The organism is Aliiglaciecola sp. SL4 (assembly GCF_041538045.1).
Taxonomy (GTDB): Bacteria; Pseudomonadota; Gammaproteobacteria; order Enterobacterales; family Alteromonadaceae; genus Aliiglaciecola.
The window spans coordinates 1-57,671 of the sequence record NZ_JBGOSE010000017.1; the positions used below are offsets into that span (position 1 = coordinate 1).

Here is a 57,671-nt window from a genome sequence, read left to right on the forward strand (position 1 = left end):
CACCCTGTAGTCGGTGGCTTTAGCCCCGAGCAGACATAGGTGTGAGGTTATCCATATTCCATGGCCTAAAGGCCATGCTACAAGCCCCGCGGAAACCCCGGTGGGAGGTTATCCATATCACAATAACCTGTAGTCGGTGGCTTTAGCCCCGAGCAAAAACCGATGAAAGGTAACCATATTCCATGGCCTAAAGGCCATGCTACAAGCCCCGCGGAAAAACCGAGAAACACCAACGGGCTAAAGCCCGTCCTACAAATCAACCTGTAGGCGGTGGCTTTAGCCCCGCACAGACATAGGTGTGAGGTTATCCATATTCCATGGCCTAAAGGCCATGCTACAAGCCCCGCGCAAAAACCGAAAAACCCCAACGGGCTAAAGCCCGTCCTACAAATCAACCTGTAGGCGGTGGCTTTAGCCCCGCGCGAAAACCTCGGTGGGCGTTTAACCATCCTCCATGGCCTAAAGGCCATGCTACAAGCCCCGCGGAAAAACCGAGAAACACCAACGGGCTAAAGCCCGTCCTACAATTTGCTACTCGACTTAAATATATACAAACTGGAATTTTATCGGCAAACTTAAAGTAATAAATCTAAAAACAAAAAATCAAAGCAGTAAAACGGACTTATTCTATGAATACTAATCAACATACAAAAACTTATGCAGACTTTCTCAGAAATACATTTTTCATTGTTTTATTGAGTGTATTTTCAACCCTGAGCAACGCGCAACAAATGGGAGGAAGCAATACAGATTCTGCGTTTGCAGAAGCATCTGCACAAACCGCTATTGCCTTCGCCGAAGCCCTGAACAACCATGATATTGATAGCTTAGGGGAGAAGACCGACACTGCGAGTTTAGGTCGGATTGTTGGCAGTGCATTGTTTTCTAAACAACGTGACATCAATGACTTTGTCAGGGGATTTTCGTCAGAAGGCACGCGAAAAACGTTAATTAACAATTTGTTTGTACAATTTTTTAATGAAGAATCAAACTCCAGTTTTATACGCATGCTTGATGAACAAGGGGCTCTAAGACCACTTATTCGCATCGATTACTCGTCTGGTGGACACGAATACCTCATTTTATTTCTGAACGAAGATCAAAAAATATATGATTTCCATATTGCCAGCAAAGGCGCGCAATTTAGTGACTCCTTAACCCAAGCCACAGCGTTGATGATATCGACTGATGATTCATTCTTTGGCAAAGTCTTTGGTAAAGAAAAAATTAACAACGATATTGTAGCTAAATTTCAGCAAATTGGCAGACTGCGCCAAACAGGGCAAATTGAACAAGCTTATACATTGCTGCAAGACATGCCTGAAGATATGAAGAAACAACGGGTGATAATTGATACCGGTATTAGCCTTGCACAAAATATCAGTGATGCGGAATATTTAAAGCAACTTGGCATGCTCGATAAATATTTTGGTGATTTGCCATCTACTCAATTTATGCTGATCGATTATTACGTGATGACCGAAGATAACGTCAAAACCCAGCAGGCTATGGAGAATGTAATTAAACGTTTTGGAATGGATGGAGCCCTCGGGGAGCTAAGTGCAAACTTATATTACAATGCGGGAGAAATGAACGAAGCGCTAAAATACGCTTATTTAGGTGTGAATGCTGAACCTAGTTTTGAACCACCCTATTGGACTTTGCTGACGATTTATAACGAACAACAAAACTATCAAGGTGTTGCCGATACGTTAGATCTCATCAGTGAGCGATTGTATTACGAGTTTACCCCTGAAAGTTTAGGTTCTGAACCTGCATTTGCTGGTTTCTTAGCGTCAGATGAATACAATTTGTGGTTACAAAATTAATCAAATGATTAAAAAGTGATAACTTCAACGCACTAAAATTATGAACCTGAGTTGGCATGTACCTTTGCCAGCTTAGGTAAATTTCCATCCATCCCAACAGCATGTTTAATCAAATCATTTTTTAACGGTGACAAATGATTTGTTGCACTCAAACCGATATCTCTTATCAATTTTTTGACTGGATTTTCACCATTAAAAAGTCGTTTAAAACTCTCCATTACGGCTATCATTTGCAACGCTTCTGATTTACGCCAACGTTCAAATGCGCGCAGGTTTTTAGTCAAACCTATGTCTTTGTTTTGCTCATGTAATTCAATAATGACTTCGGCCAATGCCGCTGCATCGGCAATCCCTAAATTCGCGCCCTGCCCTGCCAATGGGTGAATGGTATGAGCGGCATCGCCAATTAATACAATGCGATCACTTACCCACTGACGGCAATACCGCATTTTTAAGGGATAACTTGCACGTGGGCTAAGCAACTTAATTTGCCCTAAGCGCAAGTCACTTTGGGCACTCAATGCATGATTAAAGGCGTTTTCATCCAAGTTTAACAGCGACTCGGCCTTCTCTACTCGCTGTGACCAAACAATTGAACAAAGATTTCTTTCGTACAATGGTAACAAAGCAAGGGGACCATCAGGTGTAAAAACCTGTCGTGCTACGTTGTCGTGAGGCAACTCGGTTTCAATGGTAGCAACTATCGCAATTTGATCGTAATCCCAAAAGGTGAGTGGCAAGTTTGCCACTTTACGAACTAAGGAGTTTGCGCCATCAGCCCCCACCACTAGCTTGCTACTTAAATGACTGCCATTTTCTAAACTAATGAAGCTTTCTGACTGACCAATGGAAATATTGGCTATTTTGGCACTGTCGGCTATTTCCACATTAGACACTTGATTTAATTGCTGCAACAGCCCTAAGCGAATAGCTTGATTCTCAATAATAGTGCCTAAGTGTGCTTTGTGAATATCTGCTGCCGAGAAATTAATTTTGGCAAAGCTATCCTGCTCCCACACATGCATATGTTGATAAGGCTGCAATCGTTGATTATAGATGCCTTGCCAAGCTCCTAAATTGCTAAAAACGTTCTGACTGGCAAGGTTAATAGCGCTAACCCGTAACTCAGGCACTTCGCTAAGGGGCTTGTCTGCTGGTTCAGAATCTATAATCACGACCCGTAAGTCGGTGTTTTGTAAGGCAAGGGCGGCGGTTAATCCAATAATGCCCGCTCCGATAATTGCCACATCATAATTTTGCATGGGATTTTCCTGATGTTCCGTGAAAGCCCATGGCGTGGTGAGCTAATATTTGTTTTAACCGAGGATGACTGTCTAATATACCGAGGGCCAAATTGCGACCAATAACAAGGGGCGGATAACGATTAGAAAAAGTATGAACCAATAAATCTGTTGCGCCAATTAAACGTGCTTGGTCATTCTTACGATTCTGCTGGTAACACTGTAACCCAGAATAACTACCTATATCCGAGGTTTTATCAGATGACTGGTTTGACAGTATAATTTGTACAAGTTCATACACGTCTCTTAAGCCCAAGTTCAATCCCTGACCGGCAATGGGATGTAATGTCTGACAGGCATTTCCTAGTAGCGCGGTGCGATGTTGAATATGTTGTAATGCTCTACTTTGTACCAGAGGAAACGCACTGCGGTTTCCCACTGCTTTTATTTTTCCTAGGCGATAGCCAAACTCATCTTGTAAACGTGCGATAAAATCCTTATCGCTCAACGCCAATACAGACTCACATTGGCTACGAGATAAAGTCCAAACTAATGAACTTCGATAAGAACCAGGATGCTGTGATGCAGGCTTTAGTGGTAACAAAGCTAATGGCCCATCAGGAGTGAACCGTTCAAATGCGGTATTGTTATGATCGTCAAATAGCGCCACATTCGCCACTATGGCAGATTGTTGATAATCTTTTAGTTGGGTATCGATACCTGATTTTTCGCGGGTTGGAGAATTTCCTCCCTCAGCAATTACCAGTAACGAGGCTTTTAATCGTTGTTTATCGCCTAATACCAGTTCCACATAATCCGCCGATTTATGCAATTGATCTATGCTTTGCCCGAAATAAAAGGTGACTTGTTGTGCATAAGCTTTTATTTCATTTTGTAATAACTCAACCAACACCGGCAGTTCAATCACCTGCCCTAACGCATCGAGATGGTAATCTTGTGCATGCAAAGAGCTTCTACCCAAATGCCCTTTATCTGACACATGGATGTGAGATATAGGACAGCCAAATTTAGACAACGACGTCAAACCTAACGCACCGAGTATTTGGGTAGACTGGGCGGAAAGTGCCACGCTGCGCAAATCCAAAAAGCTATCATTGTTAGAAGTGCAATTATCAGCGTTTGAGTTAGTAGACTTAGGGGAGTTTTCACTCTTATTTTGCGGTTCGGGGCGTTCATTTGCTTCTATGACAGCAACGTTTAACTGGCTTTGCTGTGCAATGGCTAAGGCTAAAGTCAGACCGACAGCCCCGCCACCAGCGATCACCAGATCAAATGATTTTTCAGCCTTATTCATTATTGCTATTTCGCCATCAAATTTTCTATTTCTGCAATGGTTTTGGGAACCTTACCAGTTAGCACTTTATGACCGTCGTCAGTGATCACAATATTATCTTCAATACGGATACCGATGCCTTTCCATTTAGGATCAACTTCAGCCGATGCAGACACATATAAACCTGGCTCAACCGTCAACACCATTCCAGGTGCAAACTCTCGATCTGCGCCATCAATCTTATAATTTCCCACATCATGGACATCTAACCCTAGCCAATGACCAAGTCCGTGCATGAAAAATTGGCGATAATGCTGTTGTTCAATATTGTCCTGTAACTCTCCGCTCAGCAAGCCCAAATCAAGCAAGCCAGTGGTTAGCACTTCTATGGCTTTGTCAGAAGCGGCTTTAAAAGTGCTGCCAGGTTTAAACAACTCAAATGAAGCTAACTGTGCATCTAACACTAATTGATATAAGGCTTTTTGCGGCTCCGTAAAATGTCCATTTACTGGGAATGTGCGGGTAATATCGGCGGCGTAGCCCTGTAATTCAGCACCCGCATCAATCAGTACGAGTTTATTATCTTCAAGCTCACAATTGTTTTCGGTGTAATGCAGTATGCAGGCATTATCACCACTACCGACAATAGTAGAATAGGCTGGTGATTTAGCTCCGTGCATAGCAAAGTGGTGATGAATGGTTGCTTCCAAATGGAACTCGTTTTTTCCCACTTCGCTCAATTGCATTGCGGCAATGTGCGCGTCTGCTGATATGTCAGCAGCTTGGGCCATAATTGAAAGTTCGAAATCAGATTTAAATAAGCGCATTTCATGCAACAAAGTGCGAATATCGAATTCACAGTTAGGCGCAATTTGTGATTGTTTGGGTGCATTTCGCAGTTTGCTCAGCACTTCATCAATTAACACATCACTAGGGCCATGATGTCCACGGGCAAAATATAAATTTTCATGGCCATTGATATAACTCACCAAACCCACTTCGATATCATCAATTGGGTGGGCAATATCCACCTCATAATCTGCAGGTGCGGCATCCACACCTATGCGTCTGCCTTGCCAAATTTCTGCCAATTCATCTTTGGGTAAACAAAACAAAGCGCTGAACACATCCCCCATCAAAGAGCTGTTGCTAATCACTAAATACCCATCAGGCTCAGGAAAACCAGACAAATAATGAAAATCGCTATCTTGACGAAAGGGAAATTCGGTATCGTTACTACGGGTGACCAAGTTGGCAGCAGGCACGATAGCGATGCTATTTGGTAGCATTTTGTCGCGTAAAATTTGTCGTCGTTTAGCGCATTCTTTGATTAATTCTGATGACATTAATGTACCGTCTTAGGTTCAGTTTGTGCTTGATCAGCTGAGTGACCCAATTCATTGAAACATAACATGCAAGACACTCGCACATATTCAATCACTTCGAACAGGGCCTTTTCGGCTTCCTCGTCTTCAGGCATGGTGTCGTCCATACGAGAAATTTCATAGAAATCTTCCAGCGCTTCTTTCACATCCGCTGAACAGGCGGTTAAGTCCGCTTGGTGAAAACCAAAGCCCAACATAAACCCTTGAATCCAGTTAATTAAGGCTTTGCCTCTTTCATTAATCGGCGCAGAATCATCAGGCATGCACAGGGTTAAGGTGAAATCGGTTTCTAACAATTGTTGGCAGGTATCATTATAAAGTGCGGTTAACTGCTCTTGCACCTCATTAGGTAGGTTGTCACCTTGATTGATTGAATCATTTAGTGCAGCTGACCAGTCTTGGCTCTCTAATGCCATGCCACCGGCTAACATACCGCAAAAAATGCCATGGACTTCTGATGCATCAGCCAGAATGTTGTGTTGTTCTAGCAAGGTAGACAACTCTTCATATTTTAAATGCGATGGATTCAATTCGGTTTCCTTTATTTTCATTCATACCAATTCCACTCAAAAACAGGTACAAGATAGGGTTCCCAGATCGTATCACTACCAAAGGGGCCTGCCTAGAGCATGACGGAGCTTAACTAACACTTTAGGAGATTGATGTTAACCGATTGAGTGTCAAATACGGCAAAATAGTCCAGTTTCTAAGCAACTTAAAATGAATTGCCAGTTTTCGATTTTATTTTGGCGTCGCTATGCTAAAATTCGGATCTCTCCTGGGGTGTTTGCCAGTTCAGTTTTGTCCCTGGCCGATGCTAATTAACCTGGAAATTGATTCCACTACTATTGTGCAAGCTTGGCTAGTATCAAGACGCCTACGGTAGTGATGATGTTTCCGCCCTGAACTTTCGGTTCACGGGCCCACACCGAACAGCGGCATTTTGGGAGACTCTAATTTCACAAGGCGATGTGTCAATTTATTTGACACATCGCTTTTTCTTTTCCTCGCAAAAAAACTTAACCGACTGATTTTTATCAAAACAAATCTTTTCGGTTCATAAATTGCAGGTTAATATAATTCAGTATAATACTGTTGATTGGATGAAACAGGCGCTTTAAATAAGAATAAAATGAAACTGTACTTTACACACTAGTAAACCATTCAAGTACAGCCGGCATGCACAATGGAGCAAGCCTGAAGAATAACTAAAGCAGCAATAAGTGGTGGAAGCAACACCCTTTTGTCGTCACTGAACATTTAAAATTAACTTTAAAAAGATATCAATTAGATGAAACTGCCCTCAACAGAACAACAGGCAATATATAATGCTTGCCCTGAATTTTTTGATGATCTAGATACCCAAATTGAATGGAAATGGGATGCTCATTTTGGCTGCCTTCTTGCTGAGTTCTCAGTGGATCATGCCCAACACGTTTATGCTATCGCGAAAAAACACTTTCCTCATTGTTGGAACAAAAAACAGCTTAAAAAAGCCAATCCATATCTCAGACACCGTGCTGGTTTCTTTGGTATTTTGGAAAAGAAGCAAGAACTGTTAAGTAAAGATACCAATGGAGAGCATGCAGTCATGTTATCTTGGTGGCCTTGGGGGCATGGTGCAACCGTGTCAGTGCGAGTGTTTGAGATAAATAAACAACCTTACGAAAAGCCACAGGGATTTTTAGATAAATTATCAGCTATGTTTACGCAATAATCCATTAACCTATAGGTTGAAAAATGGCATCTCAGTTTGAGATAAATTAAAAAATGTAGCTTTCAATAAAAAAGTTGACCAAATGGTCAGGTTAAACTGTTCTTTTTAGCGTAAACTTGTGGTACAAACTCACTTCTTTGTTAATTCTTCGTGTTAAATTGGAATTTTTATGGCTGTTATTAATTTTGGGTCAATCAATATTGATCATGTTTATCAGGTCGATCATTTTGTTCAACCGGGTGAAACCTTATCCTCAACGGATTACCAACAATTATTGGGAGGAAAAGGAGCAAACCAGTCAATCGCACTAGCTAAAGCAGGTTCCGATGTTCGGCATGTAGGTAAAATTAATGAACATGATGCCCACTTTAAGCAAGCAATGATTAAAGCAGGCGTTGATTGTAAATATGTGCAATGCACAGACTCGCCCACAGGTCACGCCATTATCCAGGTAGCCTCTTCAGGAGAAAACGCCATAGTATTATTTGGTGGCGCAAATTTAGAAATAGATAATAAAGATGTGCTCCAAGCTTTAGATGATGCCGATGAATCTGCTTGGGTACTTACGCAAAATGAAACAAGCTCCATTGACATTGTATTTCAAGAAGCTAAAAAGTTAGGTTTAAAAGTTGCTTTTAATCCAGCCCCCATGACAGATTCAGTGAAACAATTGCCCCATGACTGTATCGATTTATTGATTGTTAACGAAGTGGAAGGCACTGAAATTGCGGGCGTTAACGATATTGACGAAATGGAATCATATTTCCGCGAGCAATGGTCACATGCAGAAGTGTTAATCACCTTAGGCAAACAAGGCGTGCGTTTAGTCTTGGCTGAGGAAACCATTGATGTGCCAGCATTCTTAGTTGATACAGTAGATACTACAGCGGCAGGCGATACCTTTATCGGCTACTTTTTAGCTGCCTATAGCCGTCGCAATAAACCCAAAGAAGCCTTAGTGCGGGCGTGTGCTGCTTCAGCAATCGCGGTGACTCGTAATGGCGCAGCCCAATCTATTCCAAGTACTGAAGAAGTAGATCTTTTCCTCAGTCAAAATCAAGCTTAACTACAACTTATCATTAAAGAGAACGATTATATGGCTCATAAAATAATTCTCGATACCGATCCAGGTATTGATGACGCAATGGCAATCTTTTTTGCCTTCCAATCACCTGATATCGAGGTATTAGGTTTGACCACGGTTTACGGTAACGTACCTGTGACTATGTCGGCTCAAAATGCTTTAACCTTGTGTGAATTAGCCGACCAAGATATTCCAGTCACCAAAGGTGTTGGCATGCCGTGGGTAGGCCCTGAGTCAGGATATGCGCACTTTGTGCACGGTGATGATGGTTTTGGCAATATCGATTTCCCTGCCTCAAAACGTGAACTCGACCCACGTAGTTCAGCTCAATATATTGTAGACATGGCCCGTCAACATCCAGGTGAAATCACCTTAGTTGCCATTGGCCCATTAGGTAACTTAGCCTTAGCACTGCGTTTAGAGCCGGAATTACCTAACTTGGTAAAAGGTGTCGTTATTATGGGTGGAGCCGCCTTTGTAAAAGGTAATGTGACGCCTGTTGCTGAAGCTAATATATGGAATGATGCCCATGCTGCTGAAATCGTTTTTGCAGCATCTTGGGATCTTAAAATGTTTGGCTTGGACGTCACCAATGATGTTCCATTCACTTTAGATTTCCTTGATGAGCTCGAAACTAAAAACCCTAAATTAGGTGGTTTTGTTAAAAAGTCTTCACAGTTTTATGTGGATTTTTATTCACAAGATAGAGATGACCGCGTTTGTTTCTTCCATGATGCCATGCCGCTTGCCTATTTGGTGGACCCCAGTTTGTTTGAATTTACCCGTGGCCACGCCAGAGTATCTACGGATCCATTAAACAAAGGACAAACAACAGTTGCACCTAAGGGCAGCACCGCTAGCCCCTTATGGTTAGAAGCGCAACAAATCGATGCAGCAACCAAAGTTGATCATGATCGACTGCGTAAACTGTACATCGATACTTATTCTTATTAATCTACGCAGTTCAAAGGCTTAATAAGAAGCTTTTTTGTCGAAGATGGTGATTGACATTACCATCTTCGATAATTGATAAGGTGATTGCTTTATTTACTGGTTTATATACTGTACGGGGGAACTGGTCCTCGTTACCCTGTTTTCGTCAAAGGTGCCTCGACATTGTTAGAAAGCAAAACTCAGTTACGCAAAAAGTTTCGGTTATTACGGCGTAATCTCAGTCCTGAACAACAAAACCAAGCCAGCCACCAAGCTTTACAAACGGTAATCAAAAACAAGCTATTAGATCACGCTGAGTACATCGCGCTTTATCTTCATCAAGACGGTGAGTTGTCATGTGAAGATATCATCCAATGGTGTTGGAAAAATGGCAGAAAAACCTATTTACCAGTATTAGATCCGAATCGTGAAAACTATTTAGTATTTGTCGAATATGCTGCAGATACTAAGATGCAAAAGAATCGATTTAATATTCCAGAACCGGTTATAACGATGTCAAAGGTTAGAACCCTGTCACAGCTCGACAGTATATTTTTACCTTTAGTTGCTTTTGATGAAAGCGGTAATCGATTAGGCATGGGAGGTGGTTTTTATGACAGAACCCTTGCACAACTCACTTCTTCTATACAACCGCAACTTTTAGGTTACGCCCACAACTGTCAGCAAGCCGCAAACCTAACTACCGAGAGTTGGGATATTCCAGTCCATAAAATAATCACCCCCAGTCGCGTTATTTCCATCTGAGTACAGCCCCCCTTTCCTCAGTGTTACTAGCCGCACAGGAACTAAGTGCGTTATACTCTGCGCAAATTTATAAAATGTGACTAACATTGCCATTTAAAGGATCCCCCCATGACTCAAGATGAAAAGAAACGCGCCGCTGGCGAAGCTGCGGTTAAATTTGTTACGGACGACAGTATAATTGGTGTGGGCACCGGCTCGACAGTTCACTATTTCATTAGTGCACTAGAGAGCGTGAAACATAAAATTAAAGGGGCAGTTTCCAGTTCTGATGATTCAACGGCAAAATTGAAAGCAATGGGCATTGAAGTATTTGACCTCAACTCTGTAGACAAATTTGATATTTATGTAGATGGTGCAGATGAAATTACGAAACATAAACATATGATCAAAGGCGGTGGTGCTGCCCTAACCAGAGAAAAAATCGTTGCCGCCGTTGCCAAGAAATTTGTATGCATTATCGACGATAGTAAACAAGTTCCCGTTTTAGGTGCTTTTCCACTACCTGTTGAAGTTATTCCTATGGCCCGTTCATTTGTGGCTCGGGAATTAGTAAAATTAGGTGGCGATCCGGAATATCGCCAAGGTGTTACCACTGATAATGGTAATGTGATCCTAGATGTACACAACCTCAAAATCCTCAACCCTGTGGAATTGGAACAACAGATCAATCAAATTCCTGGCGTAGTAACAAATGGTCTGTTCGCTATGCGTGCAGCAGATATTGTATTAGTCGCCACAGACTCTGAAGTAATTGAGATTGAATAGACGAAATTAATATAACAGGCTCTTTCTTATTTGAAAAAGTTCTGGTATTTTTCACTTTCAAATAGACGTCCAGATGTCTCTTAAATCTGACATCTTTCACTAATTATGTACGGGAACATTAATGAGCAAAGTATCACTACCCAAAGAAAAAATTAAGATATTGTTGCTTGAGGGTTTACACCAAAGTTCAGTGGAAACTCTTGAAGCCAATGGCTATACCAATATTGAATATATCAAGACGTCTTTATCCGAAGAAAAGTTAATGGAAAAGATTGCTGATGTTCACTTTATTGGAATTCGTTCTCGTACGCAGTTAAATGCAAATGTAATAGACGCGGCTAAAAAACTTGTTGCTGTTGGTTGCTTCTGCATTGGTACCAATCAAGTTGATCTTAAAGCCACTCAAAAACGCGGCATTCCAGTGTTCAACGCGCCCTTCTCGAATACGCGTTCAGTGGCTGAATTAGCCCTTGGACAAATTATTTTATTACTTCGTGGCGTGCCAAGTAAAAATGCTAAAGCACATCGCGGCGAATGGGAAAAAAGTGCCGTAGGTTCTTACGAAGCCCGAGGCAAAACCTTAGGCATTATTGGTTATGGTCACATTGGTACACAATTGAGCATATTGGCAGAGCATTTAGGTATGCGTGTTCAGTTTTATGATATTGAAGACAAATTGGTACTGGGTAACTCCACACAGGTTAAAACCTTAAAAGAATTGTTGAATACATCTGATGTAGTTTCGTTGCATGTACCTGAAACGGCACAAACTCAAAACATGATTGGCAAAAAAGAGTTAGCGATGATGAAAGACGGTGCAATCTTAATGAATGCCGCCAGAGGAACCGTTATCGAAATTGATGCACTTGCTGAAGCGATGGAATCAGGTAAATTGAACGGTGCAGCAATTGATGTATTCCCAGTTGAACCAAAATCAAATGACGAAGAATTTGTTTCGCCCCTAAGAAAGTTTGATAATGTCATTCTGACCCCACACGTAGGCGGAAGTACTCAAGAAGCCCAACAAAATATTGGCTTCGAGGTTGCTGGGAAACTGGTTAAATACAGTGATAATGGCTCTACGCTTTCTGCGGTTAACTTCCCTGAAGTATCGTTACCAGAACATACTGATCGTTCTCGATTGTTGCATATCCACGTTAATGCGCCTGGTGTCTTAACCCAGATTAACCAAGCGTTTGCAGCTCATAACATCAATATTGCAGCACAATATCTACAAACTAACGAAAGCATTGGTTACGTGGTAATTGACGTTGAAACGGATGATGCAAAAGAAGCGTTCGAGCAACTAACTAAAATTGACGGTACAATTAAAACTCGTATTTTGCACTAAGTAACTCGCCCTTCGCCATTATCATTATGGGGATTCTGGTTTGGGTCAAGAACAGTCTCTTGGCCCATTTCAAAGCTAAAGTCTCCCCTTAAGCCCTGTGCATCTCCAACCTGATCTATATTTAATCAAATGTCTTATTAAGCTAAACTTGAAACAAATTCCCCCCATAACAGTGGGTAAAAAATCAATCTATTATTTAAAATGTAACCTTGCGAATTAAAGGGTATATTAAACAGAAATTTATTAATCAAAAAGTCGTTCTACTGCTTAAGTTGTTAAGATTAATGGGAATTGGGAATGAAATGTAAATATAAGATATTTTGGTTTAGTTCAGCGTTTATTTGTTTTAACGCTTTGGCAATATCGGTTACCGTTGATGTTTTTAGCAATACAGATAAACCTGTTTTTCAAACGGTGGTTTATTTGGAGCCTGAAGGGGACGTAGAGATCACTCAAAACCATCAAGACATTGCGGTCATGGATCAGGTTGATCGCCAATTTATGCCACATATTTTACCTGTGCAAAAAGGTAACAAAGTGGTTTTTCCAAATTCTGATTCCATTAAACATCATGTTTATTCATTTTCTCCAGCCAAGCAATTTGAGTTGAAGCTGTATAAGGATTCCGACGCTGCCCCCTTACTATTTGAAAATCAGGGTGAAGTGGAGTTAGGCTGCAACGTACATGACTGGATGCTTGCTTATATTTGGGTAGTAGACACTCCCTTTTTTGCTAAAACGGACCAGTCTGGTAAAGTCACAATTGACGTGCCTAAAGGCCATTACAGTGTGAAAATTTGGCATCCTAGAATTCAAGATGACTTAGACGCATTAACTCAAAAAATAAGCATTGAAGCCCCTATCAACATGAGCTTTAAGCTACAGGAAAAGCTTTTAGAAGACCTCAGCTTTTATGAGCAACGAGCAGACAAATTAACCGACTACTAATGCCCTAGTAGCATTGCAACTTGGACTTTTACTTTTGATAGTTAAGCATAATTTTAATTATAAAACCTTAATTGCCATCTTAATGTTTATTCTGTTGTTCAGTTTGAATTTGTTGACTCCTGCTGCTGCAAATCAAGTTGGCGGCATTGTGCAAGTGTACATTGCTGACACCGACAGTTGGCAGTCTTACCAAAACAACGGAACAGGGATCCTCCGTCACGATGACGATACTGTAGGTATACAGCAAGCTCTGTTACATACAAACATCGACTTAGTTTCGAACGTCAGTCTCGATGCTGTTGCTCACTATTATCCCGACGGTGAACAGCAATTGGGCTTTTCACAACTATCCTTGCAATATAAACCCTTAAGCCCAAATAAGATTAAATTTAAGGCTAGAGGAGGCTTCTTTTATCCACGTTTATCGTTGGAAAATATTGATGATGGTTGGCTTTCTCCTTACACCTATACCCAATCTGCAATCAATAGTTGGGTGGGTGAAGAGATGCGTACACTTGGCTTAGAATTTTCAATTTATAGTCCAGGCAGAGCCAGAAGAAGCCCTTGGTCATGGGAAGTGATTGGCGCGGCGTTTAAGGGCAATGATCCCCTAGGTACATTAATCAGTTGGCGTGGGTTTGCCATGCATGATCGACAGTCTCTAAACAACGACAGAGTTAACTTTGCTCCCTACCCCACTGTCATTGATACTGACTTTATATGGCACCCAGACTACGTTGAACCCTTTCATGAACTTGATCGACGATGGGGGTTTTATATTGGTTTACACCTCAGTTATTTTAACCAATCAAGCTTCCGTTATTATTACTATGACAACCAAGCTGACCCATTAACTGTAAATAGCCAACGACTTTATGGTTGGCGAACTAAATTCCACTCTTTATCTTTCCAACATAAATTCAATAGCAACACACGCTTGATTAGTCAGCTTATGACAGGCAGCACTGTGATGGGAGTAAAGTTTGTGTATGTGGATTTTGATGCCTGGTATCTAATGCTCAGCCATCAGGTATCGCAACACCGTATCAGCCTGCGTTACGACAGATTCATGGTAATTGAAGATGATGTATTTCCTACTGACATGAATAATAGCGATGGTTATGGACTGACGTTAGCTTGGCGCTATGATCTAGATGACAACTGGCAATTAGGCATAGAACAACATTTCAATAAAAATACCGCGCAAAATAGAGCCCAACTTGATCTGCCAATAGATGCTAATCAGCAACAAACCTTATTAGTGGCACAATTTCGCTGGTAGTGTTCTCTTAGAAATAAAAAAGCCGGCGTAACAGCCGGCTTTAAACAAACAAATAAGCAGGGTTTAGAAGAAAGTGTAAACCAAAGTTACTGCCGTTTGTGTATCAAGCTTTTCAGTATCATCGCTTGCACCAGAGTTATGATCCAAAGTCACACTAAATTTCATTGATAAAGAACCATTAATTGCTGCAGACAATGAGGTCACAGATTTAGATTTTGTGTTGTCTTCACCGACTTCAGTTGATAGCAATTGTTTAAAGGTCGCTGTATCAGAAATCTTCCACTGATAATCTAACGCACCACGGACAATTAACCCTTTCTCAGTTTCACCTGGTACAAGAAGTCCAGCATCATCAAAAGTGTCTGCAGTTTTATTATATGAATAACCAGGACCTACACTGTATTCAAATGACGATGTTTCGTCTGCCCACAACTTTTGGTTCCAACCAGCGGCAAGAGTAGACTGATAATCATAGCTACTGAAACGATCATCTTCGTAAGAAGCAAAACCGAACAAACGGTGATCTGGGTTTTCTAATTTATAGTTTGCTTGGCCTGATAGAAACCATTTTTGAGCAGTGGTTTGACTAACAGTTTCATCATCCACTGTCACTTGGTCTTTTTTGTATAGCCCTTCAACAATAAAGTCGTTGCTCCACTTTTCCAACTCTTGATGAGCAGATAACTTCCCCTTAACAGAAGTAGTTTCAGTATTACCAGAGGTGACGATTAAACCAAACTCGCCATCCATAGTAAAAGGTTTAGTTTCTTCTGCGCTAACATTTGCTGCCATTGCGCAAAATATAACTGAACTTAAAACTGATTTTTTCATTCGACTTTCCTGATTTTAATTAAAATAAAAACAGCTACTATTATTATTGTTGTACTGAATATTGTTTGAAACATTTCAAATCACCAATTTGGTAAACACAAAGTGTACCAAGTTGCTGATTATTTGTTATTTTTAGTAAATCAGTTTAAAAAAACTGATACACCAATGTGACAGAAGTTTGAGTATCTAAAGGCTCGTCCAACTCTTGTGGTGAACGATTATGGGTCATATTAAACGACAACTTCATTGCCAAAGAACCATTTATCTTTGCAGCCAAAGACGTTTCTGAAAAAGAACGCGAAAACTCGTCGTCAGTTTCAGTGCTTAAATATTGCCTGAACGTAGCCTTATCATTGAATTTTTTCTCATATTCCATAGCGGCGCGGATTATAACACCAGTTTGATCTAACGCATCAGTATTTTCTTTAGCAATTGATTGCGCATATCCGGGGCCGACACTGTAGGTAAACTCGCTCTCTTCATCTGCCCATAACTGCTCGGTATAACCCACAGCTAAAGCAGCTTGGTATTGATAGGAGTTAAAACGATCATCATCATATTCACCGAATATAAAAAGACGATTTTTAGGGTTTCTGAGTTTGTAATCGGATTGCATCGACACAAACACACTCTGGGCACTGGTCACCAGTTCACTATTTGCACCAATGACTTGCTCGTTTTGTTTATATAAAACCTTGGCAACATATCGATGATGCCATCTCAGCAAGTCTTGTTTAGCATTTAGCTTTCCAGTAATAGTAGTACCAGTCGAATTACCGCTGGCGTAAATTACACCAAATTCTCCATTCATTTCAAAAGAGTCTTGATGTTTAGCGGTGGCATCGCCATGAAAAGGTGCATCAGCTAGAAAAAGTGCCCGCATAACATCAGTACGAGCACTACTAGAAAAGCTGATAAACAGGAGAATTGTGGCGCAAATTAGCTTCATATAACCCAGAGTAAAATGATTTTAGTTCTATTTTTGCGACATTGTATATAATAATGTGACAATATGCAGCACAAAAATAGACTAAAAATCAACCAAATAGTTCCTTAACTTGAGTAAATTAAAGTAACCAATAACGATGTCTGTAAATAGCTACAATGACAAATCTAGTTAATCACAGAAATTATTAAGGACTAAAGATAGACATCATTTGATTGATTTCTTGATTACTAAACGTAATCGCATCCACCAGTAACTCAGCATCTAAATCAACACTCGCAAAAATAACAGGATTGATTTCTTCTTCAGGCTTTCCTGAGTAGTTTGTCGCTAACAAATAAGCTACCTTAGCGGCCACATGCATGATGGCAACCTCTTTGTTTCCCATTGCGTATTCTTCATCATCAATATGCATGATGGTCATTGAAATTTGAGTAGGCAATTGCCAAAGTTGTAAAATCGTTGAACTGCATTGGGGGTAAGTAAAACCTAGGATGTTTTTTTGCAATTCAAATGGCATAACTGAGTGATCTTGAGGTATGCAACTTGCGGCTAGCTCAGGGCTTTCTTTGGTAATCACCAATTCCGCTAAATTATGTAGTAATCCCAATAAAAAGAAACGTTCTGAACCTCTAATTCTAGCTAGTTTTGCTAAATGTTTTGCTAGCAAGCCCGTATATAAACTCTGCCTCCAAAAGCGCTTTAAATCCATATGTTCACTGCTTAGTGAATCGAATGCATCTTTTGCTGTTTCCGCCATAACCAGATTATACAGAGCCTCCCCACCGAGGATGTTGACTGCTTTGGTAATATTATCAACTTGGGAGCGAAATCGAAATAATGGACTATTTGCCAGCTTTAATAATTTGGAGGTAAGTGACGGATCGAGACTAACCAAATTACCGATATCCTCACCATCAGATTGGTGATCATCTAACATTTCACGAATACGCAGACAAATCTCTGGCAAAGCGAATGAGGTGCTGGCTTTTTTTGCGTAATCAATTGCTTGCATAAATATTTTTGAATGTTATGTGATTGCTGGTAGTGGACATTATAGACACTCTGGGTGAATTTTTTGTTTTTTTTTGCCCTCAGAGTGATGGCTATGGATAATTCAAAAAAACACGGCTACCAGTGCTTGTGCAATGATAAAAAGGTTGATATTTATGATGTATGGCGTACGGTATTATTCATAACATTCTGTTAACATGGGGCTTAAAATGGAAGAACTCTCTGGTTTAGATGCTACTTTTCTATTTTTAGAAACTGAAAAAATCCCTATGCATATAGGTGGAGTGTGCATAATCGAAGGTTCGATGAAATTCGAAGAATTTTACGAATTTATCGAAAAACGTATTCACCTAGTATCAAAACTCACCGAGAGACTAGTAACAGTTCCACTAAGTCTCGACAGGCCTTATTGGGTTGAAGACCCCGACTTTGATTTAAGTCAGCATATTAAACGCATCAAGTTACCGGCTCCAGGTTCATGGAAAGAGCTTCGTTATGCTGCCTCCCAACACTTTTCAACTTGTCTTGATAGAAGTAGACCCCTATGGGAATTTATATTTGTTGAAGGTTTAGACAATGTTTCCCAAGTTCCCAAAGGTTCTGTGGCACTCATCACCAAAGTGCATCATTCTGGTTTCGACGGTAAATCAGGGGCAGATCTTATGGCCATGATGTGGGATGTCACACCTGTACCTAGGCCCGTTCCCGCTAAAGTCGCCAAACCTCAAGAAAAAATTCCTGGCCCATTAAACCTAATGGCGCGTAGTGCGTATAACTTAGTCAGTATACCGGGCAAAATACCGGGATTATTATGGAATACCGGCAAAGCTACGTTAAAAGCTAGTTATCTATCCCGTATTCATAAAATTGAGATGCCAACGCTTCCCTTTCGTGCGCCGAAAACGCCATTTAACGGAATCGTCGAACAAGAACGCAAATGGAATTCCGCATTACTCGAGATTGATCGGGTAAAAGCCATACGTAAAGCGGTGGATGGTGCAACTCTAAACGATGTCATTTTGACTATTTGTGGTGGCGCGTTGAGACAATATTTATTGGGCAAAGGTGAATTACCAGATCAACCTTTAGTCGCCATGGTACCTGTATCAACCCGCTCGAAAGATCAGAAGAATGCGATGGGAAATCAAGTGTCTGCCATGTATATACAATTAGCAACAGACCAAGAAGATCCCATAAAACGGTTGGAAAAAATCCATGTGAATACCTTAGTCGGTAAGCTGTACCAAGATGCCATTGATGCAAAAAGTCTAATGGGTTATGCCGACTTAATTCCATTTGGTTTAGCTGGTGTGGCTTCGAGATTTTATACTCGCTCGGCGTTAGCCAAATGGCATAGACCCTTTTTTAATTTGGTGATTACCAACGTACCAGGACCAAACGTTCCCCTTTATATAGGTGGACATAAACTAATTACCAATATGGGGACTGCCCCCATATTTGATGGAATGGGATTAATTATGCCGGTGTTAAGTTACGATGGAACTATCACTATCAGTCCCACTAGTTCCGCAAACTTAATGCCAGACATAGATGTTCTGACTAAATGCATATTAGACTCCGCCAATGAATTGGAAGCTGCCGTGCATACAAAGCAAGAAAAAATGGCTGCGTTTAACGCTTTATTAAATCAGAAGTAATGGGCGCACTAAACAACCAAAGAAGTAGGAAGTTAATATGAACAACGAATTAGCCACATTGCCACACAATCGTCCTAAAAAGCGACATATGCTCACCGAAGGACGCGCGCTATTCGAACTCGGCACTACAAGTCTATTAATGCCGTTGCTAATGCAGGCTCCACGGGGTGACAAACATCCAGTAATGGTGTTACCGGGCTTTTTAGCGACAGATATTTCTACAAAACCTATACGCACTTTCCTTAAAATGAAAGGTTATAAATCCCATGGTTGGGGCTTGGGCCGAAATTTAGGGACTCACATTGTTGGTGGGCGACATATCGTGAGCGACCAACTTCTTAATAAAGTCATAGAGTTACACGTTAAATATGATAAAAAAGTAAGTCTTGTTGGCTGGAGTTTAGGCGGTATTTTAGCAAGAGAAATTGCCCGTGCGATTCCTGATTGTGTACGCCAAGTGATTTCCTTAGGCAGTCCATTTAATGGCCCCCAGGGCTCGGCCCCTGTTGCAGCTAAAATGTTTCAATTGATCAATGGTGATTTAAACGAAAGAGAGCCTCATGCCGCTAAACGTATTATTCCCCCCCCAGAGGTTCCTAGTACCGCAATTTTTTCCCGAAGCGACGGCGTCGCCCATTGGCAGTCATGCATCAATTCAAATGAACATCTTCATTCTTTGTCGGAGAATATCGAAGTAAAAGGGAGTCATATGGGCCTAGGACACAACTCTCAGGTGTTATGGATAGTTGCTAATCGATTAGCGCAAACCGAAGGACAATGGCAGCCATTCAGGCAAAAAACCTTACATAAAATTCTTTACCCAAACCCAGACAGGGCATAAGTTTGACAGAAGTAAACAATAGCGATGAACTTTTCGCGGACGTAAACGGAATTACATTGTGTTATCAGACCTTTGGCGATCCTAAAGGTAAACCTCTTTTATTGATCATGGGTTTAGCCACACAAATGATCCACTGGGATCCCCGGTTCTGCCAAAAATTAGTGGATCAAGGGTATTGGGTAATACGCTTTGATAATCGTGATATTGGCAAGAGTACAATTTTGCATGATCAGAAAAAGCCGACATTCTTTTCAGTGGCAGCGAATCAGTTTTTCGGTAAAAAACTACATGTACCTTATAATTTGCATACCATGGCTAGCGATGCTGTAGCGCTATTAGATCATTTAAATATCTCTACCTGTCACTTAGTTGGTGTGTCTATGGGCGGCATGATTGCCCAGTGCGTTGCTATTGATTACGCAAGTCGAGTTGCCAGTCTAACGTCAATTATGTCTACAACAGGCGATAGAGCCTTACCCAAAGCCAAAAACGCGGTAATTTTGAAGATACTGCAACCGCCACCGAAAGAGCCAAAAGCATTCCTACAATATTCGTTAAAACTGTGGAAAATGCTCCATGGGAAGCACTTCAAATTTGATAAACAAAAAATTTCACTGCTATTACAACATGCCAGAGAACGTTCGTTTAATCCCGATGGTGTGTGGCGACAAACCTGTGCCATATTAGCCTCTCCTGATCGCACCCAAGCTTTGCACTATGTCAAAGTACCCAGCTTAGTGATCCACGGTGATGCCGATCCCCTAGTTCCCGTTGAGTGCGGAATTGCTACTGCGGCTGCATTAGAAAACAGCGAGCTTTTGATTATTAAGGGAATGGGTCACACATTACCTGAAGAAGCTTGGGATCAAATGATTGACAGTATTGTTAAGTTAGCTAATTAAACAAAAATAACTGGGCGTAATGAAGGTCGGTTAATCAAACAGATCCGTTTGTTTGGGTGTTGTAACCGTAGCGTCACTATTTTTCTTACGCTGGGCAATAGACTTACGTCTTTGGCAGGCTTTTATAATGATCCGCTTGGCATAAGGTGTTGCCTGATTCCAGTAAAGCCGCTCATCTCTACTGCGGAAACATCCAGTGCAATAACCGCTTTTCCCAGACTGGCAAACACCAATACAGGGGCTAGGAATATCAAAAAACTCGAGTTGATCCACGATAGTGACTCAATTTCATAAATTCAGATCATTTTCTATAGTTTACACCGTTATTCTTATGTAGGTGAAATACTCATAATTAAGACATGATCTGAATTTATTGAAATGCTTTTACTCTGGATATTGAGAGAATTTAGGTGCTGCTTGTCCGGCTTCGTACCAAGCAAACTTCTCTTCCCAAAATATATTCGCCTGAGGCGTCATATCTGGCACCTCATCTAAGAAGCCCGCTGGGATACACAACAAACTACCATCACGGGTTAAGTAAGGCACTTGTGAACCACATTCAGTACAAAACACATTGCTAAAGCGCACCGCATTTGGCAAATCAAAACGCTTGATTTTGTCTTCGCCACTTTGCCACTTTATATTCTCAGGATCGGTAAAAAGCAGTGACGCAAAAGCTGAACCGGTTTTCTTTTGACAGCGATCACAATGACATTGATAAAAGCGTTTATACGGACCATGAACTTCGCACGTTACCGCACCACACAAACAGCGACCTTTAATTTCTCGCGGCATCATTTTTCCTCTTATATTAGTGTTGCATTAAAAAGTGAATCAGGCTTATCGCTAGCCCTAATTATAGGAATTTACCTGCTGATAAATAGAAAAACCAATAAATACGTCAGACATAAAAAATGCCAGTACGCATAAAGCAGACTGGCATTCTTAATTTCTCTTAGAAAATTACTTTTTCGTTGCTTTTGGATTTGGCAAATCAGTAATACTTCCTTCGAAAATTTCAGAAGCTAAACCAATTGATTCATTTAGGGTTGGGTGAGCATGAATTGTCAAAGCGACATCTTCAGCGTCAGCGCCCATTTCAATGGCTAAACCAATTTCACCTAACATCTCGCCAGCATTGATACCGATAATTGCACCACCGATTACGCGGTTAGATTCTTTTTCAAATATCATTTTAGTCATACCTTCAGTACGACCAGAAGCAATAGCTCGACCTGAGGCAGCCCAAGGGAAAGTGGCAGTTTCATAACTTACACCTTGCTCTTTAGCTTCTTTTTCAGTTAATCCTACCCAAGCAACTTCTGGGTCAGTGTAGGCAACTGAAGGAATACATTTAGGATCGAAGAAGTGTTTCTTACCGGCAATAACTTCTGCAGCCACATGACCTTCATGAACGGCTTTGTGCGCAAGCATAGGTTGACCAACAAGATCACCAATTGCATAGATGTTGCTAACGTTAGTACGCATTTGCTTATCAACGCTAATGAAGCCACGCTCATCTACTTTCACGCCAGCTTTATCGGCAGCGACTAAACCACCATTTGGACGACGTCCAACTGCCACTAATACTTTATCGTATTTAACTGGCTCAGCAGGAGCTTGTTTGCCTTCGAAAGTCACGTACAGACCATCATCTTTGGCTTCAACGGCAGTAACTTTTGTTTGTAGCATAACGTTAAACTTGTTTTTAACGTATTTTTGATAAATTTTGATAACGTCTTTATCAGCTGCTGGAATCAACTGGTCTAAAAACTCTACCACGTCAATTTGAGAACCCAGTGAACGATAAACGGTTCCCATTTCCAAACCAATAATACCGCCACCCAAAACTAGCATTTTTTCTGGGATGTCTTTCATTTCCAAAGCACCCGTTGAATCGATTACTCGATCATCATCGTTTGGAATGAAAGGTAAAGAAACTGGCTCAGAGCCAGCCGCAATAATTGCGTTATCAAAGGTGATGGTAGTTTTACCATCTTTGCCTTCTACTTCAATAGTATTGGAACCGGTAAATTTACCGTAACCTTGCACAAACTTAACTTTGCGCATTTTTGACATGCCTGATAGACCTTTGGTAAGTTGCCCTACTACACTGTCTTTCCAGCCACGTACTTTATCTAAATCGATTTTGGGCTCACCGAACACAACGCCGTGTGAAGCCATTTCTTTTGCATCATCAATCACTTTTGCAACGTGAAGTAACGCTTTAGACGGAATACAGCCTACATTAAGACATACTCCACCTAAGGTGTCTCGGGAGTCAATGATGACTGTTTCTATACCTAAATCGGCAGCTCTAAAAGCTGCGGAATAACCACCAGGTCCTGCACCAAGCACAACCAGTTGAGTTTTAATTTCGCTCATTATGACCTCAAATTTCGAATTCTATTCTGACAGACCTGTAAAATACTACCTTCGCAACAGTATGTTAGCAAAGGAAAGCACGACTAAACACGAAAAATATCAAAAAAGTGCGCTTTAACATAATTTATGTATAAGCGCACTCGTATTGTTGCCTAAAGTAGGATTTGACGAAGATCGGCTAACACATTACCTAAGTGCACTGCAAATCGCGCAGCCACTGCACCATCGATCACACGGTGATCGTATGACAATGATAGCGGTAACATAAGTCTTGGTTCAAAGTCTTTACCATTCCACTTAGGTTTCATCTCACTTTTCGAGACACCTAAAATAGCGACATCAGGAGCATTAACAATAGGCGTAAATGCCGTACCGCCGATACCACCTAAACTAGAGATAGTAAAACAACTACCCTGCATATCTGGACCTTTAAGTTTACCGTCTCTGGCTTTGATACTAATTTCAGTTAGCTCTCGAGATAATTCTACAATGCCTTTTTTATCTACATCTCGAACCACAGGAACAACAAGTCCTCCTGGCGTCTCTACAGCGATACCAATATGGTAATACTTTTTCTGGATAAGTGATTCACCAGACTCAGATAAAGATGTGTTAAATACCGGATAGGCTTTGAGGGCATCAGCCACCGCTTTCATCATAAACACAAGAGGCGTTATTTTAACCCCTAGTTTACGTTTTTCAGCGATAACGTTTTGCTCTTTACGGAATTTTTCTAACTCAGTGATATCCGCTTCTTCAAACTGGGTAACATGTGGAATCGTAACCCAATTACGATGCAGGTTTGGTCCAGAGATTTTCTGGATACGTGTAAGAGGAACTTCTTCCACTTCACCAAACTTAGCAAAGTCTACCTTCGGTGGAGCAAGTACTTGCAGACCACCTGAACCCCCTCCTACTGAAGACCCTGGAGTCATCTTCGGACGTGATAACTCATATTTAACAAACGACTGAACATCTTCTTTTAAAATACGCTTCTTCGGACCACTACCAGTAACCTGAGTTAAATCGACACCAAACTCTCTAGCTAAACGACGTACCGAAGGTGAAGCATGTACTTTACCACTGGACTTCTTGTCGGCTGCTGAAGGGTGATGTGGAACCGGTGGCTTACGGGTATTTTCCGACGCCGCTTGCGTTGGTGCAGCAGGTGCCGCAGCTTTTGGTGCTGGAGCCGGAGCCGCCGCTTTAGGTGCTGACTTTTCCGTAACTTCAAGGGTAATAACTAAACTCCCCTCAGAGACTTTATCGCCAACGCTCAATTCGACACTTTTCACCGTACCGCCTTTTGGAGAAGGCACATCCATAGTCGCCTTATCGGTTTCTAATGTAACCAATCCGGCTTCTGCTTCAATTTCATCACCAGCTGCAACCAATACTTCAATTACTTCAACATCAGTATCGCCACCAATATCAGGGACTTTTACATCAATTACTGAAGTAGTTTCTTCACCAGAATCTGCTTCGGCGCTAGCCGGTGCTTCTGGTGCTGACGCTTCTTGAGCTGGTGCCGTAGCTGGCTCTGACGCAGCTGGTGCAGATTCAGCACTTGGACCTGATGCACTTTGAGTAGCTAATTCAAGAACCAAAGTTCCTTCCGAAACCTTGTCACCTACTTTAATTTTTATAGACTTCACTACACCTGCAACAGGTGAAGGAACGTCCATAGTGGCCTTGTCTGTTTCCAAAGTAATTAAACCAGTTTCGGCATCAATCTCGTCACCTTCAGCAACCAGTACTTCGATAACCTCAACGTCGGTGTCACCACCAATATCAGGCACTTTAACTTCAATCACTTCACTGCTTGAGCTTGCATCAGCTGACGGTTGTTCTGGTGCGCTTTCTGGCGCGGCTTCCTCAGCTGGAGCTGCAGATGAATCACCTTCAGCAGCCAGTTTCATAATCAAAGTGTCTTGGCTGACTTTATCACCAACCTTTACCAGAATATCTGCTACAGAGCCTGCAAACGGAGCAGGAATATCCATACTCGATTTATCACTTTCTACCGTTATTAGCGAAGATTCAGCTTCGACGTCTTCGCCGACAGCAACACAGATCTCTATAACTTCAACTTCTTCACCGCCCACATCGGGGACCAATACATCTTTTAAATCTGACATTTTGAGTCCTCCCAATTACGCGTAAAGTGGATTAAGTTTGTCGCCATCAATGCCAAATTCTTTGATAGCGTCTAGCACAACTTTCTTATCGACATCGCCGGTTTTGCTCAATTCAGTCAGCGCAGCTAGTGCGATAAACTTAGCATCAACTTCAAAGTGATGGCGCAAATTAGGACGACTATCAGAACGACCGAAACCGTCAGTCCCTAGCACTTTGTATTGACCTGGAACAAATGCACGAACTTGGTCAGCATAGTTTTTAACGTAATCAGTAGCCGCAATAGTCGGACCGTCAAATCCTTCTTCAAGCACAGCAGTGATATAAGGCACTTTGGCTTTTTTATCTGGATTAAGCATATTGAAGTGTTCGCAATCTAAACCATCACGAGCCAATTCATTAAACGAGGGAACGCTGAATACTTCAGACGCAACGGAGAACTTATCTTTCAACAATTGTGCAGCTTCACGAACTTGCAACAAAATCGTACCAGAACCAAGCAATTTAACTTTCTTCTTACTCTTCGCTGTGCCGACCTTCTCAAGGGAGTAAATACCTTTGATGATGCCTTCTTCAGCACCTTTAGGCATTTCTGGCTGTGCGTAGTTTTCGTTCATAACGGTTAGGTAATAGAAAACATTTTCATGATTCTCACCCATACGTCGTAAACCATCTTGCACAACCACGGCTACTTCATAACCATAAGTTGGATCGTAAGTTACACAGTTTGGAATCAAAGCCGCTTGAACATGACTGTGTCCATCTTGGTGTTGTAAACCTTCACCATTAAGTGTAGTTCGGCCAGCCGTTCCGCCCACCAAGAAACCTCTTGCTTGACTATCACCGGCAGCCCAAGCCATATCACCCACACGTTGGAAACCAAACATAGAGTAATAGATGTAGACTGGGATCATCGGCAAATTATTAGTTGAATAAGACGTCCCTGCAGCTAACCACGAAGCCATTGCACCTAGTTCGTTAATACCTTCTTGCAAAACCTGACCTTTTTTATCTTCACGATAATAAGCAACTTGGTCAGCATCTTGAGGTACATATTTTTGTCCCTGACTAGAATAAATACCTACTTGACGGAATAAACCTTCCATGCCAAAAGTACGAGCTTCATCTGGAATAATTGGAACAATACGACTACCAACTTGTTTGTCTTTAAGCATAACGGTCAAGACTCGAACGAATGCCATGGTAGTAGAGATTTCACGCTCACCTGAGCCTTTGGTAATAGCTTCGAAAGATTTTAACGGTATTGCAGGTAAATCTTCGGTGCTGTCAGCTAAACGGGTTGGCATATAACCAAACAGTTTTTCTCTACGCTGTCGAAGATAGGTTAACTCTGGGCTATCTTCAGCAAACTTGTAATAAGGCAAGTTTTCTAAATCTTCATCGGCAACCGGAATATTGAAACGATCGCGATATTGGCGAACCGCATCTATGTCCATCTTCTTAACGTTATGGGCAATGTTTTTACCTTCACCAGCTGAACCTAAACCATAACCTTTAACAGTTTTAGCAAGGATAACCTGAGGACGACCTTGAGTTTCGGACGCACGTTTATAAGCGGCATAAACTTTAACTGGGTCATGTCCACCACGATTCAAACGCCAAATATCGTCATCTGACATATTTGAAACCATTTCTTTTAACTCTGGATATTTACCAAAGAAGTTTTCGCGGGTGTATGCGCCACCTTTAGCTTTGTAATTCTGGTATTCACCGTCAACGGTTTCATTCATAAGGTCAAGCAATTTGCCTGAGGTATCGCGGGCCAGAAGTGGATCCCAATAGCGACCCCAAATCACTTTAATCACTTCCCAGCCAGCGCCTCGGAATGTCCCTTCTAATTCTTGGATAATTTTACCATTACCACGAACAGGACCATCAAGACGTTGTAGGTTACAGTTGATTACGAACGTTAAGTTGTCTAAACCTTCACGAGAGGCAAGACCGATAGCACCTAAACTTTCTGGCTCATCCACTTCACCATCACCCATGAAGCACCATACGCGCTGCTCAGAACAATCTTTCAGGCCACGGTTGGTTAAGTATTTTAGGAAACGGGCTAGATAAATGGCTTGCATTGGACCTAAGCCCATAGAAACCGTTGGGAACTGCCAAAAGTCTGGCATCAATTTAGGATGAGGATAAGAAGAAATCCCATTACCATCCACTTCCTGACGGAATCCATCTAACTGATCTTCAGACAAACGTCCTTCGATGTATGCACGGGAATAAATGCCCGGAGAAACGTGTCCCTGAACAAATAAATAGTCGCCGCCGTCTTTTTCGTTAGGTGCGCGGAAAAAGTGGTTAAAACCGACATCGTAAAGCATAGCTGAGGATGCAAAACTTGATATATGGCCACCCAACTCCAAATCTTTCTTAGAGCCACGCAAAACCATCATCATTGCATTCCAACGGATTGCTTGACGAATTTTAGCTTCAATCGTTTGATCCCCAGGCATGGTCGGTTCTTGACCAGCAGGAATGGTGTTTATATAGGCAGTGGTTGCTGTATAAGGCAAGTACGCACCGTTACGGCGGGCCTTTTCGATCAAGCTTTCTAATAAGTAGTGGGCACGTTCTACACCCTCTTCTTCAAGTACTGCGTCTAGAGCTTCTATCCATTCCTGGGTTTCTTGTGGATCCACATCCGGATGCATCATATCAGCCATGGTGCTTTCCTTTAGTTAGTTTAAAGATAAATTTACTGACCGAGAAAATAAAGAATAGTTTATTTTTATATTCTTTTCTTTCAGTTCAGTAAGTAAATTACATAAATTGGCAAACTTAACGTTACCAAAAAGGTTAATTCTGTATTTCAATTCTTCTAAGTGCCCGTTGAATTCTGGTATCTTGTCGATTAATTTCCAACAAAATATCTTCAATGAACGCCAAATGTTCATTGCTTGCTTGCCTAGCTGTTTCCGGGTCACGAGAAACTATGCCAGCCAATATTTTTTCACGTTGTTTATGAATAGTGTCAGTAACATCATCTCTAATTGCCAGCATTTCAAAGTTGGCTTTGATATTTTCCTGCAACATTGACTTTAAACTGCGCATTACATGCACTAACACCAAGTTATGAGAAGCCATTGCCATAGCGAGATAAAACTCTACCAAGGCCTTAGATAAATCAGTTTTGTCTGATTTTTTTGATAGCTCGGAAATAGAAGCAAGTGCGTTTTCTAACTTAACGTAATCTTCTGGTTGGCCTCGCAGCGCAGCATAATAAGCAGCCATGCCTTCTAATGCATGCCGAAATTCCAATAAATCAAATTGAGTTTCTGGTCGCTTAGCGATTAAGTCCAGAAGAGGATCTGTCACCGACGCAGTTAAGTTACGTTTAACAAAGGTGCCTCCACCTTGCTTTCTCATTAATAAACCACGGGCTTCTAAATTTTGAATCGCTTCACGTAAGGACGGTCTAGAAACGGCAAACTTCTCGGCAAGTTCGCGTTCTGAAGGTAACTTTTGCCCAGCTAACAAATGACCATCAATGATCATTGATTCTAGCTGTTCGGTGATCACATCAGAAAGTTTTCGTGACTGTATGCGTTGCATGTTTGCGCGTGCTTCCTCAAAAAGTGTTAGGGCTTGCCATAGTGTTTATTAGCAAAAATATGACATTGCTACACCCACACACTAAAATTGGTAAGACCATTTTACCTAATAGGTTAGACTAGTTGTTTAATTACGTAAACCTTTTACCTGAAAAATTTTTTCAAAGATTCTGTTAAAAAAAGTCGAAAGTTGTTAAACAACCTATTTTTAAAGGCTTTTCATGAATGGTCAGACCATGAAGCCTAAATCCGCCTAAAGTGCAGTTAATTTACCTCAGCCAGCCTGAAAGAGACAACACTGAAATCAAGACCACTAAAAACATCACATTTCGTTTTGCTAAACGAACCAAAGTACATGGTTCTTCAGTATAGTCTTCTTTATTATTTTCGACCTCTTCTGCGGCATTTGCCACCTTGCATAAAATAACTTTAGGGTGAACGCCAACATCAAATAAATACTTCAACCAAATGGGCATGGCTCTAGAAAAGTGCCCCATCAGCAACAACCCTAAAGCCGTCACTCGTACTGGAATCCAATCCAGAACAGCCATTATTTGTTGGGCTATAGTCAATTCTGTCTGAAACTCATTTTTGTATGCCTCTGTTATGCCTCTTGCTAATACATACAACACTGCTCCTGCAGGGCCAAGTATGGCAAACCAAATAATAACTGCGGCATAATGCTGGTAGTTTAACCACACTAACTCTTGGCCAAACGAACCTGGGCTATCGCCGCTGTGACCTAATTGATCGGCGTACATTGAACAGGCTTGGAAATCTCCTCGATTAGCCGCTTGCAGATAACATTTATATATCTCCCTTAATTTCGGGCAGCCTATACATACCATTAAAATAGCGGTATCTAGAATCAGACGAAATAATGTGCTTTCAACACTGTTTAACAAGACCAGCAGGATAAGCGCGGGAAGAATCACAACCGCTAAGAAGGTGGCGCTAGAGATATCCTCAGAGAAGATCTTCTTACCCGTTAAAAAGCGTTGGTATATGCCGGTATAGAAACTTTCTTGCCAATATTTAGTTTGGGTGGCTACACGTTCTGCCATTAAAACCACAATCAAGCTAATTAATGTCATGGAACTTCCTTCTATTTATTATATTTATTTAAAACCCAGTTGCTTGCATCAAACCCGTCGACCACAGCTTTATCCAGTTTTTGAAAAACGCAGCTGCTGTCTATATCGGGCCCAGTCAAAACTCACGCCGGGGTCGGTTTTTCGCCCCGGGGCAATGTCATTGTGACCGACTATGCGAGAAAGATTAATTAAGGGATATTGCTTAACAATTACATTAGTTACATTAACTAACGCTGCGTACTGCTCTTCACTATATGCGCTATTATCTGTTCCTTCCAATTCAATGCCAATGGAAAAGTCATTGCATCTGGTACGACCTTGAAAGGCAGAGACCCCAGCGTGCCAAGCGCGCTGTTCAAAACCCACAAACTGGATAATTTGGCCATCTCTACGAATTAACAAATGAGCAGACACGCGTATTTGATATATTTGTTCAAAAAATGGATGAAGGTGAGGCTGAAGTTTACCGCCAAAAAAGTCTAAAATATGTGAGCCACCGAACTCACCGGGTGGCAATGATATATTGTGGATTACCAAGAGGCTGATATCATTAGCCTCTGGTCTACAATCAAAATGTTCACATTCAGAACGTTTAACCGAGTTAAGCCAACCCGCGTGTATTTGCAATCCGGTGTCTGAGACCATATATAAAAATAGCCGTTAATATAGAAGCGATAAAAACAAGCAGCATAGCAGGGTATAGAATGGAACAAAATCAATCGCCAGCGGAAAACGCCACAAAAATAGGAAAATGGATGTTTTTCGCTTTTTGGATAGTTGGCCTTCTGCTACTGTCGTTGTTTTTTGGTGATCGATTAGAAAAGCAAAAAAATCCCAATCAGAATCCCCAAAGTCAGCTAACAAACGGGGCTGTTGAGGTAAAACTGAAGCGTAACCGTATGGGCCATTACGTGGCCAGTGGTTTAATTAACGGTCAACCTGTTACCTTTTTATTGGACACAGGAGCAACTAACGTCTCTGTTCCAGCGCACATTGCCGATGAATTAGGTTTAGTGGGTGGTGCTAGATATACAGTATCCACAGCCAATGGCAATGTCACTGTGGCACAGACCAATATACAACAACTTGATTTAGGTTCAATCCGCATAAACGACGTTCGTGCCAGTATCAATCCCGGCATGTTAAGTGATGAAATACTCTTAGGTATGAGCGTACTCAAACAGTTAGAATTTACTCAACGTGGTGATTGGTTAATACTGCGACATTAATAAACAAAAAATAGATTACCTCTGGGCTAATCTGCCATTACTTTACTTGTGACTTACATATGAATCAAAACGCAATACAAAATGATGTTGAGCGAGCGCTTAACGAAGACTTAAATGGCTTAGGCCCAATAGATGGTGATATTACTGCTGCATTAATTGGTGATGATGTCATCGCAAAAGCATCCATTCTAACTCGAGAAAACTGCATTATATGCGGCATACAGTGGGCCACTGAAACCTTTAGACAAGTTAACCCAGACATTACAGTCAATTGGTTAGTGGCCGACGGAGATGTGTGTGAGGCCAATCAAATATTCTGTGAGCTCTCCGGATCTGCCCGCTCCATACTAACCGCTGAGCGTACTGCGCTTAATTTTTTACAAACATTATCTGGCACCGCAACCACAGCTAAGACTTACGTCGATTTACTTGCTGGTAGCGGGATTACTTTATTAGACACACGTAAAACCATACCCGGTATGCGCATGGCGCAAAAATATGCCGTGACCTGTGGTGGTGCTGAGAATCATCGTATTGGTCTATTTGATGCTTTCCTTATAAAGGAAAACCACATACTTGCTTGTGGATCTATTGCCAATGCTGTGAAACAGGCTCGTGAAAACATGCCTAAAGCAAAAGTGGAAGTCGAAGTAGAAAGTCTTGATGAGCTTAAACAGGCAATAGATGCAAGAGCAGATATTGTAATGTTGGACAATTTTGATCATGAAATGCTTAGTCAAGCAGTATTGATCAATAAAAAAACAGTAAAATTGGAAGTTTCCGGCAATATAACCCAAGAAAAATTACATAATTTACGGGGTATAGGTATAGATTTTGTGTCATCAGGGGCATTAACCAAGGATGTCAAGTCAATTGATTTATCATTAAGAATCAATTAGTTATCTATTTTAAGACTGTAATTTTGTTTGATGAAAGAGACTTGAGTATGTTTCTACATACTTGTCAGTAAGCAATCTCGTTCTATACTGATTATGAATTCAACGAGGACGCCATCAAACGCAAACGTTGTTGTGGCAACAAACAACTTAACTAACTAATTTACAGTAACTTAAATCGCACTAAATGGTGCAGGAGATAAATACCATGAAAATGACTCAAATGACTAACAACAAAGGTTTTACACTAATTGAATTGATGATCGTTGTAGCGATTATCGGTATTCTTGCAGCCATCGCTTTACCAGCTTACCAAGGCTATACGCAAAAAGCGAAATTTACCGAAGTAACCAATGCAACAGCAGCAGCGAAATCAGCGGTTGAAGTATGTGCACAGGTTAACAATGGTTTAGGTGATTGTGACGGTGGTTCAAATGGTATCCCTGATAATGTTGCGGTATCTGCAGATGATGTAGGTCTAACGACTACTGACGGTACTATCGTAACTGCCGGTAAAACGGGCACTGATTTAGATGGTAAAACATATACCTTAACTGCTGCATATGCGGCTGGCAAGGTAACTTGGACTCCATCTTGTAGTGATGCAACACTTTGTTAATACATAGCTAAGCAAATAATATTTAAAGCCCAGGTTATCTGGGCTTTTTTGTCTAAACAGATAGATCAATAGGGTTTAACGATGGCTAAAACAGCAGAAATGTATACCTGGATTGGAGTCGATAAAAAGGGCCATAATCGCAAAGGCGAAATAAGTGCCATTTCTTTATCTGAAGCGAAGAATATGCTACGCCGCCAAGGTGTTTCTGCCACTAAAGTCAAGAAGCTCGCCAAGCCACTATTTGGTAGAAAAGACAAAGTTTCCGCTCAAGATATTTGTGTGTTATCTCGACAAATCGCAACTATGTTGGGGGCTGGAGTAAGTTTGATTCAGACTATCGATATGATTGCCCAAGGCCATGCAAAACAGAGTATGCGCAGAATGCTTACGGAGATTGCCGATGAAGTCAAAGCCGGTAATCCGTTATCCAGTGCGCTGCGCAAACACCCTGACCAATTTGAAGACCTATATTGTGACTTAGTGGAAACCGGCGAACAATCCGGTGCCTTGGAAACAATCTATGATCGTATCGCGACTTATAAAGAAAAAGCCGAAGCATTAAAATCAAAAATCAAAAAAGCGATGTTCTATCCCATCGCCGTAGTGGTGGTAGCCTTTATTGTAACCACCATCCTATTAATATTTGTAGTACCGCAGTTTCAAGAAATATTCAGTAGCTTTGGAGCTGAATTACCCGCTTTTACATTATTTGTATTAGCTATTTCCCAATTTGTGCAAGATTTTGGCATTTTCATCGCAGCAGGCACAGCGATTGCCGCGGTTTTATTTATGCGCGCCCACAAAAAGTCAAAAAACTTACAAGATAAAGTGGATAAACTCATTCTCAAAATACCTATTATTGGTGAGATTCTAAAAAAAGCGTCAATTGCTCGATTTACCCGTACTCTTGCCACCACCTTTGCGGCGGGTGTGCCATTGATTGGCGCATTAGATTCTGCTGCAGGTGCATCAGGTAATGCGGTGTTTCGTGATGCCATATTATTTATTAAGCGGGAAGTGGCAGGGGGTATGCAAATGAATACGGCCATGCGAGCTACCGGCACCTTTCCTGACATGGTCACGCAGATGATTGCCATTGGTGAAGAATCTGGCGCGGTGGACGATATGTTAAGTAAAATAGCCACCATATATGAAGCGGAAGTTGATGATATGGTTGATGGCTTAACCAGTTTGTTAGAACCAATGATCATGGCTGTACTAGGGGTTGTCATTGGTGGCTTGATTGTGGCTATGTATTTACCCATCTTCCAAATGGGTAATGTGGTTTAGTAAAAGTACCAATCACGTTATATAATTAGCACTATGATTGCCAGAAAGGTTTCTACCTCAACACTTTTCTGGCAAGCTTAGAAAAAATATTTTTCACTTTAACAAAGAACCCACATATGCCAGCGATGTTTGAGCTATTAGCCGATTCTCCCATTTTTTTTATTAGTTTCGTTTTTATTATCAGTTTATTGGTAGGTAGCTTTTTAAATGTGGTTATTTATCGTCTTCCCGTAATGATGGAACGCAGCTGGAAACAAGAATATCAACAATATTTCCAGCCTGAGACATCAGAACAAACGACTACAGACACATTCAATTTAGTTAAACCAGATTCTACCTGTCCGAAATGTCAGCATAAAATAAGAGCGTGGGAGAATATCCCTGTAATTAGCTGGTTATTTCTGAAAGGAAAATGCTCTCAATGTAACAATCCAATTTCAATTCGCTACCCTGCTGTTGAGCTTTTCACAGCTTTAACGAGTATGGCCATTGCATGGCACTTCGGATTTGGTTGGCAAGCGGCCGCCGCGGTTTTATTTACATGGTGCTTGGTTGCCTTAATATTTATTGATATCGATAAAATGTTGTTACCTGACCAAATCACTCTGCCCATTTTATGGCTAGGGCTGATTTTGAGTACCATGAACATTTTTGTCAGCCCAACAGATGCCATTATTGGCGCGGCAGCGGGTTACTTGAGCTTGTGGAGCGTGTATTGGTTATTCAAATTGCTCACCGGCAAAGAAGGGATGGGCTATGGTGATTTTAAATTATTAGCCGCTTTAGGTGCATGGGTGGGTTGGCAGTATCTTCCAATTATCATTCTGCTCTCTTCGTTGGTCGGCGCAGTTATAGGGATTAGCTATTTATTAATTAAGGGAAAAGACAAAGGCAGTCATATTCCCTTCGGCCCGTATTTAGCAATAGCGGGTTGGCTAACATTAATATATGGCGAAGATATAGCTAACTGGTATTGGGGATGGGCTTTAGCATGAGCGATTATGTAGTGGGGTTAACAGGTGGTATAGGCAGTGGCAAAACAGCAGTTTCTGACACGTTTGCCGACTTAGGAATTGATGTTATCGATGCTGATATATTGGCTCGTGAAGTAGTTGAACCGGGTAGTCCGGCACTCCACGTTATCGCGAAAAAGTTTGGTGATAAATCTTTGTTAGCAGATGGCAATTTAAATCGACAATATATTCGAGAGATCGTATTTTCAGACCCCTTGCTGAAAACCTGGCTAGATAATCTACTCCATCCGATGATCCGCAAAAATATGCAACGTCAATTAAAACAAGCAAAATCCCCCTATTGTATTCTCGCCGTGCCTTTATTAATCGAAAATAGCATGATGGCGATGGTTAACCGAGTTTTGGTTGTGGATGTTGACGAAGAGGTGCAGTTACAGCGAGCAGCGAATAGAGATCAGCAATCTAGCCAACAAATCAAAAATATAATGGCTAATCAGGTCTCCCGTGAAGTACGCTTAAGCCATGCTGACGATGTGATTGATAACAATGGATCTGTGGATAATTTAAAAAAACAAGTTGAACAATTGCACCAACAATATTTACTGCAGACTACCAATCAAATCGCGCTAGTTTAACCAGGATTTAAGCCAATAATCAATTTTGCTAGAACAAGCATCTAACAACAGACAAAAATATGTTATGTTGTCCTCCTAACTACCGCTTTACAGATTAAAAACACCTATTGCTAAAATTTTGAGGGTTGTTTGATTTACAACTTTATTATCTTGGGGTTGAAATCTGATGCGTTTTGCGGTGTAGTTCCCTTTATAATAATCATTCAATAGTCAGTTCTAACTATTTTGATTTTGCTTTTTAAGAACAATAAGTCTTCCGTCTGCGTATAGATTCTTTAGGATAATTAATGTCATTAGCTGTTTATGAGTTTCCATTAAACGAAAAAGTCAGGACCTATTTACGTCTTGAACAGTTGTTTATTCAACTCAAACAAAGCGCAAAAGCCCAAGAAGATTGGCAATTTATGAGCTTTTTTGAGGCTCTATTTACCCTACTTGATCTCTTAGAGCGACTGGATATTCGCAGTGACATTTTAAAAGATATTGAAGTTCACGAAAAAAACCTAGTGTATTGGTCACAGCATCCGAAAATTGATTCAGAAGCACTGCAAGCTGCACTGCAAAAAATACTCCGTCTTAGAGATCAACTCAAACACTCGAAAAAAATAGGCGCGACACTCAAAGAAGATAAATTTCTAAGCTCAATTAGACAACGCTTTTCCATTCCAGGTGGTACCTGCAGTTTTGACCTGCCAAATTTACACTACTGGATTAAACAGCCGCTGGAGCTGATCCGCAATGATATTAATAATTGGCTAAAAGAGTTCGATTTAATTAATGAAGCCATAGATATTACCTTAGCTTTTTTACGTGAAAGAGGACGTTTTACTGGGATCACTGCTGAAAATGGTTTTTATCAAGGGATAGCCGATGATAAGAGTGAGTTAATTCGAATCCAAAGTGTCACTGATGAAGGCTATTACCCCATGTTAAGTGGCAACAAATACCGTTATGCGATTCGATTTATGCTGTTTACTGCAAATGAAAATGGCAGTAGCCAAGTGACTGATTCCATTCCATTTAAAATTGCCAGTTGTTAGGAGTCTAATAGTGCTATGCTAGTGTCCTGCCCCACGTGTTCTAAAAAAGTAGAATGGAATGAAAGCAGCTTATTTCGACCATTTTGTTGTAAGCGTTGTCAGCTCATTGATCTTGGTGAATGGTCTAATGAAGAAAAGTTCATTGCCTCTAATAGTCCAAATAGTGATGGTAAAAACCAACCCCTTCCTGATGTTGAAGATATAGAAGCCATCTTGGCTCAACAGCAACAAGACTTTTTTAAAGAATAGGCTCCAGCGCTTCTACCATTAGTTGTAAACTTACGCGCCCCCTAAACTCATTGATATCTAGCTTGTAAGCAACTTGAATTTGTTTACAACCGTGATTAGGCCAGAGCTTTGGGTCTATGTTAAATGCTATCGCATCCACCAATACGCCTGATTCGCTTTTCAACATCAATTTGAGGTGCTTTCCTCCCAACAACTTTTGATCCACAGGAGTAAAGGTGCCGTCAAAAATCGGCTCAGGAAAACCTTGTCCCCATGGGCCACAATCTTTTAATTGTTGAGCGAATTCCAATGAGAATTCTTGGTGGGAAAGTTCTCCGTCGCTTAATACCTGCCCGCTTAGGTCTTTATCTTTTAACAACTCATGGCTAACTTGCTCAAAAACACGTTTAAATGCAGTGAACTTGTCGGCATAAATTGTCAAACCTGCAGCCATGGCATGACCACCAAACTTAACAATCACATCAGGATAGCGACTGTTTATTTCTTCTAGCAAATCACGAATATGCAGACCTGGGATAGATCTAGCCGAGCCTTTTAATGTTTCGTCATCTTGATTAGCAAATGCAATGGTTGGGCGATTGTATTTTTCTTTGATTTTACCGGCAACGATACCAATAACGCCTTGGTGGAAATCAGACTGATAAACAATTATTCCATTTTTTGATTGGTCACCATCAATTTCCAAGCTTTCTAAACTGGCTAGCGCTTGGTCTTGCATCGATTGCTGAATTTCCCTGCGTTCGCGGTTTAATGAATCAAGTTCAACAGCCATTTGCCGAGCTTTTGCATGATCAGCAGCCAATAAACATTCGATGCCCAAAGACATGTCGTCTAAGCGGCCGGCGGCATTAAGCCGTGGACCAAGAACAAAACCTAGATCACTGGACACCATTCTTTCAGAACTCTTACCGGCAACTTCTACCAAGGCTTTGATACCGGGTCGACATTTACCACTTCGAATACGCTGTAAACCTTGGTAAACCAAGACACGATTATTACTATCCAAAGGTACAACATCAGCCACTGTACCCAAAGCAACAATATCTAAAAATTCTGCTAAATTTGGTTCAGGGATAGCTCGCTTTTCAAACCATTGTTTTTGTTTTAGGTGATTTCTAAGGGCTAACATCAAATAAAACGCGACCCCTACCCCAGCGAGGTTTTTAGATAAAAACTCACAGCCAGGTTGATTAGGGTTCACTATTGCATCAGCCTGAGGTAGACGATCTGCTGCCAAATGATGATCGGTAACCAAGACTTTAATTCCAAGGGCTTTAGCTCTATCCACTCCACTAAAACAAGCGATACCGTTGTCTACGGTAATGATTAATTGCGCACCTTGTTGATGGGCGACGTCGACTATTTCAGGACTTAAGCCATAGCCAAAATCAAACCGATTAGGCACTAGATAAGTGTGATCAGTAGCTCCCATTCTAGCCAAACACAGCATAGTCAGAGCAGTACTTGTTGCGCCATCGGCATCAAAATCACCAACAATGATAATTTTAAGCTGCTTTTCCAATGCATCACTAAGCACTTCAACGGCGGCCTCGATACCAGAAAGGTTTTGATAATGCAGTAAGGCTCTTGCTCCTTTATCTAACTGACTTGCTTCTTCAATTCCTCGACTTGCAAAAATTTGTCGAATTATTGGTTGAGAAATATCGGCTAAATGAGAGTCAGGGACAGGTTGGCGACGGACAATTTTGGCTGGCATAAGATACCGTTGTTTGATGTGGCAGATGTAACACTGGGAAAGGCTCAAAACACTGGGTGTTTTGAGCCTCAATTTTATAATTTAGATTTGATTTAATTTCTGTAACAGAGCATCAGCAGGCATGTAACCACCAACCAAAGAACCGTCTGGTAATATGATGTTAGGCGTGCCATTTACACCTACTCGTGTACCAAATGCATATTCATCTGCGACTTTATTACTACAAGTAGTGCCATTCACATCGGCCCCGGTTTTTGCTGCGGTAAGGGCACTTTGTTTATCATCGGCACACCATACTGCTACCATATCGTAATAAGTTTGTGTATTAAGACCACCTCGAGGGTAAGCTAAATAGCGAACTGTAATACCTTTTTCGTTGTAATCGTCTATTTCACGGTGCAGTTTTCGGCAGTATCCGCAGGTAATATCAGTGAAAACATTAATGACGTACTTTTCATCTTTTGCTTTAAACTCAATCACATCTTCATCAGAAAAATCAGAAACGCCTTCTAAACGAAGTTCTGACAATTTAATGTCAGTTTCATTCCGCATTCCCGCATCAACATTGAAGATTCGGCCACTTACCAAGTATTTACCATCTTCGCTGGTGTAAAATAGACCTTGATTAGTTGAGACTTGCGCTAAGCTAGGTACAGGTGAATCTCCTATAGCAAAGACTTTAAGCCCGAGCACATTTTCTAGCTTTTGTTTCGTCTTAGTGTAGTCAGCACTGCCCATTGAGGTATTTTGCTGCGATTCATTTTTAGGAATATTTTCTGCCTGATGCTTGACCATCACTTTAGCGGTATCTTGGGTATCAGCTGCGTTTTGTGAATCTTTCATCATTGCGTAAGTTGACGCGGCTGCAACACACAAAGTCACCAAAATTAGAGGTGGTTTTATCCAGTTTTTCATTTACCTTCCTATTAATTAACCATTATTAACTACGTTGTAAGATGTAGACCTGCGAAATGAACAAATAATTGCATCTAAACAGTTAATTTTTAGTGTTCAAAATTTTTCATTAGTTTATAACGAAAGCCACTTTGATCCAATCTAAGCAAAGCATCCAAATGCATAAATGCGCACCTTTTTTACGAATATCGTCTAATTGGAAAGCAATGATTACAGATTGACAATTTATCCTCTTGGGTGATGCTCTTCCACCAGCATTTGCAGCCTTTGTGTAGCTACATGAGTATAAATCTGTGTTGTTGATAAATCACTGTGACCTAACAACATTTGCACAACTCTTAAATCTGCACCGTGATTCAGTAAGTGAGTAGCAAAGGCATGACGCAATGTATGAGGCGAGAGATGGGTTTGAATACCTGCAACAAGTGCATAATGCTTTATTCGATGCCAAAACGTTTGTCTGGTCATCATCACCCCACGATTACTTGGAAAAACGATGTCTGATTCTGTCTTCAAAAGGTTACCGCGTGCTAACTTAATAAACCTCAGTAACCATTCAATAGCTTCTTCTCCAAGGGGCACTAATCGCTCTTTATTACCTTTACCGGTAACTCGTATAACCCCTTGTTGTAATCCCATTTGTTCCATACGCAAAGACACTAATTCCGATACCCGAAGACCGGTGGCATATAGTACTTCCAACATTGCCTTATCTCTAAACTCAATTGGGTTATCGATGTTTGGCGCATTGAGTAAATCATCGACCTGCTCTTCACTTAGGGTTTTAGGTAGGGATTGCGGTAGCTTAGGGTTGCGCATTTGTGCGATAGGATCATCTTCTCGCAACTTTGATTGCAGTAGATAAATATTGAACATGCGCAGACTACTTAAAAAACGAGCGATGCTGCGTTCAGACATTTTTAAGTCGTATTGAAAGGCTAAATACTGGTCGATATCAGATTTAGCAAATTGTTGCAGAGAAAAATTAGCCAAATGCTTTTCAGCAAAGGTACAGAACTTCAATAAATCTGAACGATAGGCGTTGAGGGTGTGCTCGCTTAAACCTTTTTCTATCCAAATAGAATCAATAAAGGTTTCAATTAAAGTTAGATGATGATTTTGTACTGCCACTTACTACTCCTTACTCATCATTTAACGTAGGTTTTTAAGCATCAGTTTGGCTTCTTCTGAACCTTTTTCTACCGCCTTTTCAAGCCAGCCTTTAGCCTTCTTAGGATCTGATTTAGTACCAACCCCTTGCATATAAGCTTTTGCTGTCGCAAGCATACCTTCGACAGAGCCCCACTTAGCACTTTGCTCATAGAAAACGGTGGACAATACCGGGTCTTTTTTAAGCCCATTATCTGTCTCATGTAATTGCCCCAGTCCAAAAGCGGCAGCAGAATTTTGCATTCCATAGGCAATAATATAATACGACTCCGACTTCTGTGGATTAATCTCAACGAGTTCGCCGCTTGCATATATGTAGCCTAATTCAACCAGCGCACTTTGATTATTGGTAGCGGCGCTTTGTTGAAGATACTTCAGCCCAACATCGATGTTCTGTTCTCGACCCTCACCATAAAAATAACAGTAGCCAACATCATACAAAGCACTGTGTAAATCGAATTCAACCGCTTTTTCATAGTAATCACAGGCTAGCTTATAATCTGACTCGCCGAGCTCACCTAAATAGTAAATATCCGCGAGATTCTCTGCTGCAAAACCATTGCCTTGGCTGGCTGCTTTCTGGTACCAACTTATTGCGCTTTCAAGGTCTTTTTCTACCCCGTTACCATAGCGTAAAGCAGTAGCGTAGTTGTTTTGTCCTGTGGAGTTACCGCCTCGAGCAGAAAATTGATAAAAGTTAACAGCCCTTTCTAAATCAACGGGTACTCCTTCTCCATGTTCGTAAAAGTAACCTAAATTCGCAGCAGCTCGAAAACTGCCTTTATTTACCGCTTGCACATAATAGGCGATTGATTGCCGTATGTTTTTTTCAACGAGTTTACCTGCACGATAAATAACACCTAATTCAAACAGGGCATCTTTATCCCCTAACTGAGCGGCTTGTTTAAAACGTTGAATACCTAGAGGCACATTGTTGTAATGGTCGATTTCAATAAATGCTAAGCCATAAGCGCAACTGGCTATTTCTTTAGCGCTACTTTGGGGGTCATCTATTACTTGCTCATAGAATTTAACCGCTAAATCGTAATTCCGCTTTTCGACTTCATCACCATACAAATCTCCTAATCTACAACCGGCTAATTGAAAACCAGCATCTAGAGATTGTTGAAAATAGTTTACAGCTTGTGACAAATCGCGATTGACTCCTCGGCCAAAACGATAAGCAAGAGCGAGATTATACAGAGCGTTGGGCTCTCCTTGTTGTGCAGCTTGTTGATACCAATAGACCGCCTTTTTTCTATCTTTGTTGATACCAAAGTGAGAAAAGGTGTATAAGATCCCATAATCTAGCTGAGCTTTTGCATAACCTTGCTGCGCCAATTCCTCTATTATTGCCAATCCTGCGTCACTATCTTGTTGATTGTTCCATCTTCCGTTTAATAAAATATGCGCGTAATCTAATTTTGCGCGTGGATATTTTTCACCTAAACGTTGCAGTAAATAGCTAAGTTTTTGGTTAACTAAGGGCGTGATCAAGCCAAAGGTTGTATTGTAATTATTAATAGCAGTGCGCCAATATGAAAAATATTCTTCAGATAAATTAGCTAATAACAAATCGAACGGTGAACTTTTATTGGGTTGATTTAAAAACCCCTCCAACCAAGTGTTAGTCGCCTCTTCAGCCCCTAAAGTTTTTACATTATACTGGTATAAGTGTGCAGCTTCCTCAGCTTCAAAAGGGTCTTGGGTGGATAACATATACTGTCCAAGAGCGGCACTGGCATTAATAAATCCATTTTCTGAATAGGTGAGCAAATCATCCATTCTAAATTCGAACTCATTATTATTTTGTTGGTGCAAATAAGCATTAGCTAATGCAACAGACGCTACCGCCCCTAAATTCTCAGCGTTTTCCAATGACTGGATAACCAACTCTGGATGATCATTCTTTAACCAAGTGTTAAATTGCCAAAGAAACGCCGCTATGCTGCCCGTCTGGAAACGGTTTTCCATTTGTATTTTAGCTAACTGCTTACTTTTTCCATTTTGCGGGATAAGTAGATTTTGTTGGCGGGCAAAAAACTCGGTGTTTTCCACATAATAAACTGAGTATTTAGAAGTGATACTGTCCATTGCATGTACTTTGAATACAACTTGATTCCCTAAACGAACCATTTCCATATCAAAAACTCTGATTCCCACCCAATTAAAGATGATTTGCGCTTCATAAAGCTCTCGAATCGTAATCGCTTGTTGGGGAGTTTTACCGTTTCCAGATTGCAATAACAGAGTTGAAATAAGGTCAATTTTAGACCTAAGTTGCATACCTAGTTCGTCGTTTGTTGAGCTTTCGGCGCAATGTAGAGCCATTCGATAAGCCACTAAGCTAGTATTATTTAGCGCTAGCGTATCTTCGATAGCCCGTTGGTGCTGTTTACTACAAAAATCCTCTTCTGGCCAAGACTTTAAACGCTCCAATTGTTGATTGTAAGGTTCAATAACAGATTTAACATCCGCTATAAAAAATTGGTTTATTTGCTGTAACCAGTATTTTTTATCCTCACTCATATTCGTGGTGTCAAAATCCAAGACCATGGGTGGGCTAATATCTTTTGCAGGTTGTGTTGCCGTTGTTGCACACCCTGCCAGTCCTACACCAATTACCAAGATAGAAGTTAGGACTCGCAACAAACACACCCTATTTGGTCTCATATCATTTGAACCCTTTGACTTGTTTAATCAAATCATACGCCGACTGTATATCTTGGGCTTTATTTTTTGCTATTTCAATGGCCTGTTTAGGTAGACCTTTAGACACCAACTTATCGGGGTGGTATTCCGTCATTAGCTTACGATATGCCTTTTTGATTGTGCGACTGTCATCGTTTTGATTAACCCCTAAAATCTTATAGGCATCGGCTAATGATTGCTGCTGCGAATAATGGGATTGTTGCGAGTGGGAGCGACTACGATTACCGCCTGAGTTACCGGTACGGAAGCGAATTTCAGCTTCATACATGGAAAGCAAATATAAAAACTCATGCTCTTTGAATCCCAAGTGACGAGCAGCATTTTCCAATAATCGTTGTTCTTTTTTATCTAATTTCCCATCCACAAAAGCCGCTTGAATTAGGATTTCTAAGAACACCTGTAGGACATCACGTCGACCATGACAAGAGGCTTTAAATTCACGCAAAACCTCATCCATCGGAAAGTCATTGGCTTTGCCTTCACGAAATGCTTGCTGAGCTTCTTTGCGAGTATCTCCTTGCAGATTCATTTGATCCATCAAAGCTGTAGCCATGCGTATTTCGGAATCGGTAACTTGGCCGTCAGCTTTGGCGATGTGCCCCATCAAGGAAAAAAGCGCGTGGAAAAATATCGCTTGAGATTTTAGCTCATCTTGACTGGTAAAAAATCGACTGAACCCGCCCATTTGATTAAAATCACGACTATATCCTTTATCGAAAAAATGACCGATGATAAATCCAATCAACGCTCCTATCGGGCCTCGGAACATAAACCCAAAAACAGTCCCTAACACTCTTCCCCAAATCGGCATTGTTACCCTTCCATATTATTAATTTCATCTAAACGTTGCGGCGTACCTATATCAAACCAAATGCCAGGATGAAGCTGACCAGTAAGTTGGTTTTTATCTGCTAAATCAAAAAGCAGCGGTGCCAACGGTGATTTTCGCCCTTCTAGGTTAGCGAACAAATTCACATCATAAACAGCTATTCCGCTAAAAGTGAATTGATTAGGTGGCTGACGCACAACTGTGTTTCCAGTTAAATTAAAGTCGCCCTTTAGGTTATGTGGGGGGTTATTGACTAAAACCAAATGGCCCAGGCTGCCATTTAACTGACTGGGTAGACAACTAAACTCAAAATTTGAAAAAACGTCTCCATTTATCACCGTAAAACAACCTTGTTCATGCAAACATCGTTTAATTAACGGCAATGCATTGACGATTCCCCCTGCAGTTTCCAATGCGGCAGGTTCAGCAGAATAGTGAATCTGCAAATTAAACTGTGAACCATTCCCCAGATAGGCTTCAATTTGTTCACCCAACCACGCATGATTAATGACCACATGCTCAAAACCGGCAGAAGCTAGCTTTTCCAGATGTAACTCGATTAAGGTTTTACCTTTAACCTTCAACAATGGTTTGGGAGTCGTATCTGTCAGAGGTCGCATACGTTCACCTCTGCCTGCGGCTAAAATCATAGCGACTTTCATTTAGATAACTCCAATAATTTTGGTTTAACTATATTGTCTATTAGGGCAACCAACTCCGTTAACTCCAAATATTTTTTACCAACTTCAAGAATATAATCTAAGGTGCGAGATATATGGGTTAAATAATCGCTTTTACCATCTCGATGAAAGAGTCGACAAAATATTCCGCTTGCTTTGAGGTGCCTTTGCATTCCGCTCAAATCAAACCAGCATAAGAAATCTTGCCATGGATATTGTCCATAAAAACGTTGATGGAATTGACGTAATAATTCATCTACTTGTTCACTAGGCCACTTCTGATAGCAATCTCTTAATAACGATACCGCATCGTAGGTAATTGGGCCAATTACCGCATCTTGAAAATCAATCACGCCAATATCGCCATTGGCTAACAACATCAAGTTGCGACTATGAAAATCTCGATGCACACCGACTTGAGGTTGAGATTTGAATGTTCGATGTAAAAATTCGTAGGATTTTTCTACAGTATCCAGTTGGCTTTTTGTTAGCTTGATGTTTAAATGCACCTCGATTAACCAGTGGGTAAAAATGTACTTTTCTTTTGCTAACAATTCATCATCGTAAAGCGGTAAAGGTTGACCGTTTGACACCATACAAGATTGAATGGCGGGAATTTGATTAAGCGCTTGAGTATACAGGTGGTGCATCGTATCCAAATTTAGCCCTTGGCTAAATTGCATATCGCCAAAATCTTGTAAGCAATAAAAACCCAGTTTGGGATTATGGGCGAGCACTTTTGGTACTATGACTTGATGTTGGAAATAGGCATTAGCAAGATTGACAAATTTGCAGCTATCTTCGAATTCTGGTGGCGCGTCTACCGCAATAATTGAGGTATGAGTTAATTCATCCCTAAATCGAAAATAGCGACGAAAACTCGCATCGCCAAAAATCATTTCTATTTTCTGGCATTTAAACGCGGTAGAAGAATTTATCCATTCTAACAATGCCTGCTCAATTTGCACTATTTGTGTCACTTTTTACCTCATATTTGTGGTATAAATATAGCCATTGCGAGAGCATAATAGATCAAAGGAAATCCATTGTGGTGTATTTTTTGGGAAGTTTATTAGTAAATCGTGTTCAAGCACTTAAAATTTACACTTTTAATGTCGATTATCGACCTCTACATGGCAATTTAACTTAGACCCTGTATGCAAATTAACCAAATCACTTCTTTACTCCTAACCTGCACTGTTGGGAGTGTTGCGGCTCAAGTTCAGCCCATTTCTTCTTGTAAAATTAATACAGAAGAGTTTATTGCTGACCAATCTATATCAGCCGACCAAATTAGAGTCAAAGCTAATCGCGCTGAAATCCAGCAAAATCGTTATGCGACCTTTGAAGGCGATATCGTTATTGATAACGAAAAAGCCCGGATTTTGGCTGACAATGCCACTATCGATAAAGACAATACGGAATTAAAAGCCACAGGTGATGTTAGTTATAACGATAATTTGATGGTAGTGCAAAGTAGCGATGTTCGATTGAATACAACTTCCGGCCAATTATCCATGAGTAATACCGAATATCATTTACGTCAATTCGGTGGAAGAGGCGCTGCTGGTGTAATAGATATTGATGAGCAAGTAGGCATCGAGTTAACTGACGTGAGTTACTCGACTTGCCCTGAAGGTGATGAAGATTGGAAGATAAATGCTAGCAGCATTAAGATTGAAGAAGATGCTTTATGGGGTGAAGCGGTCAACACAGTTTTCTATTTGAAAGATATTCCAGTTTTTTATCTACCGTACTTTGTCTTTCCCGTATCAGATCAGCGGCAAACAGGTTTGTTATTCCCCGAGATTACCACTTCAAGCACAACAGGGTTAGATTACGAACAACCGTTTTACTGGAATATAGCGGAAAATTACGATGCCACATTTTCACCTCGGGTTATGACTGATCTAGGTGTGATGTTAAAAACAGAATTTCGCTATCTAACTGAACAAAACGACGGACAAATCAATATAGAGTATTTGGATAACGATAAAAGTACCAGTGACGGTGATGCCAGATACTTTTATAGATTGTTGAATTCCACCAGCATTGGCGAAAATTGGAACTTAAACATTGATTACAATGCCTTAAGTGACGACAACTATATTGTTGACTTCGGCTCGGATTTTTATAATCGCGCAGACACTCACTTGTATCAAACTATGGCACTGAATTATTACAGTGATAGCTTGGATTTTTCGCTTAGCATCAAAGATTTTGAGGTTATCGGTGATCATCCAACCAATTATCGTGCTCTACCAGAGTTGAAACTGAATTATCAAGCAGATATGTTTGCCGGATTAGAGTTTCGATTTAACTCAGAACTCGCTTATTTTGAAAATAAACAAGCAGATTTACCCAAGGCAACTCGATTTCATATAGCCCCGAGTGTGGCATTGCCATTGCGCGCTCATTGGGGTGAGTTTTTAGCAGAAGCTACGCTATTAAATACCTATTATCGTCAAGATAATATCGAAGATACGTCACTAACTGAGCGTGCCAATCGCTCCTTAGCACAAGGGCGTATATTCGGTGCTTTGCATTTTGAAAAAGATATTCAGTGGTTTGATAATGAACTCAGACAAACATTGGAGCCGAAAATTCAGTACTTGTACACTAGTTACGATGACCAAAACGATATAGGGCTTTACGACACAACTCGTCTTCTAAATGACTTCAATGGTTTGTTTCGAGGTCAAGAATTTACTGGTTTAGACAGAATTAGCGATAACAATCAGGTAACCGTTGGTTTAACCACCAGAATATTAGATGAAAATAGTCGGGAACAATTTGCCCTTAGTTTAGGTCAAATTTTCTATCTCAAGGAAAACCGAGTCGTCGCAGCGAGTAAAGATGAAGATCAATCTGCCTTAGCCTCTGAATTAGATTGGCAAATAGGCAGTAAATGGTTTGCTCACTCAGAAATACAGATTGCTACTAAAACTGATAAAGTAGAGCGCAGCAGTATTTCATTGGAATATCAATTGAGTGAAGATAAAATATTCCAATTGAACCACAGATTTGTGCGGAATTTATCGGGCGAAAAAATTGATCAAATGGGATTAACCGCAAGTTGGCCTCTGGCAGATAATTGGCATTGGGTCGGTAGGTGGTATAAAGATTTAAACACCCAACGTACCATCGAAACCTATACGGGTATCCAGTACGAGTCTTGTTGTTGGGCAATTAGCATTGTTGGTCAGCGGTACTTAAGCAACCGATATGATGATTCTGGTTTACCAGACACGCAGGAATTTGAGACCAGTGTTAATTTGAAATTTAGCTTTAAATTTACTGGTGGCGAAGCAAGAACGAGCCGCCGAGATATGCTCGAAGATGGTCTTTTTGGTTACCGCCAATCTTACCTGATAAATTAATAACAGATATAATGTCCTAATTAAGGACATTTCCACAACGTTTTGAGTAAAAGTAATAAACATGAAATTATTAGTCGTCGCTATAGCTTTAACCACACTTCTTACCTTTCAAAGTGTGGCGCAACAGGTTTCGTTAGATAAAGTAGCCGTCATAGTTGATCAGGGAGTCATTTTAGAAAGTGAAATAAAAGCCTTGGTTGAACAAGTGAAACGTAATGCTGAAACCAATAATCAAACTTTACCTTCAGATCGTGCTTTGCGCACACAGGCAATTGAAAAATTAGTCACTGATAATCTACAAACTCAAATGGCTCAAAAAATGGGGATACAAATTAGCGATCCTCAACTTGACCAGACGATTGCAGGTATTGCCGCAAACAATAATTTACCTATGGACCAATTTAGAGCGGCTATCGCCCGAGACGGTATCCCTTTTGAAGTCTACCGTGAAGATATTCGTAAAGAGCTAATCACCCAAGAAGTAAGACGAGCCAATGTTCGTAGAAGGGTTTATATCACGCCTCAGGAAATAGAAAACTTAGTGAAGTTAATTGATGAGCAAGGCGCGAAACAAGCAGAATACAACTTAGGACATATATTGATTGGTTTTCCGCCGCAACCTACCGATGAGGATATTGCTAAAGCAAAATCAACTGCCGACAAAGTATTAGAATTACTTAACAATGGATCTGATTTCACACGAATAGCCATAGCCTCATCTTCTGGCTCTAAAGCACTGGAAGGTGGTGATTTAGGTTGGATGAATATCAACTCCATGCCGACTCTGTTTGCAGAGGCTGTGCAAGATAAAGACAAAGATGAAGTCGTTGGACCGATACGCAGTGGCGCTGGTTTCCATATTCTAAAAGTCAAAGATTTACGTGGTGTTGAGGTTGTCAAAGTACAGGAAGTGAATGCTAGGCATATACTTATCAAACCGTCAGTGATCTTAAGCGATGAAAAAGCAAAAGAGAAACTAGAAGAATTCCGTAAACAAATCGTCGCCGGTGAAGCCACATTTGAAGATCTTGCTAAAGAGCACTCTGCAGATCCAGGTTCAGCAATCAAAGGTGGTGAGTTGGGCTGGAATGATCCGAATATCTATGTTCCCGCGTTCAAAGATGCCTTAGCGAATCTAGAAGCTGATGAAATCGGTCAACCTTTTCGCTCTTCACACGGCTGGCATTTAGTGCAAATGATCGGCAAGCGAGTTGACGATGCCACCGACAAACGCAAAGAAGACAAAGCCTATCAGCTTATTTTCAATCGTAAATTTACTGAAGAAACCGATGCTTGGTTAAGAGAAATGCGCGATGCAGCTTATATCGAGGTGTTAGACTCCTCTTCTGAATTAGGAAGTTAAATTGCCCTTTAAAATAGCAATCACGCCAGGTGAACCAGCAGGAGTTGGGCCTGACCTTATTATTCAATTAGCGCAAAAACAGTGGGATGCCCAACTAGTTGTATTTGCTGACCGTAGCATGTTAGCTGAACGGGCAGAGATGCTTGGCCTGCCTTTAACTCTGCTTGATTACGAAAATGGAGTTGCTCAAGTACAAGAGCCTGGACAGCTTTATATCATCGATATTCCGGCGAAAGTTAAAGTGGTTGCGGGTCAACTTGATGCCAAAAATGGCTTATACGTTGTGGAAACGTTACGTCAAGCTTGCGCTAAAAATATGAATCAAGAGTTTGATGCAGTAGTTACCGGCCCGGTGAATAAAGGCATTATCAACAAAGCGGGTATTTCCTTTAGTGGACATACGGAATATTTTGCCAGTCAATCAAACACCCAAGACGTGGTGATGATGTTATCCACAGAAGGCTTGCGAGTGGTTTTAGCCACTACTCATATCCCCTTAGCTTATGTGGCAAAAGCCATAACTCGCGAAAGGTTACACAAGGTGCTGCACATAGTGCATACCGATATGAAACTTAAGTTTGGGATCCCCACTCCGCACATTTTTGTATGTGGATTAAACCCTCATGCCGGTGAGGATGGGCATTTAGGGCGAGAAGAAATTGATATCATAATTCCTGCACTAGAGGAATTACGTGAACAAGGGCTGAAAATCACCGGTCCTCTGCCAGCAGACACCATGTTTCAAGAAAAGTATATGCAGCAAGCTGACGTCATTCTTACTATGTTCCATGACCAAGGGTTACCGGTTTTAAAATACAAAGGGTTTGGTCAGTCGGTCAACACCACTTTAGGCCTTCCCTTTATTCGCACATCGGTCGACCACGGAACCGCATTAGATTTAGCGGGAACAGGTGAAGCCAATCCAGGAAGCTTCGAATGTGCCATTAATGACGCGCTAAAATTGGCAGTAAAAAGCATATGAGTAAACAACATTTAGGTCACACAGCACGTAAACGCTTTGGTCAAAACTTCCTTCACGATGCATATATTATTGATCAAATTGTCTCGGCTATTCACCCTGTTGACGGCGAGAATTTAGTTGAAATAGGTCCTGGCTTAGCGGCTTTGACTGAACCAGTATGTGAGCACATAAGCAAATTAAACGTAGTCGAATTAGACCGAGACTTAGCGAATCGACTGAAATCTCACCCGTTCATTTCGAAAAAATTAAATGTAATAGAAGCTGACGCATTAAAATACGATTTTTCCCAGTTGTGTGATGAGCAAAACCCATTGCGTGTATTTGGCAACTTGCCTTACAACATATCAACCCCTTTAATGTTCCACTTATTCTCTTTTGCTAATAAAATCAAAGATATGCATTTTATGCTGCAAAAAGAAGTGGTAAATAGGTTAGCCGCTAAAGCAGGCGAAAAGAATTACGGTAGATTATCCGTTATGGCTCAATATCACTGCCAAGTGATACCCGTTCTGCATGTACCACCAGGGGCGTTTAACCCTCCGCCTAAAGTGGATTCTGCTGTAGTGAGATTATTACCCCATGACAAAAAACCAGTTGAAGTGATTGAACAGAAAATGTTGAATCAAGTCTGCGCCCAAGCGTTTAATCAACGCAGAAAAACCATTCGCAATAGCTTAAAAAAGTTGATTGAAGAAAAACAGCTTGAAGATTTAGGGATTAACCCTGAATTAAGAGCAGAAAATCTGAGTCTTGCAGATTTCGCAATTGTAGCTAACTTCCTCTCTCAACAAGGAGCTTAAAGATTATGGACACTAACGATATTTGTATCGATGTGCAAACTCAATATCTGGAAGATAGATTTCCAGAAAGCGAGGAAAAATATGCATTTGCGTACAAAATAACAATCACCAATAACAGTCAAGGTGAGGTCACCCTACTCAATCGTTATTGGCTAATTACCGATGGAAATGGCGACAAATCCGAAGTTTCAGGTAAAGGTGTGGTTGGAGAGCAACCTTTAATTAAACCCGGTGAATCTTTTCAGTATACCAGCGGCGCCATATTGGACACTCCTGTGGGGACGATGCAGGGCCACTATGAATTTAGCTGTGATAAAAATGATGAATTGCTTAAAGTGCCTATTGAAGTTTTTAGGTTAGCCGATACAAATGTTCTTAATTAACCGTTAAACAAGCATTGCGCAAATTATATGTCTAATTATGTAGTGGGTGATATCCAAGGTTGCTACGCCGGTCTTCGGCAACTGCTAGACAAAGTACAATTTGATCCCAGCCGAGATAAATTATGGGCGGTGGGCGATCTTGTGGCCAGAGGCCCTGATTCCCTCGACACCCTACTATTCCTTAAGTCCCTAGGTAGCGCATTTGAAACCGTGTTAGGCAATCACGACTTACATTTTCTTGCCATATTTGGAAAATTAAAGAAAGCTAAACGGAGCGACTTTTTAGAGCCTCTTATACAGTCCCCACACGCAGAAGAACTCGCAAATTGGTTAAGAAGTAAGCCTTTAGCATTGCGTATCAACAAAGATACTCTGCTTAGTCATGCGGGCTTATACCCACACTGGTCCTTTGAAAAAGCACTAGGTTTAAGTGATGAAGTTAGCACTATTCTTGCCGGCCCCAAACATTTAAGCTTGTTGTCTTCCATGTATGGCTCTAAACCAGACCGTTGGGAAGAAGAACTGAAAGATACAGATCGATTACGCTTTATCATCAATGCGTTTACCCGCATGCGTTATCTCAAAAAGTCATCTATTTTGGAATTTGAAACAAAATGCGCACCTAATAAACTCAATAGTAATTTAAATCCTTGGTTTACTATTAAGAATGACAACATCAATAAGCATCAGCGCATTGTATTTGGTCACTGGGCAACGTTAATGGGAAAAACCCATTCCAATCAATATGTTGCGTTGGACACCGGTTATGTTTGGGGACATACCATGACCTTATATTGTATTGAAAGTGAAAGCCGAATTAGCGTTCAAAATAATAGTAAGCAACTCGCTTAATACTTCCCTTCTTCCTTTCTAAAGGATCAGCGTCAAATGTCGATAATTTAAATAGAATCTAATTTATTAATTAATTCAGTGTGTTATAAGATGTTACGTAACTGATTTCTGACTTTCCAAATGGTTGCGGGTTAGTTAAAGTAAGGTCGCTAATTATCATTGGGGATTTATACTTATTAATCGTTTTATGTACGTATCAATTCATTTAGTCATTATGTTTACTGAAAACCAGTGTTAGACTGATTTCACAGTTAAGTCACTTTATTTATGACTTTTATGGCAAAGTTTGACACACTTAAAACCGTATTGTTAAAAGTTTGATCTTCGCAAATATAATAATAATAAGATCACTAAACCAGAGGAATATCTAAATGAAAATATCAGTCGCATTAAGAGTAATAGGTGGTTTTACCGTTATTTCTGTTCTACTGCTGGTAATAGGTGTTTCTTCGCTATTGAATTTTAACTCCATTAACTCTGCAACTGATGAAGTTAATACACTAGCAATCCCCACGCTTAATGCTAGTAATCAACTTAAAATATCATTTTTAAATATGGGAAGGCTGACGGTTGCAGGTTTTTATGAAACAGACTCGGATGCTTTAAATAGTCAGTTGGAAAATCTACTAGCAAGTGAATCAAACTTCAAAAGTGAAGTGACGATGATCAAAAGTAAAGTCAGTAAAGACCCGACTTTCAGTCAAGCCTTGAAGAATGTAGAAGGCATTTATCAGCAATACAATGACAACGTGACTAATATGTTCGAAAAACGAAAAGCCTACTTAGATGAAGGGGCGCGACTAGCGGATATTGTTGAAAACGTTGAAGACAATTCAGATGACTCTTCTACGCTGCTTTTAGATTTTGCAGATTTGGATAGCGTACAAAGCGACGCCCAGTTAAGTAAAGCGGCTGAAATTGGCAGCACTTTAGAATCCACATTACTGTCTCTTTTAACTGTTAGTGCTGACTACATTAAAACAGAAAACTTAGTTCGAGCAGGTACTATTGGTAACGAAGTTGAGTTGATTATCGGTCAAATTTCAGAACAGTTAGCGGACATGCAGTCATTGGTTGGCTCACGAGATGACAGCGGCACTATGCAAGAAATCACCAATCTCGTGAGTTCTGTCATTAGCTCGGTTACTGCATCAGATGGACTATTAAATACACAAGTAACCCGTTTAAACAATCAAATAATTTCAGCAGAAGCATTAGCAGCATCTGAAGAAAATATCCAACAAGCCATTGCAGAATTAAATGCATTGCTGCAGGTCGCCGAAGAAAAAACTAACGCCATGAAAGAACAGGTAGCGAATCGTGTATCTTTAGGCACTACCGTCATTATCGTGTTAACCATCGTCTCAGCAGTATTAGCTGCATGGATAGCCTGGGCAAGTGTAAGGGCAATAACGGTGCCCCTTAGAAAAGTCAATGAAGTTTTACATGTTGTCTCTTCAGGTGATTTAACACGCAAGTTAGATGACAGCTCTGATGATGAATTTGGCGAGCTGGCCACCAGTGTTAATAATCTTATCGAAAGTCTTAAAACCTTAATAAGCGGAATAAGTACACGAGCATCTCAATTGGCAGCGGCATCTGAGCAAACGTCAACGGTAACCGCACAAACAACCCATTCCATTCAGAATCAGAAGTCTCAAGTTGCCCAAGTGGCAACTGCAACCACTGAAATGCACAGTACTTCGCAAATGGTCACCCAAAGCGCAGAAGATACTCTAAACCAAATCCGTCACGCAGATAAAGAAGCGGAAAAAGTAAAAGGGATCTCGTTAAATAATAAAATGACCATTGAAAAGCTGGCAGTGGATGTAGACGACGCGGCGAATGTAATTAATAAACTTCATCAAGATAGCGCCAGTATTGGCGGGATTTTGGACGTGATACGTGGCGTAGCTGACCAAACTAACCTATTAGCCCTTAACGCCGCCATAGAGGCTGCAAGAGCCGGTGAACACGGTCGAGGCTTTGCCGTAGTAGCCGATGAGGTGCGAACCCTTGCCAGCCGGACGCAAAAGTCGACCCAAGAAATTAATGACATGATTGAAATGCTGCAAGCTGGCGCGGAAAAAGCTGTGATGGTGATGAATCAAGGAAAAGAGCAGACTACCGTGTGCGTAGAAGAAACCGAAAAAGCCACTCAAGCCTTGGATTTGATTACTGAAGCTGTGCATAGAGCCCATGATGTTAGTAGCCAAATTGAACAATCAGCGAGAGAACAAAATGTGGTATCTCAAGAGATCAGTGAAAAGCTTGAGAATATTGTCGGCATTGCAGAAGAAACCTCGACGGGTGCACAACAAACCGCAGATTCAAGTGTAGAAGTCGCTCGTTTAGCAGAAGAGCTTCAAGCTTCTATTCAACAATTTAGAGTCTAAATTAGGCTAAACTACAAAATTAGGAAAAACAAAAACGCTGCTTATAAGCAGCGTTTTTTTTGGGTGACTTAGTGAGCCTACTTAGATTATTCGAAAAGCGAACGGTGTAGCTCTTTGACAATTTCAGTACTGTCATCCTGATGCACTAGGAATGACATATTGTGTGGGTTAGCCCCATAACAAATCATACGTAAGTTATAGTCTCTGACTGACGAAAATATTTTTGCTGAAACCCCTGCTGCACTATGCATATTGTTGCCAACAACAGTGACCAAATCATAGTCACTCTCGACCACCACTTCACAAAAATCTCGCAATTCATCAAGGGTTTCACGATTAAGCTTTTCTGCCATAGAATTGGTGGGGTTATCTAGGGTAAATGATACTGCTATTTCAGAGGTGGTGACCAAGTCGACACTTAAACTATGTTTAGCGATGATCGTAAACACCTGCTGCAAAAACCCTTGTGCATGCATCATTTTAGGTGTTTTAACGGTTACCATAACCTGTTGTTTGCGACGGGTAATCGCTCGGTAAGGCGGTTCATTGTCGCAATCTCTTACAATCCAAGTACCGCCTTTTTCTGGCTCTTTGCTTGAGCCTACAAACACCTTAATATTTTTACGTAGGGCCGGCTCCATAGTCGCAGGATGCAGTACCTTTGCGCCAAAGTTTGCCATTTCGGCAGCTTCATCGAAGCTCAATTCTGGAAGCGGTCGAGCTGCATCGGTGATACGAGGATCTGTAGTGAACACACCGACTACGTCAGTCCATATTTCACAACTCACTGCATCCAAAGCTTCAGCTAGTAATGCCGCGCTAAAGTCACTGCCACCCCGTCCCAAAGTAGTTGTTCTACCTTGTTCATCAGCGCCAATGAAACCTTGAGTAACATAGACTTTTTGCGATAGCTCTGATTTCATCACTTGGCTTACCAAGGATTTAACTTCATCGATTTGTGGAACTGCCTCACCAAATACCGAATTAGTGCGTAGCACGTTGCGAGCATCAAAGTTCTCGGCTTTTACCCCTTGCTCTTTTAGCACTTCAGCAATAAGCAAAGATGACATTCGCTCGCCGAAAGATAATAATTTGTCTTTCAAGTCATCTCGGTGCAACAACTCTTCGTGATAAGCTACTTTTTCCATTGCTTCAAACAAAGACTGCAATTTTTCGGTGACTTGCTCAGGTTTAGCAAGTTCTGCGACAATTCCATTTTCAATGATTTTAATCTGCTCAATGGTTTCCGTTATTTGGGCATGAGTTAATGCTGTATTAGCAAGGTTAACCAAATGATTGGTTACTCCAGCAGATGCACTCACCACCACCACACGAGTAGATGGGTTAGCCGCGATTATCTTTGCGCAGTTTTGCATTGCAGCATAATTTGCCACACTTGTACCACCAAACTTGGCGATATTAAGGTCAGGAATTGTCACGCTTGATCCTCTTTGATAATAGTCGCAGTAAACTACCAGATATAAACATATTTAAAAGCAATAAATTACAATTTTCTTTGATTTGTTTTGCATTGAATATGCATTTTTAAAATGAATAGTTATTTAGCATTTCCATATAAACATTCAAAAACATTATTTACCCTTAAATTTAGTAGTAATCAGTGAAAACCTCGTTTAGGTCGATTACCCCGAAGCATTAGTCTAATTTGCTTTTGTGGGCAAGTTTAGCGGCGTTATCTTCCCAATTTTGCCCATCAAAAAGGACAATAGTAATGTTAGCCGGTTTAGTATCTAAACAACGTACATTGACGTCGACACCATCTGGATTAGAACGGGGAATATAAAATGGTTTTGCCCCACAGACTTTGCAAAAGGTGTGTTTAGCAACGCCAGTATTGAATCTATATTCAGTTAAAAACTGTTCGCCAGAAATTAATCTAAAGTGCTGTTTGGGGACGATTAAATGCAAAAAACCGAACTTACTGCACACCGAACAATTGCAATCCTCAACTTCGACATGCTCGCCGGATTTCACTTCAAATTGAACCGCTTTACAATGACAACTACCCTTGTATATCACCGATATATCCCTCAACTATTTTTGCCATAAAACTATAAGTTTATAAACTTCTCTTTCTATTTGTTCGGTATCTTAACATTTACAACGTCACCAACTTTCACGTTGTGCTTTGCAAACCAGCCTAAGTTCATTTCTAACGCGTACAGCACCTCAGTTGAAGAATTGATGGAGGTTAAGTCATGGGGTTGCATCCCTAGTATGTCGGTTATCACTCCTTGTTCATCAATGTAGGCAACATCAAGAGGAATAAAAGTATTTTTCATCCACATACCGCCAATACGAGGGCGAGAAAAATTAAATAACATACCACAGCTGTTGCACAGTTCTTTTCGATACATTAACCCTCTGGCCCGCTGCTCAAAGGATTTTGCATATTCCACCGTCAATTCAATTTCATTAATTTTTACCTTAGCTTTTTCAAACTCTAAAGCATTGCTTACGGTAGATAATAGTGACAGACCAAAGAACAAGGCTGTCGCATATATATTTTTAGCTATAATTTTTTGCATGAGCACCCTTCAACGCCATCGCTTGTTTGCCA

At 40.8% G+C, this 57,671-nt stretch carries 53 protein-coding genes and 1 other RNA gene (1 of these 54 running past the window's edge); 28 read left to right on the forward strand and 26 right to left on the reverse strand.

The genetic code is table 11. The features are described from left to right. Positions 1-629: 629 nt before the first annotated feature. Positions 630-1,829, forward strand: coding sequence for a hypothetical protein (locus AB6T38_RS17640; protein WP_372548550.1), 1,200 nt, complete (start codon positions 630-632; stop codon positions 1,827-1,829). A gap of 38 nt (positions 1,830-1,867) precedes the next feature. Here AB6T38_RS17640 and AB6T38_RS17645 read toward each other — a convergent pair whose 3' ends face one another. The 4 genes from AB6T38_RS17645 to AB6T38_RS17660 are packed head-to-tail and all read right to left on the reverse strand — an operon-like array spanning position 1,868 to position 6,279. Next, the gene (locus AB6T38_RS17645; RefSeq protein WP_372548551.1) at positions 1,868-3,091 is read right to left on the reverse strand and encodes an FAD-dependent oxidoreductase; all 1,224 of its coding nucleotides are present in this window, start codon (positions 3,089-3,091) and stop codon (positions 1,868-1,870) included. Then, the gene (ubiH, locus tag AB6T38_RS17650) at positions 3,078-4,385 is read right to left on the reverse strand and encodes a 2-octaprenyl-6-methoxyphenyl hydroxylase (RefSeq protein ID WP_372548552.1); all 1,308 of its coding nucleotides are present in this window, start codon (positions 4,383-4,385) and stop codon (positions 3,078-3,080) included. The genes AB6T38_RS17645 and ubiH overlap by 14 nt, the downstream gene beginning before the upstream one ends. Positions 4,386-4,390: 5 nt before the next feature. After that, entirely contained in the window at positions 4,391-5,710 is a 1,320-nt protein-coding gene (gene pepP / locus AB6T38_RS17655) for a Xaa-Pro aminopeptidase (RefSeq protein ID WP_372548553.1), read from the reverse strand. Then, the gene (locus tag AB6T38_RS17660; protein WP_372548612.1) at positions 5,710-6,279 is read right to left on the reverse strand and encodes a UPF0149 family protein; all 570 of its coding nucleotides are present in this window, start codon (positions 6,277-6,279) and stop codon (positions 5,710-5,712) included. Before AB6T38_RS17660 ends, pepP begins: the two co-directional genes overlap by 1 nt. 242 nt (positions 6,280-6,521) lie before the next feature. On the opposite strand from AB6T38_RS17660, the gene ssrS reads away from it, so the two are divergent. The 9 genes from ssrS to AB6T38_RS17705 all read left to right on the forward strand — a co-directional run bounded on the left by ssrS (position 6,522) and on the right by AB6T38_RS17705 (position 14,594). Then, positions 6,522-6,703: non-coding RNA, 6S RNA (gene ssrS, locus AB6T38_RS17665), on the forward strand. A gap of 337 nt (positions 6,704-7,040) precedes the next feature. Further along, the gene (locus AB6T38_RS17670; RefSeq protein WP_372548554.1) at positions 7,041-7,466 is read left to right on the forward strand and encodes a hypothetical protein; all 426 of its coding nucleotides are present in this window, start codon (positions 7,041-7,043) and stop codon (positions 7,464-7,466) included. A 169-nt stretch (positions 7,467-7,635) separates the two neighbouring features. Beyond that, the gene (locus tag AB6T38_RS17675; RefSeq protein ID WP_372548555.1) at positions 7,636-8,532 is read left to right on the forward strand and encodes a ribokinase; all 897 of its coding nucleotides are present in this window, start codon (positions 7,636-7,638) and stop codon (positions 8,530-8,532) included. Between the two features lie 30 nt (positions 8,533-8,562). After that, the gene (locus AB6T38_RS17680; protein WP_372548556.1) at positions 8,563-9,504 is read left to right on the forward strand and encodes a nucleoside hydrolase; all 942 of its coding nucleotides are present in this window, start codon (positions 8,563-8,565) and stop codon (positions 9,502-9,504) included. A 162-nt stretch (positions 9,505-9,666) separates the two neighbouring features. Continuing rightward, the gene (locus AB6T38_RS17685; RefSeq protein WP_372548557.1) at positions 9,667-10,248 is read left to right on the forward strand and encodes a 5-formyltetrahydrofolate cyclo-ligase; all 582 of its coding nucleotides are present in this window, start codon (positions 9,667-9,669) and stop codon (positions 10,246-10,248) included. A 108-nt stretch (positions 10,249-10,356) separates the two neighbouring features. Further along, positions 10,357-11,013, forward strand: a complete 657-nt coding sequence (rpiA, locus tag AB6T38_RS17690; RefSeq protein ID WP_372548558.1) for a ribose-5-phosphate isomerase RpiA — start codon at positions 10,357-10,359, stop codon at positions 11,011-11,013. A gap of 121 nt (positions 11,014-11,134) precedes the next feature. Further along, positions 11,135-12,364, forward strand: coding sequence for a phosphoglycerate dehydrogenase (gene serA / locus AB6T38_RS17695; protein WP_372548559.1), 1,230 nt, complete (start codon positions 11,135-11,137; stop codon positions 12,362-12,364). A gap of 297 nt (positions 12,365-12,661) precedes the next feature. Further along, positions 12,662-13,312: a methylamine utilization protein gene (locus tag AB6T38_RS17700; protein WP_372548560.1), complete on the forward strand. Its 651-nt coding sequence runs from the start codon at positions 12,662-12,664 to the stop codon at positions 13,310-13,312. Between the two features lie 34 nt (positions 13,313-13,346). Next, entirely contained in the window at positions 13,347-14,594 is a 1,248-nt protein-coding gene (locus tag AB6T38_RS17705) for a hypothetical protein (protein ID WP_372548561.1), read from the forward strand. 63 nt (positions 14,595-14,657) lie between these two features. Here AB6T38_RS17705 and AB6T38_RS17710 read toward each other — a convergent pair whose 3' ends face one another. From AB6T38_RS17710 to AB6T38_RS17720, 3 genes are all read right to left on the reverse strand, one after another. Continuing rightward, on the reverse strand, positions 14,658-15,425 hold the full coding sequence (locus AB6T38_RS17710) for a YdiY family protein (RefSeq protein ID WP_372548562.1): 768 nt from the start codon (positions 15,423-15,425) through the stop codon (positions 14,658-14,660). A 145-nt stretch (positions 15,426-15,570) separates the two neighbouring features. Beyond that, positions 15,571-16,374 carry a YdiY family protein gene (locus AB6T38_RS17715; protein ID WP_372548563.1) on the reverse strand — a complete coding sequence of 268 codons (804 nt, stop codon included), beginning with the start codon at positions 16,372-16,374 and terminating at the stop codon, positions 15,571-15,573. Between the two features lie 184 nt (positions 16,375-16,558). Continuing rightward, complete coding sequence (locus tag AB6T38_RS17720; protein WP_372548564.1) at positions 16,559-17,386, reverse strand: HDOD domain-containing protein; 828 nt, start codon at positions 17,384-17,386, stop codon at positions 16,559-16,561. A gap of 208 nt (positions 17,387-17,594) precedes the next feature. Here AB6T38_RS17720 and AB6T38_RS17725 point away from each other — a divergent pair, with 208 nt between their 5' ends. The 3 genes from AB6T38_RS17725 to AB6T38_RS17735 are packed head-to-tail and all read left to right on the forward strand — an operon-like array spanning position 17,595 to position 20,786. Then, positions 17,595-19,043 (forward strand): wax ester/triacylglycerol synthase family O-acyltransferase, encoded by a 1,449-nt coding sequence (locus AB6T38_RS17725; RefSeq protein ID WP_372548565.1) that lies wholly within the window; start codon positions 17,595-17,597, stop codon positions 19,041-19,043. 37 nt (positions 19,044-19,080) lie between these two features. Further along, positions 19,081-19,884 (forward strand): hypothetical protein, encoded by an 804-nt coding sequence (locus AB6T38_RS17730; RefSeq protein WP_372548566.1) that lies wholly within the window; start codon positions 19,081-19,083, stop codon positions 19,882-19,884. 2 nt (positions 19,885-19,886) lie between these two features. Next, on the forward strand, positions 19,887-20,786 hold the full coding sequence (locus AB6T38_RS17735; protein WP_372548567.1) for an alpha/beta fold hydrolase: 900 nt from the start codon (positions 19,887-19,889) through the stop codon (positions 20,784-20,786). Positions 20,787-20,816: 30 nt separating this feature from the next. On the opposite strand, the gene AB6T38_RS17740 is transcribed toward AB6T38_RS17735, so the two are convergent. The 8 genes from AB6T38_RS17740 to ampD all read right to left on the reverse strand — a co-directional run bounded on the left by AB6T38_RS17740 (position 20,817) and on the right by ampD (position 30,624). Beyond that, positions 20,817-21,059: a DUF1289 domain-containing protein gene (locus AB6T38_RS17740; protein ID WP_372548568.1), complete on the reverse strand. Its 243-nt coding sequence runs from the start codon at positions 21,057-21,059 to the stop codon at positions 20,817-20,819. Between the two features lie 111 nt (positions 21,060-21,170). Next, complete coding sequence (locus AB6T38_RS17745) at positions 21,171-21,584, reverse strand: GFA family protein (protein ID WP_372548569.1); 414 nt, start codon at positions 21,582-21,584, stop codon at positions 21,171-21,173. 165 nt (positions 21,585-21,749) lie between these two features. Next, positions 21,750-23,171, reverse strand: a complete 1,422-nt coding sequence (gene lpdA / locus AB6T38_RS17750) for a dihydrolipoyl dehydrogenase (protein WP_372548570.1) — start codon at positions 23,169-23,171, stop codon at positions 21,750-21,752. Positions 23,172-23,323: 152 nt separating this feature from the next. Beyond that, entirely contained in the window at positions 23,324-25,309 is a 1,986-nt protein-coding gene (aceF, locus tag AB6T38_RS17755) for a dihydrolipoyllysine-residue acetyltransferase (RefSeq protein WP_372548571.1), read from the reverse strand. Between the two features lie 15 nt (positions 25,310-25,324). After that, positions 25,325-27,997: a pyruvate dehydrogenase (acetyl-transferring), homodimeric type gene (gene aceE, locus AB6T38_RS17760; RefSeq protein ID WP_372548572.1), complete on the reverse strand. Its 2,673-nt coding sequence runs from the start codon at positions 27,995-27,997 to the stop codon at positions 25,325-25,327. 133 nt (positions 27,998-28,130) lie between these two features. After that, a complete protein-coding gene (gene pdhR / locus AB6T38_RS17765) occupies positions 28,131-28,886 on the reverse strand; it encodes a pyruvate dehydrogenase complex transcriptional repressor PdhR (RefSeq protein WP_372548573.1) in 756 nt (251 codons plus the stop codon). A 268-nt stretch (positions 28,887-29,154) separates the two neighbouring features. Then, positions 29,155-29,979 carry a beta-lactamase regulator AmpE gene (ampE, locus tag AB6T38_RS17770; protein ID WP_372548574.1) on the reverse strand — a complete coding sequence of 275 codons (825 nt, stop codon included), beginning with the start codon at positions 29,977-29,979 and terminating at the stop codon, positions 29,155-29,157. A gap of 69 nt (positions 29,980-30,048) precedes the next feature. Then, a complete protein-coding gene (ampD, locus tag AB6T38_RS17775; RefSeq protein ID WP_372548575.1) occupies positions 30,049-30,624 on the reverse strand; it encodes a 1,6-anhydro-N-acetylmuramyl-L-alanine amidase AmpD in 576 nt (191 codons plus the stop codon). Between the two features lie 59 nt (positions 30,625-30,683). Here ampD and AB6T38_RS17780 point away from each other — a divergent pair, with 59 nt between their 5' ends. The 8 genes from AB6T38_RS17780 to yacG all read left to right on the forward strand — a co-directional run bounded on the left by AB6T38_RS17780 (position 30,684) and on the right by yacG (position 36,911). Next, positions 30,684-31,208 (forward strand): TIGR02281 family clan AA aspartic protease, encoded by a 525-nt coding sequence (locus tag AB6T38_RS17780; RefSeq protein WP_372548576.1) that lies wholly within the window; start codon positions 30,684-30,686, stop codon positions 31,206-31,208. Between the two features lie 59 nt (positions 31,209-31,267). Next, positions 31,268-32,107 carry a carboxylating nicotinate-nucleotide diphosphorylase gene (nadC, locus tag AB6T38_RS17785; RefSeq protein WP_372548577.1) on the forward strand — a complete coding sequence of 280 codons (840 nt, stop codon included), beginning with the start codon at positions 31,268-31,270 and terminating at the stop codon, positions 32,105-32,107. 205 nt (positions 32,108-32,312) lie between these two features. Then, on the forward strand, positions 32,313-32,723 hold the full coding sequence (locus tag AB6T38_RS17790) for a prepilin-type N-terminal cleavage/methylation domain-containing protein (RefSeq protein ID WP_372548578.1): 411 nt from the start codon (positions 32,313-32,315) through the stop codon (positions 32,721-32,723). Between the two features lie 81 nt (positions 32,724-32,804). Beyond that, positions 32,805-34,013, forward strand: a complete 1,209-nt coding sequence (locus AB6T38_RS17795; protein WP_372548579.1) for a type II secretion system F family protein — start codon at positions 32,805-32,807, stop codon at positions 34,011-34,013. Positions 34,014-34,129: 116 nt separating this feature from the next. After that, positions 34,130-35,008, forward strand: coding sequence for an A24 family peptidase (locus AB6T38_RS17800; RefSeq protein WP_372548580.1), 879 nt, complete (start codon positions 34,130-34,132; stop codon positions 35,006-35,008). Then, positions 35,005-35,622 (forward strand): dephospho-CoA kinase, encoded by a 618-nt coding sequence (gene coaE, locus AB6T38_RS17805; RefSeq protein ID WP_372548581.1) that lies wholly within the window; start codon positions 35,005-35,007, stop codon positions 35,620-35,622. Before AB6T38_RS17800 ends, coaE begins: the two co-directional genes overlap by 4 nt. 287 nt (positions 35,623-35,909) lie before the next feature. Continuing rightward, positions 35,910-36,662 carry a cell division protein ZapD gene (zapD, locus tag AB6T38_RS17810; protein ID WP_372548582.1) on the forward strand — a complete coding sequence of 251 codons (753 nt, stop codon included), beginning with the start codon at positions 35,910-35,912 and terminating at the stop codon, positions 36,660-36,662. 15 nt (positions 36,663-36,677) lie between these two features. Next, positions 36,678-36,911, forward strand: coding sequence for a DNA gyrase inhibitor YacG (gene yacG / locus AB6T38_RS17815; protein ID WP_372548583.1), 234 nt, complete (start codon positions 36,678-36,680; stop codon positions 36,909-36,911). Here yacG and recJ read toward each other — a convergent pair. The 7 genes from recJ to AB6T38_RS17850 all read right to left on the reverse strand — a co-directional run bounded on the left by recJ (position 36,901) and on the right by AB6T38_RS17850 (position 45,914). Continuing rightward, positions 36,901-38,628 carry a single-stranded-DNA-specific exonuclease RecJ gene (recJ, locus tag AB6T38_RS17820; RefSeq protein ID WP_372548584.1) on the reverse strand — a complete coding sequence of 576 codons (1,728 nt, stop codon included), beginning with the start codon at positions 38,626-38,628 and terminating at the stop codon, positions 36,901-36,903. The genes yacG and recJ overlap by 11 nt on opposite strands. 81 nt (positions 38,629-38,709) lie before the next feature. After that, positions 38,710-39,543, reverse strand: a complete 834-nt coding sequence (gene dsbC, locus AB6T38_RS17825) for a bifunctional protein-disulfide isomerase/oxidoreductase DsbC (protein ID WP_372548585.1) — start codon at positions 39,541-39,543, stop codon at positions 38,710-38,712. Between the two features lie 225 nt (positions 39,544-39,768). Further along, complete coding sequence (xerD, locus tag AB6T38_RS17830; protein ID WP_372548586.1) at positions 39,769-40,674, reverse strand: site-specific tyrosine recombinase XerD; 906 nt, start codon at positions 40,672-40,674, stop codon at positions 39,769-39,771. Positions 40,675-40,695: 21 nt separating this feature from the next. Next, a complete protein-coding gene (locus AB6T38_RS17835) occupies positions 40,696-43,386 on the reverse strand; it encodes an SEL1-like repeat protein (RefSeq protein ID WP_372548587.1) in 2,691 nt (896 codons plus the stop codon). A 1-nt stretch (position 43,387) separates the two neighbouring features. Beyond that, a complete protein-coding gene (gene djlA, locus AB6T38_RS17840) occupies positions 43,388-44,236 on the reverse strand; it encodes a co-chaperone DjlA (RefSeq protein ID WP_372548588.1) in 849 nt (282 codons plus the stop codon). A 2-nt stretch (positions 44,237-44,238) separates the two neighbouring features. Continuing rightward, positions 44,239-44,916, reverse strand: a complete 678-nt coding sequence (gene murU / locus AB6T38_RS17845) for an N-acetylmuramate alpha-1-phosphate uridylyltransferase MurU (protein ID WP_372548589.1) — start codon at positions 44,914-44,916, stop codon at positions 44,239-44,241. Next, the gene (locus AB6T38_RS17850) at positions 44,913-45,914 is read right to left on the reverse strand and encodes an aminoglycoside phosphotransferase family protein (protein ID WP_372548590.1); all 1,002 of its coding nucleotides are present in this window, start codon (positions 45,912-45,914) and stop codon (positions 44,913-44,915) included. The genes murU and AB6T38_RS17850 overlap by 4 nt, the downstream gene beginning before the upstream one ends. A gap of 177 nt (positions 45,915-46,091) precedes the next feature. Here AB6T38_RS17850 and AB6T38_RS17855 point away from each other — a divergent pair, with 177 nt between their 5' ends. The 7 genes from AB6T38_RS17855 (at position 46,092) to AB6T38_RS17885 (ending at position 55,090) form a co-directional block, all read left to right on the forward strand. After that, positions 46,092-48,314, forward strand: a complete 2,223-nt coding sequence (locus AB6T38_RS17855; protein WP_372548591.1) for an LPS-assembly protein LptD — start codon at positions 46,092-46,094, stop codon at positions 48,312-48,314. A gap of 61 nt (positions 48,315-48,375) precedes the next feature. After that, on the forward strand, positions 48,376-49,677 hold the full coding sequence (gene surA / locus AB6T38_RS17860; RefSeq protein ID WP_372548592.1) for a peptidylprolyl isomerase SurA: 1,302 nt from the start codon (positions 48,376-48,378) through the stop codon (positions 49,675-49,677). A gap of 1 nt (position 49,678) precedes the next feature. After that, positions 49,679-50,659: a 4-hydroxythreonine-4-phosphate dehydrogenase PdxA gene (gene pdxA, locus AB6T38_RS17865; RefSeq protein ID WP_372548593.1), complete on the forward strand. Its 981-nt coding sequence runs from the start codon at positions 49,679-49,681 to the stop codon at positions 50,657-50,659. Beyond that, on the forward strand, positions 50,656-51,459 hold the full coding sequence (gene rsmA / locus AB6T38_RS17870; RefSeq protein WP_372548594.1) for a 16S rRNA (adenine(1518)-N(6)/adenine(1519)-N(6))-dimethyltransferase RsmA: 804 nt from the start codon (positions 50,656-50,658) through the stop codon (positions 51,457-51,459). Before pdxA ends, rsmA begins: the two co-directional genes overlap by 4 nt. Before the next feature lie 5 nt (positions 51,460-51,464). Beyond that, the gene (gene apaG, locus AB6T38_RS17875; protein ID WP_372548595.1) at positions 51,465-51,842 is read left to right on the forward strand and encodes a Co2+/Mg2+ efflux protein ApaG; all 378 of its coding nucleotides are present in this window, start codon (positions 51,465-51,467) and stop codon (positions 51,840-51,842) included. A 27-nt stretch (positions 51,843-51,869) separates the two neighbouring features. Beyond that, complete coding sequence (locus AB6T38_RS17880) at positions 51,870-52,694, forward strand: symmetrical bis(5'-nucleosyl)-tetraphosphatase (protein WP_372548596.1); 825 nt, start codon at positions 51,870-51,872, stop codon at positions 52,692-52,694. 371 nt (positions 52,695-53,065) lie between these two features. Continuing rightward, a complete protein-coding gene (locus AB6T38_RS17885) occupies positions 53,066-55,090 on the forward strand; it encodes a methyl-accepting chemotaxis protein (protein WP_372548597.1) in 2,025 nt (674 codons plus the stop codon). Positions 55,091-55,176: 86 nt separating this feature from the next. Here the strand turns inward: AB6T38_RS17885 and lysC are convergent, their stop codons facing one another. The 4 genes from lysC to AB6T38_RS17905 all read right to left on the reverse strand — a co-directional run. Then, a complete protein-coding gene (gene lysC / locus AB6T38_RS17890) occupies positions 55,177-56,529 on the reverse strand; it encodes a lysine-sensitive aspartokinase 3 (RefSeq protein WP_372548598.1) in 1,353 nt (450 codons plus the stop codon). 217 nt (positions 56,530-56,746) lie between these two features. Next, a complete protein-coding gene (locus AB6T38_RS17895; protein ID WP_372548599.1) occupies positions 56,747-57,130 on the reverse strand; it encodes a GFA family protein in 384 nt (127 codons plus the stop codon). Positions 57,131-57,186: 56 nt separating this feature from the next. Next, the gene (locus AB6T38_RS17900) at positions 57,187-57,639 is read right to left on the reverse strand and encodes a DUF192 domain-containing protein (RefSeq protein ID WP_372548600.1); all 453 of its coding nucleotides are present in this window, start codon (positions 57,637-57,639) and stop codon (positions 57,187-57,189) included. Further along, positions 57,624-57,671 carry the final stretch of a hypothetical protein gene (locus tag AB6T38_RS17905; RefSeq protein WP_372548601.1) on the reverse strand. 174 nt of this gene lie beyond the right edge of the window, so the window shows 48 of its 222 coding nt (coding positions 175-222); the start codon falls outside the window, past its right edge; the stop codon is at positions 57,624-57,626. The genes AB6T38_RS17900 and AB6T38_RS17905 overlap by 16 nt, the downstream gene beginning before the upstream one ends.

Excerpts from the sequence above, each read along its gene's own strand:
- AB6T38_RS17640 (WP_372548550.1), top strand. The coding sequence starts at position 630 with ATGAATACTAATCAACATACAAAAACTTATGCAGACTTTCTCAGAAAT.
- AB6T38_RS17645 (WP_372548551.1), bottom strand. The coding sequence starts at position 3,091 with ATGCAAAATTATGATGTGGCAATTATCGGAGCGGGCATTATTGGATTA.
- ubiH (WP_372548552.1), bottom strand. The coding sequence starts at position 4,385 with ATGAATAAGGCTGAAAAATCATTTGATCTGGTGATCGCTGGTGGCGGG.
- pepP (WP_372548553.1), bottom strand. The coding sequence starts at position 5,710 with ATGTCATCAGAATTAATCAAAGAATGCGCTAAACGACGACAAATTTTA.
- AB6T38_RS17670 (WP_372548554.1), top strand. The coding sequence starts at position 7,041 with ATGAAACTGCCCTCAACAGAACAACAGGCAATATATAATGCTTGCCCT.
- AB6T38_RS17675 (WP_372548555.1), top strand. The coding sequence starts at position 7,636 with ATGGCTGTTATTAATTTTGGGTCAATCAATATTGATCATGTTTATCAG.
- AB6T38_RS17680 (WP_372548556.1), top strand. The coding sequence starts at position 8,563 with ATGGCTCATAAAATAATTCTCGATACCGATCCAGGTATTGATGACGCA.
- rpiA (WP_372548558.1), top strand. The coding sequence starts at position 10,357 with ATGACTCAAGATGAAAAGAAACGCGCCGCTGGCGAAGCTGCGGTTAAA.
- serA (WP_372548559.1), top strand. The coding sequence starts at position 11,135 with ATGAGCAAAGTATCACTACCCAAAGAAAAAATTAAGATATTGTTGCTT.
- AB6T38_RS17700 (WP_372548560.1), top strand. The coding sequence starts at position 12,662 with ATGAAATGTAAATATAAGATATTTTGGTTTAGTTCAGCGTTTATTTGT.
- AB6T38_RS17710 (WP_372548562.1), bottom strand. The coding sequence starts at position 15,425 with ATGAAAAAATCAGTTTTAAGTTCAGTTATATTTTGCGCAATGGCAGCA.
- AB6T38_RS17715 (WP_372548563.1), bottom strand. The coding sequence starts at position 16,374 with ATGAAGCTAATTTGCGCCACAATTCTCCTGTTTATCAGCTTTTCTAGT.
- AB6T38_RS17720 (WP_372548564.1), bottom strand. The coding sequence starts at position 17,386 with ATGCAAGCAATTGATTACGCAAAAAAAGCCAGCACCTCATTCGCTTTG.
- AB6T38_RS17725 (WP_372548565.1), top strand. The coding sequence starts at position 17,595 with ATGGAAGAACTCTCTGGTTTAGATGCTACTTTTCTATTTTTAGAAACT.
- AB6T38_RS17730 (WP_372548566.1), top strand. The coding sequence starts at position 19,081 with ATGAACAACGAATTAGCCACATTGCCACACAATCGTCCTAAAAAGCGA.
- AB6T38_RS17745 (WP_372548569.1), bottom strand. The coding sequence starts at position 21,584 with ATGATGCCGCGAGAAATTAAAGGTCGCTGTTTGTGTGGTGCGGTAACG.
- lpdA (WP_372548570.1), bottom strand. The coding sequence starts at position 23,171 with ATGAGCGAAATTAAAACTCAACTGGTTGTGCTTGGTGCAGGACCTGGT.
- aceF (WP_372548571.1), bottom strand. The coding sequence starts at position 25,309 with ATGTCAGATTTAAAAGATGTATTGGTCCCCGATGTGGGCGGTGAAGAA.
- aceE (WP_372548572.1), bottom strand. The coding sequence starts at position 27,997 with ATGGCTGATATGATGCATCCGGATGTGGATCCACAAGAAACCCAGGAA.
- pdhR (WP_372548573.1), bottom strand. The coding sequence starts at position 28,886 with ATGCAACGCATACAGTCACGAAAACTTTCTGATGTGATCACCGAACAG.
- ampE (WP_372548574.1), bottom strand. The coding sequence starts at position 29,979 with ATGACATTAATTAGCTTGATTGTGGTTTTAATGGCAGAACGTGTAGCC.
- ampD (WP_372548575.1), bottom strand. The coding sequence starts at position 30,624 with ATGGTCTCAGACACCGGATTGCAAATACACGCGGGTTGGCTTAACTCG.
- AB6T38_RS17780 (WP_372548576.1), top strand. The coding sequence starts at position 30,684 with ATGGAACAAAATCAATCGCCAGCGGAAAACGCCACAAAAATAGGAAAA.
- nadC (WP_372548577.1), top strand. The coding sequence starts at position 31,268 with ATGAATCAAAACGCAATACAAAATGATGTTGAGCGAGCGCTTAACGAA.
- AB6T38_RS17790 (WP_372548578.1), top strand. The coding sequence starts at position 32,313 with ATGAAAATGACTCAAATGACTAACAACAAAGGTTTTACACTAATTGAA.
- AB6T38_RS17795 (WP_372548579.1), top strand. The coding sequence starts at position 32,805 with ATGGCTAAAACAGCAGAAATGTATACCTGGATTGGAGTCGATAAAAAG.
- AB6T38_RS17800 (WP_372548580.1), top strand. The coding sequence starts at position 34,130 with ATGCCAGCGATGTTTGAGCTATTAGCCGATTCTCCCATTTTTTTTATT.
- coaE (WP_372548581.1), top strand. The coding sequence starts at position 35,005 with ATGAGCGATTATGTAGTGGGGTTAACAGGTGGTATAGGCAGTGGCAAA.
- zapD (WP_372548582.1), top strand. The coding sequence starts at position 35,910 with ATGTCATTAGCTGTTTATGAGTTTCCATTAAACGAAAAAGTCAGGACC.
- yacG (WP_372548583.1), top strand. The coding sequence starts at position 36,678 with ATGCTAGTGTCCTGCCCCACGTGTTCTAAAAAAGTAGAATGGAATGAA.
- recJ (WP_372548584.1), bottom strand. The coding sequence starts at position 38,628 with ATGCCAGCCAAAATTGTCCGTCGCCAACCTGTCCCTGACTCTCATTTA.
- dsbC (WP_372548585.1), bottom strand. The coding sequence starts at position 39,543 with ATGAAAAACTGGATAAAACCACCTCTAATTTTGGTGACTTTGTGTGTT.
- AB6T38_RS17835 (WP_372548587.1), bottom strand. The coding sequence starts at position 43,386 with ATGAGACCAAATAGGGTGTGTTTGTTGCGAGTCCTAACTTCTATCTTG.
- djlA (WP_372548588.1), bottom strand. The coding sequence starts at position 44,236 with ATGCCGATTTGGGGAAGAGTGTTAGGGACTGTTTTTGGGTTTATGTTC.
- murU (WP_372548589.1), bottom strand. The coding sequence starts at position 44,916 with ATGAAAGTCGCTATGATTTTAGCCGCAGGCAGAGGTGAACGTATGCGA.
- AB6T38_RS17855 (WP_372548591.1), top strand. The coding sequence starts at position 46,092 with ATGCAAATTAACCAAATCACTTCTTTACTCCTAACCTGCACTGTTGGG.
- surA (WP_372548592.1), top strand. The coding sequence starts at position 48,376 with ATGAAATTATTAGTCGTCGCTATAGCTTTAACCACACTTCTTACCTTT.
- rsmA (WP_372548594.1), top strand. The coding sequence starts at position 50,656 with ATGAGTAAACAACATTTAGGTCACACAGCACGTAAACGCTTTGGTCAA.
- apaG (WP_372548595.1), top strand. The coding sequence starts at position 51,465 with ATGGACACTAACGATATTTGTATCGATGTGCAAACTCAATATCTGGAA.
- AB6T38_RS17880 (WP_372548596.1), top strand. The coding sequence starts at position 51,870 with ATGTCTAATTATGTAGTGGGTGATATCCAAGGTTGCTACGCCGGTCTT.
- AB6T38_RS17885 (WP_372548597.1), top strand. The coding sequence starts at position 53,066 with ATGAAAATATCAGTCGCATTAAGAGTAATAGGTGGTTTTACCGTTATT.
- AB6T38_RS17900 (WP_372548600.1), bottom strand. The coding sequence starts at position 57,639 with ATGCAAAAAATTATAGCTAAAAATATATATGCGACAGCCTTGTTCTTT.